The sequence below is a fragment of the Pedobacter sp. 05L430 genome, assembly GCF_056397585.1.
The window spans coordinates 1-54,613 of record NZ_JBFTNT010000048.1 but is presented as its reverse complement, the minus strand read 5'-3'; the positions used below and the strand labels follow the sequence as shown (position 1 = coordinate 54,613).

Below are 54,613 nucleotides of genomic sequence, written 5' to 3'. Positions count from 1 at the left end.
ATCCCAAATAACCTCCTGCGCCAAGTATTAAATTCCCCGTTCCTAACTTGGGGTTATAAAGTAAATTAACCGGTACTTCTATATAAGAAACCGTAACTTTAAAATCATCACTATAGCCAAAGCCCTCTCCTTTTTGTCTAAATCCTTTGGAGGAATATAAGGCAGCGGGTTGAATGTAAAAATCACCGGCTATAGGAACGTCAACTGTAAGTCCTAAGTGGAAACCTGGAATTGATTCAGTTTCACCCTTATTTCCCTGTTCATCTTTCATATTTGCGTTTGAGAAATTTACACCGGTTCTTATCCCTATTTTCGTTTGTGCATTGGCAATGTTAAAGGCGGTAATCAGGAAAAATAGAAATAGMGGAGCGTATAATTTATTCTTTCTCATAAGTTTGGTTACTTTTTTGTTTTAGAATGGTTATTATTCGAAAAGTCTGGTAACCCAAATGTATTAATTATCCCAATAACGGGAAAATTTAATTTTTTATTATTTCAGATAAGCACATGGCACGTTTACCGGCACATAATCAATCCCATGAGCAGCCTTCAGTAACTTGGATACAACAACTGCGATGGTTCTCTCATCCCTATGCATTTGCGGCAAAAGCCCCATCATAGCATAGCTGATTGGGTTTACTGCAGGAACAAGTGTTTCCCAAGGATAACCTTTACCCCAGATCAACCCTTTTACTGTGTAGTTAAGATCTGCTGATTCCGATAGCAGATAGTCCAATAACGAAGCGGAATGGTTAGAGTTCTGATTTACAGTATGAAAAATAGGGCTTTGTCCTCCAAACCCATGTTCATCAGTTCCTGCTTTCGCATTCACGTCTGCTCCATTCCTCACCAGAACTTCTGCACATGACAGATGATTAAATTCCGCACAGACATGAAGTAGGCTGACATCATGTAAAGGCGTATAAGCACACCGTAAATTAACAGGCCGGTTAAGTGCACCTGGGTCTGTAGTCAAATGTTTCGCTAAAATCTGGGCATCATCTGAGAGGACGGCTAAAAGCGACGGATCATTAAACTCCAGCCCATGATCGATAAATACCTTGACACATGCTTTAAAGCGGTCTGTTCTGGCGTATTCGCTGATGAGTTCATAAATTAAGGGGTGCCCTTTGAAGATATCGTTGGGATGGACCCCATGCTGAAAACATGATCTGATCCCATCCACATCATGGCATTCAATATCACCGATTATTTTCTGCAGGTAGTCCATACCTACTAATTTAAGAAATATCGTTTACTTCTCGGCCCTGAATGTATTCGACACTAATTTTCTAGGACGCTTATTTTTAAACTGCTCTCCACTACCTGCATTACTTTGCCCTTCTTCAGTATGGAATCGGTTAGGTTTAAAAGTTGTTCTTGGTTTCTCTGCCCTATTCTCATCCGCCAGTTTAACACTTATCTTTCTACCTTTCAAAACCATACCGTTTATAGCTGCAATTGCCCTATCGGCTCCAGCCTGATCCACCATTTCTATAAAACCATAGCCTTTATGTTTGTGGGTCACTTTGTCGGTCAATAAATGCACGCTGTGCAACATTCCATGGATGCTGAATATCTCAATCAGTTCAGCTTCCTGTATATCAAGTGGATAACCCACCACAAATAATTTAATCATGAATCTATTTAAAGCTGCAAATTTAAGCTTTAATATTTTACTTATAGCTGTTTTCAGCTATTTTTGATATTATCTTAATAACAGGCAGGCATTCTAGCTACATTAGCTTAATTATCTACGCTACAATGAAAAAATACGGTTACACCTTGTTTTTGATATTTTCCTTTTTCAATGCGCTTTCGCAGATGCCATTAAACGGAACGCATTATGCCGATAGCCTTACCCAGCAGTTAAAAAAAGAGCTACCGAATGCCACAAAGGCAAAAAGTAGTTTTCTACTCTCAGAATTTTACTTAAGAACAGATACAGCAAAAGCTGAGCAGTATTTACAACAAGGATTAGCACACAGCGAAGGAAACAGCTTTATGCAAGCAGTATCTTTATATTATAAAGCTTTGCAAATGATGGCTAAAAATCCAGAACTTGCTAAAAAAATGCTTTTGCAATCAGATGCTTCACTAAAAAAATTCAAAACAAAGGAAGCTMTTCTGGTTAGATCAATGTGCTGGCACAGCTATGCATTTCGCCATCATCTTAGAAACGAAATCAAAGAATCTATAGAAATTATACTGCATAAGGCAATTCCGTTGGCTATACAATCAGGTGATTTGGGTTTCTTAGGAAAAAACTATTTTCTCCTTTCTGCGGGATTCAAAAATCTGGGTCAGCACGCGAAGGAAAAAATCTATTTAACAAAAGCAGTTTCAATACTTAAAAAAGCCAATGCACCACAATATCTGGCTATGATTTATCAATCTATTGGGGAAAATTATATTTCATTAGGTAAGTTAAAAGAGGCCAAATCGAATTTAGACAGCATGATGATCTTGCTTAAGCCGTATCCACAGTCCGAGATGTGGTTAGAATATTATGCCGGTGAAGCTTTACGCCTTAATACTGCTTTGCAATTCGACAGCGCACTCACTGTAGTAGAAAAAGGAATGCTTCTGGCAAAAAGATTCAAAGGCACTTATGCCGAAAAACGTATACTACTACAAAAATTTTATGCTCTTCATAGTAAAGAAGATTTCCCTGAGGCAAAGAATGTAGGACTGGCTTTGGTTAAGGACAAACAATTTATGGCATGGGAAACAAACAAGTTGCAGATTTACTATGGACTGGCGACTAGCTATGAGGGCATGAAAAATAAGCAAAGTGCTTACAAATGGTTAAAACTTTATAGCGGGTTGAGCGACAGTTTGAGTAACAGCAAACTAAAAGAAACTGCAAACCTCCTCGAAGTAAAATATAGAACGGCAGAAAACCAAAAGAAAATTGTGGCGCTTAACGCCGAGAATGAAAAGGCAAAACTTGCCACAAAAAATAGTCGGCTGGTGAATTGGCTACTGGGCCTAGCCAGTATATTTTTACTTATTGTTGCTTTTTTTGGCTGGTTGTTTTACCGCAACAGTAAAAAATTAGCTTTACAAAAAGATCTGAATCACCAACAAGAACTTAAAGATATTGACAGGCAACAGCAAATAAAACTAGTGCAGGTAATGTTGAATGCCAAAGAAGATGAACAAAACAGACTTGCCCGCGATCTACATGATGGGCTGGGCTGTATGCTCGCAATAGCAAAACTAAATCTGACAGATTATATACACGAACAAGGCAACAATAACACCCTAGAGCTGCAAAATATCGTTACGCAATTGGATACTTCCATAGGTGAACTTAGACGTATATCCCACAACATGATGCCTGAAATGCTATTAAAACTGGGCCTTAAGGCACTGCTAAAAGACTTATGTGAATCAGCAGCTTCTGCCGCGCTAAAAGTGGACTTTCAATATCTTGGCATCAACAACAATCTGCTTGCACAAGAGCAAATAAACATTTATCGTATTATACAAGAAGCCATTACTAACGCAACCAAACATGCCCAGGCGCAAAACCTTTTGCTGCAATGTTCGCAAAATGAGGATGTGTTTTTTATAACGGTTGAAGATGACGGAAAGGGCTTTGATGCAACACATTTGGATAAGGTTGAGGGCATAGGTCTTAACAACATCAAAAGCCGGGTTGAATACCTTAAAGGCAAAATTGAGATCCTATCAGAAAGAAATAAAAGAGGCACCTCCATCAATATAGAACTTTATGTCACAGCATAAAAATACCATTGTCATTGTTGATGATCATCCGATAGTCATAGAGGGGTTGATTAGGCTTTTAAGTAAAAAACCGGAATATGAAATTATTGGTGGCTTTACCCGAGGGGAGGAATTTATTTCCTTTTTAAAAATAGCAACAGTAAAAATTGTTTTGCTGGATATCATGCTTCCTGATATAAATGGAATGGATTTGTGCAAAACAATAAAAACCATATCTCCGGATACGGTTGTATTGGCATTTAGCAATTACCAGGAGCGCAGCGTAATTTTGCAAATGTTGGCCAATGGCGCCAGTGGATATTTACTTAAAGAGTCGTCTATTGAAGAAATTGTTATCTGTATCAATGAAGCCTTAAATGGTCAGATTACTTTTAGTAACATCGTTAAAGAAATTATCTCCCGGCCACAGTTAAAAGAATCTCAAGATTTTGCCAAACTTACGGTACGCGAAAAGGAAATTTTAAAACTAATTGCTGATGGCAAAACCACTAATGACATTGCTGAAATGTTATTTTTAAGCAAGTTTACGGTAGAAAACCACAGAAAGAACTTACTACAAAAGCTCAAAGCAAAAAATGTTGCCGATTTAATAAGACATGCTACACTACAAAATCTGATTTAGCTATTATATTGTTTTTGGTATTATCTTTTTCCTGCGCATTTCATCGAACAAATCATAAAACATTTTTTCTGTATCAATAAACTCATGAAAGCCCATTCTTCTTGCCTTTGTGCCATCTGCAAAAAAGTCATAGTCCCAGGAGAACACAAAGTCGCCAAATGCCCATGAGGATAAGTCTTTATAGTTATAATTTAGTCCGTGTTCTTCCTGTAAAGATTTCCAGAGTTCTTCTTTGTCCGCCATAACTGTTTGGAGGGGCATTTGCAAGGGTGCCGCAACTTCCATATTAAAATAAACAGCAATTTTAGGCCAAAGCTCATTCCACCTAAACAAGTCGCCGTTATTGATATTGAATGCCTGATTTGCACATTGTGGGTTTGTAGCTGCCCATACAGTCGCTTTAGCCAGTAGTCCTGCATCTGTCATTTCCATCAATTTATCATAGGCGCCCAATTTTCCGGGAAAACGTAAGGGAATCCCAAGTTTCTTAGAAATAGTAGCAAACACCGCAATTACCATTGCAAGATTCATAGGATTACCTGTTGAGGTTCCACCAACTACTGATGGCCTAATGGCAGACCAAGTCCAACGTTTGTTCACCTGTTGTTTTTCGAGGAAGTTCTGTTGATCTACATTAAATTCGGGAGGCATATGGCCTGCATCACTTTCTTTTGCGGGAGTTTTAAAGGGGCCTAGATGGGCACCATAAACTTTGTACCCTTGCATCAGACTTACATGTTCCAAATTGGCTGCCACCGGTTCAATTGCCGTCAATACGTTTACCAACATAGCCAGGTTGGGTTCAACCAGTTCTGCCCAACTCGCCCTATCCTGATAGGCTGCATAAAATATGTGAGTAACATCAGATAATGAACTAAGTTGTGCAATACACGATGCAGGATCTAGCAAATCAACAGCTATATATCGGATTTTCTTGGTGCTTGTCCCCCCCCTTCTGGACAAACCAATAATGTCCCAGGTTCCTAATTCCTCCAGGTAATTTATTAGATTGGTTCCAATTATTCCATTGGCTCCAACTACTAGTGCTGTTTTTTTATCCGCTTTCATGTTAAGTTATATTTTATTTAAGTTTAATCAACTGCTAGTCAAAATTCGGTTTATTAGGCTGGAGAAAATGGTATAATTCTGGCATAATATTGTATATTTCCGACATGAAACGTTACAGGCAATTTGAACCTTTACTGATTTCTGATTTTGAAGTTTCCAGTTGGCGACATCCAGAGCATAATCATAATCATTACGAAATAATCTATATTAAAAAGGGATCAGGAACGCATGTGATTAATCAGGTAACTATCCCCTACAAGGATGGCGATATCTTTTTACTTGGTCCAGAAGAATCCCATTATTTTGAAATCGACATACTCAGTCATTTCGTCTATTTAAAGTTTACAGATTTATATCTCCACCAGGATGTAAGTAATACTAATAATTACGTACAGAACCTGGAATACCTAATAAAAAGCAGAGAAACACATCTGGCAGGCTTTAAATTGTCGGACAATGACCGACATACAGTAGCTCGTCTATTTGATATGCTGATCACATTAAAAAGCGAACCACTTCATAACGAAGAGTTAATCTGGATGCAGATTCTCGCATTATCACATATTTTAAAAAGGAATATGCCAGAATTAAAACCCTTTGAAAATCGTAGTAAAGATATGCAAGCTATTTTTTGTTATATACATAAATACATCTATTCGCCCGATCAGCTTAGGGCTCCCATTATGGCTGGACACTTTAATATAACAGCAGACTATATGGGACCATATTTCAAAAGGAATACCGGTACCACCTTACGGGAGTATGTTCAGAATTACCGAAAAACACTGATCAAGCAAAGAATGGCAAGTGGAAAGTACAGCTTAAAGCAAATTGCAGCCGAATTCGGATTAACAGATGAAAGCCATGTTAGTAAAATTATAAATGTTTTGTAAGTTCCATATTTAGTTAATCCTGATATATTATTTCAGTTGCACTTCCATTTGAATATTGCATCGCTCATAAGGTGTTACTCGACCTACTACTTTCTTAAAACCTAGCTTATGATACAGATTGATAGCAGGTTTCAATACAGTGTTACTTTCCAGATAAACCTTAGAGGCACCCAATTCCTTTGCAGCGTCAATAACTGTTTGACCAAGCAACCAGCCAATACTTTTTCCCTGGATCTTAGGTGAAACAGCCATTTTTGCCAGTTCAAAATCATAATCCGGATCGTTCATTTTGATCAGTGCACAAACACCCACAGGTTCATTTTCGTATAGAGCCACAAATATCTTTCCGCCCTTTTCCAAAATGTATTCTTTAGGATTATCTAAAGCCTTATAATCTGCCTCTTCCATTTGGAAATATGTGGACAAGTTGTACCTTGCTTCTAGAATAACGCTTTCAACTGCAGCATCTACATCTACACATTGCACTTTTATCTTAGCTGCAAGCACTATCCCTTTGGTGGTTAATGCGACAACATTTCTGCGTTTATCAGACGATTCCCGATTTTCCTGAATCAGTCCGGCAACAGTCATTTCCTGTATGATCTTACTAACTGAAGGTTGGGAATGTCCTATCTCAGTAGCAATTTCGGTTATGGTTTTTTCTCCCTCTTCTGAAAGAACAAAAAACACGGGGAACCACTTTGGAGAAAACTCTATATTATATAATTCATAAATCTGCGCTGCGTCTTCAGTTACTTTTGAAGTCAGTAATCTTAGCCGACTGCCCAGAGCCATTTTTCCGGTTTTCTCAAATAGTTTCATGCATATAATCAATTACATAATCAGTTATGCAAATGTAAGTAATATAAACTATGTCACAAATATTTTTTAAATGGGCGTGTGATTAACTGTTAAAAAATTCACCAAAGTGCCAGAGAATTCCAGAGGGATCATGCAGAAAACATTCTTTGCCCCAGTGATCAACCCGTATCGGAACGAGTTTTGCATCCTTATATTTAGTAGTAAGGTCAAGAGCCAAAAGCTCCTGCCAATATTTGTCAACATCTTCAACCTCTAAAAAAATCATAGTATTATCTACCCAATCCTTTACATAGGCGTTTTGAAGGTAAAACGCTATATGCTCTGTTTTAAAAACAGACATATCAGGTGTAAGAAYTGTTTCATCAAAACCAAGGTCTCTGTAGAAACTCCTTGAAAGTTCAAAATCTTTGGCCCCGATAAATGGCCTGATGGATATTGCTTTATGTTTCATTGATTTAGCTGTTGATTTGGATAGTAAACTTAATAAATAATTTTAGAACCTATACAATCTAAAACAATTGCGCTAAGGCGTTAATGTTTTTCATTTTGAAATTTAGATCCATCTCAAAATATTTCTTTTCTTTACCTACATTAGTCGCTTTTATACGAATGATATCCAATCGTTTTGTATATTTTTCCAGTAATGGAAATTGTCGCAATCCATTGAGCTGATTAAAATCCATTTCGAGGTAGAAAAAGTATGGAGATTTTTCACTTACCGTAGTCACCTTAATATTCTTATCTGTACTAAGCGTAAAAAATCCAGTATCGCTTTTACCATACAAAGTATACAAGGGGAACACCTGTTTACTGATTACACCAACAGTATCAAGCAATCCTTCCCTAATCAGATAATTTAATAAAGATTTAGATTGAGCTCTGGAAGTGCCTATTATCCTTGGTACCTTCAAAATACGGGTACTTCGAACCTCTTCCTTCTCAAAATCATCATTATACTCATAAGTTATCACAGTATCAATCTGATTAACTATCCCTGCAAATTCAACGTCAAGATAGCCCTGATAATATTTCAATAAGCTATCGGGATAAATTCTGTGGCCTTTAAGTTGAATTTCTGAGTAAGATTTACCATTCAAAAGGTGGGCATTAAGCCACATTTTTATTGAGGCATGCTTATCAAATACCCTATGAGTAAATACCTTCCCTTGAACATCAAGATCATTAAAATTAAAATAGCCATTCAAATAAATTACCCCATCCTTAAATTCTCCTGTTCCTATATACTCTTTAAAAGCATAAGCCAAATGTGTATTTGCATGTTTTAAGCTCGCAATTTTCTGATCTTTATCAGATAATAGGTTTTTCTTATCTAGCAGATCGGTAAGGATATCTATTACATTTTCATTTTTGAGTGTATACGCAACAGCAACTGTTTTTAAATTAAAAGCTACAGTAAGTTTTCCATCTTTTGAAGTTGCCAATGTAATGCCATGACCTGCGTTTTTAAACGTATTTACACCGAGCCTTTGCTTAATAAACTGTTTCAGTACGGCGACATCTGCTATAGGCAAAGAACAGAAATAGGTTTGGCAAGATTTGGAACCAACAGTATAAATAAAAACATTCCCTGGAATGGCTAAACCAGTTTTAAGTTCATCATCAGTTTTTCCCCTATAATAAGATGGGTTATAAAGATAATCCAAAACCATTGTTTTATAGATCTTATCTACATCTATCTTAACAATAAAAGAGGCCTCAGCATGAATAACCTCCTGGTAGGATTTATATTCCCGGAATTTGAAATACCCATAAGCAGACGCCAGTATTAAAACAACTCCCGTTAGTATCAGTGTTACACCACCTCTAAGTAATTTATTTTTGCGCGTCTTCAACAAGTGAGAATAAGTACTTTAAAGCATTTTGTTGATTGGAAGGAATATCTATGTTAATTTCACCAGAATATACATTACCCTTAACCGGATTCGATTTCAAATAAATGTCGCCCATTGAATTCAATACATTATTAAGTTTTTCAAGTTTTTTTGTGCTGGCAAACTCTTCAACAGGAATCTTTCCGAATAGCTTTTTAGCGCTGAAATAGCCTGCATAATTGGTATTCATTAATGCTTTCCTGTGCTTGCGCGAGACATTGGCAACATATCTGTTTCCAGCAATATCCTCCATATCTTTTTTATTGGTACCAAAGAAAATGATTCCTTCTTTAATCATAAAATAAAGCGCCAGTGGGCTTTTAGGAACCGACAGTTCGTAATATCCTGAGCTGTTTTTAACCAGCTCTTTTTTTACACCATAAGCAATAAGTTTGTCAATCAAACGAGTGTCCTCACTGGACATCATAAATAAAAAGTCAGGCAATGTCTCTTTCTTCGTCTTTGTTACTTCTTTGCTTTCAAAGTTTTCTTCATTATAATCCATTGATTTATAACTGACTTCCTTTTGCGACAAGCCATTAAAAAGGAACAGTCCATCTCCCTTTACTACTTTACTTATCGCCTCTTCATCAAGCAAAAGAGAAAACAGATCAGCTGCCATTCCTATTTCATCAGCGTATACTGAACCATAAATTTTTGACATCAGTTTAGGATATTGCTCAAGATAGGCCTTAGTATCCATAGCATAGGCCAGATAACCAATCGCTTTATCTTCATTTATGTATTTTAAGAACCGTTTGTTCAGTTTCCTTTTAAGTACTTTCTTAAAAACCCCCGCAATTTCATCACTAAAGGCCATGCTTGTACTAATTCTAATCGATTTATCTTCAAGAAAAAGCTTAGCATTAGCACTTCCATAGCCATTTAAGAAGCTCATACCTTTTAAATAGGTTGATGGCATATAGGTATTAAAAAGCTTATCAGCTCCAGCAATCCAAATTGTTGCCTCAGCTTGTTCATCTATACTTTTTACGAAATCTTTATTATTTAATATCGATGTTGTATTTGGGCCGGTAAAGAAATCATCAACCATAAGTTGTACCCAACCGGCAACAACAGTTTTCTTTTTCTGTTCATCCTTAAAAAAAGTATTACCATAATCATATCCAATGGTATCTGCCATAACTTCTTCTAATGAATCAACAGCMATCGTGCTATCAACAGCAATCTCATCCTGTACCGGCACCGCTATCGACAATGAGTCTGCAGCTTGTCCAACAGAAGTAGCTTGAGATAACTTGAAGCGTTCAACAACCTCTGGTCTTGCAAAATAACTACTTTTACCCGAGCCTATAACAAACAGCAGGAACTTGTCGTTCCAATGAGCCACTTCTGTAGAGTCGGAATTATAATAGGATTTAATCCCGTTTTTAACTGTAAACTTTTGATTTGCCTGAACATATAGAGCTTCCAATTGTTCGGCATTTTTAACAGGTGCCAGGAAACAGTTATAGGATACACTGTCGTTGCTCAGATTATAGTAATATAATGATGAAGATAAATCAAACCCCAGGTTTTCAACACTATTAACCACTTTATCCGTTCCTTTTGAGAGCTTTGATAAAATTTCTTTTCCGATAAAAGTGTTATTAAATTCTTTTAAAGACATCAGATCGGTAAAATTCTTTCCTTTAATTGTGGCCACAGCAAGGGCATCAGAAGGTATTTTATTTACCAGGTCTTGAGCAGAGGATGACAAGGTTATACTTGCAAAAACTAATGCAACCAGGCATTTGTAAAGAGAGTTCATAGATAGAGTGATTATTTAGATAGTGTAATTCTATTCGATATATCAGTTTTACCGTTGATTAAACCTAATATACCTGTATTGATCATTATAGCTTTTTTTGATTTAGAGATCTTTGCCAGTGGATTGTTACTGCTGGTTATTAATTGTTCAAATCTGTATATACTAGTATATGAGGCATCTTTAAATACATTTTTCACTTCAGGTTTAAGCTTATTGTATTCTAATACGGCAGCCTTTGTATACTGATAACTGCGCTGAAAAGTCTGGGTTTTCGATTCATAAGCATAAGAAGCATTACTAAGCCCCTTTATCTTTAACTTCTTTAACACATTTTGATTTACAGTATTGATATTGGCAACATCCTTAAATGCAAAAGAGATACTCACTATGAAATTATCGAAATCAATCTTCTTTTGGACATTTGTAATGCCATCGGATTTTTTCAGGTAACTAACAATTTCATCGATTTCTTTTTGAATAGTTTGTTTGGAAGGCACTTTATATCCCTGGATACTATCCATAAGCATAAGAGATGCCACCTTGGCTTTACTCGCACTCAGATTGAGGGTTAAATTTACTGTCCCCAACCCTGTTTTATTGACATTAATTTCCTCAATAACCTGGAAGCAAGACGAAAAAAAAAGTACGAATACTATTAAAAAAAGATATCTATACGTTGTAACGAGCATTATTTAGGATGTTTTGCAAAGATAGACTGTAAAGATATCATTTTTAGAAACAGAATGAACTAATGATCTATGCCGTACATTGATTAGATTTACTAATGAACTCACTTTTACGCTCCAGCAAAGTCCTCCATATAATCATTAAAAAAGCCAGAATTCCAAAGGCCATACCCACCCAAGGGCTTTGAGAAACCCCGACAGAGGCGATGAACCAACCACTTACAACAGTACCCGCCGTTACGCCAAGATTTCCAAATGAGATAGCCAAGCTATTAGCAAACTCAGGAGCATGAGGGGCAGCAGAAGTCATGTAGGCAAACCCACTCAGAAAACAAGGAGCATATAGAAAACCCCATAACGCGATCACCGACACAGTAGACCAGGTATTGGCACCCGAATAAAACAACATCACAGGAATCAATACCGTTCCACTTAGAAACAAAGCAATAGTAGCCGGAATATTTTTACTCATCATTTTCCCCGCCAGCCAATTAGATACTATCCCTGTAATACCAAAGAGGAACATCATATAACTAATAGTTTGAGTATCCATCTCTTTAACCTTACCCAAATAATCAGCAAAATAACTGTAAGTAGAAAACCATGCAGCAATCATAAAAAAGTTCATTGCAGAGCTGATCAAAAAACGACTATTGGTTAGCACCTTTAATTGTGTTCCGTACGATTTCTTTTCCTGCGGATGCATAGGAGGCAAAACTTTGTAAATACCTACTAAAGCAATTGCAGTTACTACCGCTTGTACCCCAAAAGATGCCTGCCAATTGAAAACACTTGCCATATAAGTAGCAAACGGAACGGTAGTCACCATTGCTATTGCAATACCACCTACAACAATCCCCGCTAACCGGTATTCTTGCGATTTACCCACATTTGCCACAGCTGCTGCAATAGCATTCGAAATAAATACAGGCTGCAAAAATGCAGGCAACATCCTCACAATAATCAGCAACCAAAAAGGTGGAGCAAAAGAAGATACTATCCCGGTAAGCAAAAACATCGCAATACTGATCATCATGATTTTTTTCCGGTCGAAGCCAGAAGTAAACAAGGTCATAAAAGGACCTGTTAATGCAATTACAAGGGCAAATGCACTAAGTAACAACCCTGCTTTATCGATGGAAATATGGTAGTGGTCTGCAATCTGAGGCAAAATACCAATAACCCCAAATTCGGTTGTAATAATTCCAATTAACCCCAAACATCCTACAAATGCAATTTTCTTCATTATTGATTTTATTTTCGGTCAAAAATAAATCTTAACTAATAGATTTGCCTTCTTTACAACCCAATGTAGGGAACTAACAAAAATGTAAGCCATGGCATTAAGGAAAGAAAATTCAACCAATAGCATTAATTACAAAATCATCAGCGATTGTTCCGATCTTGTATATGCTATAGCAATATTTGGAGGTCGATGGAAAGTACTTATCCTGCGAGAACTTGAGGGAGGAAAGATGCGATTTACTGAACTTAAAAATGCAATGCCAAAAATTACCGAACGGATTTTAAGCTTACAACTAAAAGAATTGGAATATCATGGACTCATATCCAGGACACTCCATTCCTCCGTTCCACCCAGAGTAGAATACGAATTAACCGAAATAGGCATTGAACTTATTCCAATATGGGAAACTTTGAGCAGTTGGGGCTCAAAACACAGAAAGTTAAATCAACTAACCTAGTTTCCATTCAGGTCTTTCAAAGTGGCAGGTGTATCCGTATGGCTGCTTTTGCAAGTAATTTTGGTGTTCTTCTTCAGCATTCCAAAAATCGGCGACAGGAACTACTTCCGTTATAATTGGCCCGGGCCATTTACCAGAAGCTTCCATATCTGCGATTAAAGCCTTTGCGGTTTCCCTTTGTGTTTCATCCATAAAAAAAATGGCTGACCGATAAGAGGTTCCTATGTCGTTTCCCTGTCTGTTCCGTGTTGTTGGATCATGGATCTGGAAGAAGTATTCAAGGAGCGAACGATAGGATAAAAGTGCTGGATCAAATATGATTTCAATGGCTTCAGCATGTGTTCCATGATTCCGGTAAGTTGCGTTGGGAACATCCCCTCCAGTGTATCCAACCACCGTTGAAATAACACCTGGCTGGTGCCTTATAAGTTCTTCTACCCCCCAAAAACAACCGCCCGCCAGAATGGCTTTTTCTGTATTCATATAGCTTTTCTTTTTAATTGAATAAAGGTACGATGCTAATGCACTATTTGTATAATAGAAATCCCATTTTCATCAAAAACCTCCAGTACCGACGAACTGATTCCTACTAGCGCCATACTCTTTACCAATTCCTGACCAATATCCTCGCTGCAAACAACTCGGAGAATCTTATCACAATCGTCGAGATCAACAGACCATTCTAAGATATTAGAAAAAGTATAAATAACCTCGAAAACATGCCGTAAATCAATTGGCGTATCAATTACAGGGGATAGAATAATAACGTATCTGGACATTGGAACTAACTGATTGAGATGACAAATATATAAAATAATTTGCAAACAAACCAATCGTTCGGTATCTTTGAGGAATGGAAAATCCATATAAAAGAAAGAAAGATCCGGAAGCCAGTAAACAATTGATTCTTCATATAGCAGCCGAAATAGGTGCCACAGCCGGCTGGCATCAGGTCACTTTCCAAGCGATTTCCGATCAAACCGGATTGAGTAAGGGTGGCATTATCCATCATTTTCGTAATAAAGAAGAGCTACTGGAAGAATTGGTACACCAAAGCCTTGTTGAACTGACCGAGTGGACCATTGAAGAAAAAAGAGCCTCAGGAAATGACATCGCCCCCCTTGCCTTTCTTCGCTTCGTTATCAAAAAAAGCAGTGATCTACATTATAGGAGAACTATGAAAGTCATTTTGCAAGCGGCACTTATTAATGAGCACTATAAAAAAATGTGGGAAGAATGGTTTACCAATCATATTGGGGGTGGATCAGTAGCAGATCTGGATATCAACAGCCTGATCATTATCCTTGTTGCAGATGGACTTTGGTACGCTGATAACCTTGGACTTTAGACTGGAGAACCGAGAATTTATCAAATGTGAATTTGTAAACTGTGATTTCTCCAAGAGTGATTTAAGCCATAATGATTTTATGGATTGTCATTTTAAACAATGCAATTTCTCACTTACTGTGGTTACAGGTACCGGATTTAAGGATGTTACTTTTACCGGCTGTAAAATACTGGGAATTGATTTTTCTAAATGCAATAAGTTTCTATTTTCTTTTAATTTTGAGCGGAGCCATCTGGATTATTCAACTTTTTATGGCACAAAACTTAAGAAAACAAACTTCACGGAATGTTCACTTAAAGAAACTGATTTTGAAGAATGCGATTTAACCTCAAGCGTATTCCATAACTGTGATCTTTCAGGCGCAACATTTGTCAAATCCGTTCTAGAGAAAACAGACTTCCGTACGGCAAAGAACTTTAGCCTTGATCCGGCTATCAATAAAGTAAAACAGGCGAAATTTTCCGCATTGAATCTTTCTGGCCTGCTTTACCAATACAACCTAGATATTGATTATCATGGTGAATAATATGCGTCAAATTATTTAATGGCAACAGTATGGTTAAGCTTGTTGTAACCTGTTAAAGCTTCCCATACATCTTTATTCGCCAAGCGGATGCTGTACTCGGGCCTATCAGCAATACTTGCATACTCATCTGGCAGGTGAAGCAACATTTCATATTCACCTGTTGCAAATTCGGAAGGTATTTTTATACTTTCCTCTACCTTAAAACTTCCCGAATACCATCTCCTTACATCGGTAGCAAGAGCAAAGGAGTTCAAGTCGCCATTTGCCTTATTCCGTAGCACCAGTTTTATTGTTCTTTTATTGTAAGGCGATGCATACCCAACGTTTTTAACATTGAGTACTACATTTAAGCTTGTGCCTTTCACAGCATTATCAGGTAAAACTGCAGATTGCAAGACAAAGCGATAGCCCAGGTTTTTTTTAATATTATCCATACAACCTCCAGTTTGCCAGTCATTATTTACTGCAGTATTATAATGAGCATTCAGATAGCTAAAGTGCATGGCTGCAAGTTCTTCCTGGGTTTTACCGGCTGGCTCACAATCGTTAAGACTATAGTCATCCGAACAGGTTTCTCCACCAACAACAACATATCGGCTGTCGGCCTTCGTATAATCCCTTAAAGTATTTAAAACCATACCGTCTGATGCTCTTGGTGTACTGCTATTTCCATAATCCTCATAGGTCCCAAAGTCATTAGCACTGGCAAGGAAACAATCATTATGAAAACCGATACGAGATTCATCTGACATCGTGAATGCCATAAGCTCAGCAAGTGGTGCTGAAGAAAGTGCTGAGTTTACGCCGAACAAAAAGCGTTGCTTAAATTGTGGGTAGCGAACCTGAACCATTCTATCGGCTGGCACCGCAGCAAGTAAGGCCTTCAATACCTCTACCCTGTCTCGCCAGTTCTGATCTGTTAGTTTACTCTCCTGTCCACCATTCATAGAGGCATCACCAAAGAAATCAGTATAATAATTCTCTCCCCAGGTACCAATAAATCCAAGCTGTATACAAGCTATCACATCTGCATTCTCTGTAAGTACAGGTTTAAGCTGTGCAATATGGCTCAAAACAACAGACTTAGCGGCATCTCCATAAGTTGGGCAAATAAATCCTTCCGGACAGTTACCCGGACGCGCAGTAGCAGTATACACAAAACGCGGAATCAGTTTCACTCCTGCTGCTCTTGCAGCAGCCATATCTTTTTTAATATTATTCAGAAACGATTCTGAGATGCTAGTGGTGGTTACATTGTCTAGAATATAATACCTGAAAACGAGCGTGCTATATATTTTGTAATTTGCTGTAGAAACATCCTGTAAGGAGCGATAAGTTATAAGTGTTTCTACATCAAGTACGGTATAGCTACTTGCAGCGGTTTCTGAGTAACGGTAAAATCCCCGTTCAGGATTAGGAAAATCTTCGGTACTTTCTGAGTAAGTTACATTCACCTTCTCTACCTTAACCAAACTTTCGTTTTCCTCTTTACAGGAACTAAAAAACAGAAGGATAACAGTAGAAAAAATTAAAACGCTAAGGGTCAATTTTATATTCATGATGATTTTCTTCTAAATGAATTTGTTTAAAGCTTGAAAAAGATATTACGCTTGTACAGCCAGTAACAAAGTGCCCATTCAACCAGAAGCGTACTTAAAGCGGTCACTACAGCACTAACATCGGTCGGTAATCCAAACAACATTGCTAAAATATCTCCTGTAAAAATTCCGACTACACCATTCAGCCATTGCACACCAATAGTTTCGAAAAATATATAGATAAATATGGCATTCATTCCCATTACAGCGCATATCCACACGTATTTTGTACATTGCTTTACGTCAACTAACCAGTACACCGCAGCCAGCATAATTAACACCCAACCACCTGATGCAAACACAAAAGAGCTAGTGCTTATTCTTTTTATAATTGGGGTAACCTGTAAAGCATCTAGCCCGAATCCAATCATTAGAGCAAGCAAGCCAAACCCGATCAGCACCTTTATTTTATAAGATGCTGATCGCGCTGAAATTAAAAGTTTTCCTGCAAGCACACCCCAAATTGTATGCGCTGTAGTCGGTATTGCATTTATGGCCACCCAACCATCTGGATTGATCTTACCCATGAGTAGTGTATCTGCATACGATCCAAAATTATGACCTTCTACAAATGGCTGATCAAAACCTGGCATCAGTATCAAACGGTACATTGTTTCCGTAAGCAGCAGTAATGCCACGGAACTGATGATTTGCCAGTTGTACGATCTGCCAATCATCAGGTAGGCAAGCAAAGTGGTAAAAGCCAATTGAGTAAGCACATTCCAAAGTTCCCAGACTGGCTTCCCTGCATACACACAGTGAAGTCCAACACCAAAAAGGAAAAGCTTAAAACTCCTGATTACGATATGACTCCAATTCTTTTCCCAGGTACTCCCCTTCTCCAATTTGCGGCTATAGGAGATATACATGGCCGCTCCTGCCATAAACATAAATGCCGGTTGTACCAAATCCCAAAATCGCAATCCATGCCATGGATGATGAAAAAACTGCTCAATAAGAATTGCCGCGGGCTGTACCGGATTAAGACCTTTGAGGGCTCCATATAGATGGCAACTCTCTGCACAAAGCAAAAACATGATTAATCCTCTCATCACATCAAGAGATACCACACGTCCGGCAACAAATTGAGTTGCTGTATTTTTAGCCATAAGAAATTATTTTAAAAACTACTCACTCATATCAAGCAGGAATGCCGAAGCTCCTGCATCAGGAATACTGCCAAGGGTTACCGACCAATCACTTTTTGTGGCCATAATTCCAATTCGCATTCCAGTGCCTGTTAGCCCCTTCAGCTTTCCACGGGCAATACGCATTTCAAACCTCAAAACACCAGCGGTTTCTGTAACAGTACCTACGTTATAAGCCTCTGAAATGGACTGTTGAGCAAAGCTAAAGCTATTTTGTGCACCATTATGGTAAAAGATGTCTACACCTGAGCTCAACAGTTGTCCCTCCAGCAGAATATCAAACCCACCATCCGCATAGGCACTTAATAAACCCGTGCCAGCACTATTGTCTGAGTCAATATAGAAATCGAAGATATCGCCATTGGCTCTTTTAGAATTCATCTCTATATATACGTAAATAAAATTGCCATCGTAATCAAATTTAGCTGATCGGAAAATACCTCCTTCCGGACCGGCAGTAAGGATATTGGTAGTCACTTTATCCCAGTCACTCAAGGTATTGTCATCAAGCTTAACAGGTGAAGTTTTAGCAATTCTGATAACGGTAGAGGCCTCCGTTACACTTCCATTTATTGTTGCATAAAGTGTTGTTACGTATTTACCTTTACCTGCATACTCGTGTACAGGATTGGCATCAGTAGAAGAACCTCCATCGCCAAAGTCCCACCTGTATGATGAAATACCTGTTGTTACTGTTTTAAAGGCAACCTGATTACCATCCACTGTAAGGTCATAAAGCAAATCCGTCAGTTTTGGGGTATTATCCTTTTTACAGGAGTATAATATGGTAACCGCTGTGATCATGATCAGCAATCGGAATATGTTATTTTTTAAATTCTTCATATCAATAAAATATTTATAATCGACATTTTAATATTGGATTATTGATTTTGAGTAGCAAGCGTATTACTCAGCACTTCATCTATAGGCACAAAATAAATGATCCTGGGATTAGTGTAGTTCACAGACAGGTCAGCATAACCAGTTGGTGTCTTACTCAAATCAATATCTGTTTCTTTTAATCCGGCCAGGTGATAACCCCAATAAGCTTTACTCATAGCTCTCTTATTGCGATAAATATCGTAGGTTCTATGCCCTTCAAAAGCCATTTCTATACGTTTCTCTTCCAGAACAACGTCTAATGCCGAATACCCTGATGGCAATGTTTTATTGTATAAAGAATTCTCCAGTCCGCGATTTTTACGGATCAGATCTACGTCGTCAAGAGCGGCGCCAGTATTGCTTAACTTAGCTTCTGCCTCTGCTCTATTCAAATACATTTCTGATAAACGGAACATGATTGGGGAGCTTAGATTTGGAAGGCCACCCTGGAAAGAAAACTTGCTTATATAATATACTTCGATGCCATTTTTCTTCTGAATAATTCCATTGCCATCTTTCAGCGGGACGATGTAAGACCAACGAACATCTTCAGGATGTTTTGACATCACATTCCTCAAAGAAGAAGAAGCATACTCCTCGCCCCATCCCGAATTCCCGTCGGAATAGATCATCGATGCGATAGATCCAAATTTACCATAATCGTCAACTGGGGTAAAGGCAATACAAAAAATCGTTTCGGTACTTGTTTGCGCATTGGCAAATAAGGAAGGATAGGCCGCAGCAGTCGCAAGACTGAACCGTTTAGAATTGATCACCATATTGGCATATTCAATGGCTTTCTGATTATCTTCTTTGTACAAGTTCACTCGTGATAACAATGCCCAGGCGGCTTCTTTTGATGCATATTGCACTGTTCTCGGCTGGGTCATTAAAGAAGCAGCCTTCTCCGCATCGGCAATAACAGCAGCATATACTTCTGCAACCGTAGACCTCTTCTTTTTAGATGGATCAGTAAGGTTTGTACGCAGGATAACCCCATCAGCATTAGGATCAACGCTATAAGGTTTACCAAACAACCTGACCAGGTTAAAATGACAAAACGCTCTTAGAAAATAACATTCGCCAAGCAGTTGCAGCTTTGCCGGATCCTGTGTTCCCGACTTTTCTACAGCTTCAATTACCGTATTGACACCAGTAATTATTTTGTAAGACACATACCAAAAATACCTGGTGTTGCCTTGCGAGGGTGAATGACCAAGACTAAAGCTATAAAACAGAGGGTCGGTAGTGACTTGTCCGCATACAATATCATCACTGGCAAAGTCAGACAAATGATAAAACTGACGCAAATACATATTGTTTTGATCTATTGTACCGTTAAATGTAATATGATCTTTAAACAAAGCATAAGCACCATTTAAAGCATTGGTTAAGCCGTCAGTAGTAGTAATCAGTGTTTCCGTACTAATGGCATCACTTGGTGCAACATCAAGATTTTTGCAGCTGTTCCCAAAGATAAGTAGGAGAACAATTATGGAGAATAAATACTTTTTCATATGCTTAAAAGTTGAAGTTAGCGGTAAATAAATATTGCCTGTTATTTGGATATTTGAAGTCTGATACCCCTGGCGTTATAAAACTTCCTGAACTAATCGTTGTTTGTGGATCCTGACCTAAGAAATTCGAAAATGTAGCCACATTATCAGCCGTAACTCCTAAGGTGATTGCTTTAAAGTGCAGTTTCTTTACCAACGACGCAGGCAAGGCATAGCTAAATGAAATATTTCTGATTGTAAAATAACTGCCGTTTTTAAGATAACGGGTAGATGTTTCTGTAGAATTTGCTGAATTCTGAGGGCTTGGCTCAGTAGCATCAGTATCACCAGGACCAGACCAGATCTTAGCGCCATCCGGTAGTCTGATCTGGTTATAATAAGGTTCGTGTCCATCGTTCATCATAAAACGAAGGTTGTTGCTAAACACTTTATTGCCATAGTTAAAGTAAGTACTTACACGTAAATTGAAACCTTTAAAACTCAAACTATTATTGAAACCACCCTGATACTTGGGCAACGCCGATCCTGATTCCTGAGTAGTAGCTTCCGCATAATTTAGTGTTTTCTCACTCGCAACCGCTTTGCCTTCTTCATTATAAATCAGCTTTTCCCAGACAGGTGCTCCGGTCTGACTATCTATTCCAAGCCATTTAGGCATATAAAATTCGTAAAGATTACCTCCATTGCGATAAATCTGGGAAATGCTCCACGATCCTGTCTTCACAATGTCTGCCGGTAAACCATATAATTTATTGCTGTTAAAGTTTATTGTAAAATCTGTAGTCCATTCGAAATCCGTTGTTTTTATGTTTGTAGTATTAATTCCTAATTCGATCCCTTTGTTAATTACATTTCCGGCATTTTCCCATTTCGTTTCAAAGCCAACAGACAAAGGCTGCGAAACTTGCAGAAGCAGATCTTTAGTATTGTTACGATACACATCAACGGTAACGTTAACTCTTTTAAATAAGCCGATATCAATACCAGCATTAATTTGATGCTTACTTTCCCAGGTTAGATTAGGACTCGCGAGCTGATAAGGCACAGCTCCGGTTAATGAATTGTATTGAGTGGTTAAAGAATACAGACCAAGATACCTCGATGAACCAATATCCTGCGTTCCCGTAATACCATAACTTAACCTTAGCTTTAAATTATCAATGAGGGTACTGTTTTTCAAGAAATCTTCATTACTTGCCAACCAGGCCCCTGACACTGAAGGAAAGGAAGCGTACCTATTTCCTTCCGGAAAAGCAGAGGAGCCATCAATACGAAACGAGCCTGATAAAAAGTAGCGGCTTTTATAATTATAGTTAACCTGCGATAATCCAGACTGCAGGTAACTTTTATCGGTAAATCCATTTACAAGTTGGTTGTTAGATACAACATTAAGTACCTTCAGTCCTTCTGGCAAACCTTTACCCGAAGCTCCAGAGTATTCTGTTTGTCCAGCTTCCAGGGCTATCCCCGCCAATCCTGTAATAGAGTGATCACCAAATTGAAAATTAAACTTAAATAGGTTATTGGAGATAACACCATAATTCAGCGTATTCAACTCATCAATAAAACCAGTACCATGATAAGTGCCTGCTACAATTGGAGAGAAATAATTTTTCCCTTTATTAAAACCCGCAGAGCCTCTGTTTGTACTAGAAAAAGTTAACCACCTGTTAATGTTATAGTTTAATCCAAAGTCATAATTTACATCAAACCCTTTGTAAGGATGTTCAGAATTCTTCACCGTATGGATTGGATTGATTTTATCTCGCGACCACCATTTAAAGGCCGAATTCCCATCTACATATATAGGCGTGCCATTTTCATCATATGGATTGTCCCAAGGCAGATTTAAAAAGGAATAATACACATCGTTGTAATCATAACTTTTACCCATTGATGCACTCAGGTTGATGTTATTGGTAATACTTAATTTCTTAGAGAATGTGTATGTTGAATTAGCGCGGAGGTTAATGCGCTGAAAACCTGTGTTCAAAAATGTTCCCTTTTCATTATAGTAAGATGCACCTACATAATAATTATTCTTTTCTGTACTTCCACTGGCCGACAGGTAAAATGCATTAACGGGAGCAGGTTTAAAGGATTCTTTTGACCAGTCATAATCCTGATTCAAGAGTGATAACGGGCGTTCACTATAAAATTTAATCAGATCTATCTTGTATGAATTATCTGTTGCACCAACAATATAATCCCGGTAAAATTCTTTTTGGGAGTCATACAGTTCAGCACTGTTCATCACATCCAGTTTACCAAAATCAGCTGTCCTAAATCCTGATGTAGCTTTAAACTCAAAGTTGGTTTCTCCGGATGTAGCTCGTTTTGTATTTATAATAATAACGCCTGCATTTGCCTGAGAGCCGTACAAAGCCGTAGCTCCGGCATCTTTAAGCACCGTAATTGATGCAACATCATTAGGATCATAATTCCCTCCAATAATCCCATCTACAACTGTAAGCGGACTTTGGTTGGCATTCACGGAAGATACCCCTCTTAATCTTATTTCAGGAACAGCACCCGGTGCACCGGAACTGTTTACTACTTGCAAACCTGCCACTTTACCCTGGAGCATCGTGCCTATATTATTAGCCGTTACATCTTTTAATTTCACTGATGAGACAACAGCAACAGCACTTGTCAGTTCATTCTGCTTCTTACTATCGTAACCAACAACGATGACATTGTTTAGCTGACCAACATCCTCCATTAGTGTTATAACTAATTGTTGATTTTTAACAACCTCTACTTCTTTGCGGATGTAACCTATAAATGAAACAATCAATGTTGCAGGCTCCTGTACATCTTTTAAAAGGAAAATCCCTTCATCGTTTGTACTTACAACCTTACCCTCTCCTTTTACACTTACTGATGCTCCTGGAAGAGGCTTTCCTTTATTATCTACCACTTTTCCCGTGATATCAGCTCTAACTGGCAAAGCTGTTATTTGTTGAAACGTAGGCCTTGCCAACGATTTGATAAGAATTACTTTCTGATCTATCTTATATGTCAATTGCAAATCCTTCAACAAAGATTGCAATACAGTTTCTAACTCTACATTATTAAATTCGGCATTAATTAAAAGATTTCCATTGACGTTCTGATCTGAATACAGCACTTTATATCCGGTCTGTTTTTTGATTTCTTGAAAAACCTGACGTAGTGCAACCTGTCGTTTATTATAACTAAATCGCTGCGCAAAACTGGTTGCACTTACTTGCAGTAAACAGCTGGTCATTATAATTATGATCAAGTTAATTCTCATTAGTAATTTTCTTTTATCGGCTGTAGCAAATTGCCGGACAACCGAATTCATAACTGATAAAAATTCTGGAGGTAGCCATTGGCATGGCACACCTAGGTTAAAAGTATATAATTTCATACCTTTGAAGCTTGGGTTAATACGTTAAACTGATCTGGAATTTGTTTTTTATGGTTAACTCAGATATTGCTATGGAAGTGCTGAAACACTTTCATAGCTTTTTTCTTAAAAACCTGCGCGGAAATATCAGCTTGCTTTGCCTTTGATTCTTTTCATTTTGGTTTTGTTTAGTTGTTGATTGTTGGTTAGGTTATTTTACTTTTATCGTCTTGCCTTCTATGGCAAAGCGCACATTACTGGTTTCTTCAAGCATCCTCAATATGACGGATACATTTTCAAATCGGGAGACGGAGCCACTAAAAGTAGGGACATCCAGTGGCGAACCGAGATTGCGTACATAGACAATATCTACATTATACCATCTCGATACCTTCCTTAAAATATCGGTTAGCGGGTCTTTATTAAAAACGAACTCCCCATTTTTCCAATCTACCGCATCACTGGCATTTACAGCTTTTACATTAAGCTTACCTCCTATAAATACTGATTGCTCTCCTGGAACCAGAACAACATTATTATTCACCTTTACAGATCCTTCTAACAATGTAGTTTTAACTCCATTCTCGTCGTCATATGCATTTACATTAAAATGAGTACCAAGAACTTTAACTTCCTGACCTGAACTACGTACCAGGAATGGATGGTTTTTATCCTTTGCTACTTCAAAATAAGCTTCCCCGGTTAATTCAACAATTCGCTCTTCTTTTGAAGAGAAATTAACAAGGTATTTTAAAGAGGAGGCTGAGTTGAGCCAGACCTTAGTTCCATCAGGAAGGTTTAACTGATATTGTCCACCTTTGGGTGTTTCAATACGATTATAATAATCGTTTTTTCCTATTGCTTTTTGATTAGCAATCGTATAAACAAGTTGTCCACTCGATGTTTTGGTAATTTGTATACCGGCCTGTGTAGCTATTGTACCGCTAGATGCATCGGTTAAACTAATCTTTTTGCCATTTGCCAAAGTTAAATAAGCCTTATTTCCTCCAGCAGAAATATCCTGAAATAATACTTGTGCAATTTTATTACCATCTGATGTACCATCGTGATAAAAATACAGTACAGTACAGAAAGCTAAAATCAAACAGGCAGCCGCAGCAACTGCTGGCCATAAAAAGCGTCTTCCTGGGCTTTCTGCTTTTCTTTTCTTCTGAATTTCGTGCCACATTTCAGAGCTAAGCGCATCCAGGTCCGTTTCAGAAAACTCGGAATCATCATCCTGGTGAAGTTGGTGCAACCAGTATTTGGCAATCTGCTGTTCTTCAGCCGTTCCATTTCCTGAACTCACTTTATCTAATATGGCTTGTATGTCTTTTTGCATGGTCTTTTATTCCCGGTTTAACCCTTATTAAAGACTAAGACGATTCAAAAGAAGCCATTAGGTACAACGACAAAAAAAAGATTTAAAATAAATCAAAAACCGACAGTTACGAATAAAACTATAATACCAAGTTTAACTTTAAGGTGTTTTAGTGCGCGCTTCATTTGGGTTGAAACGGTATGTTCTGAAAGGCTGAGTTCCGTAGCAATCTCTTTAGTACTTAGAAAGTATTTCTTCTTCAAGGTATAGATCTCACGCATTTTGGGAGGCATCGTTAATATTTCCTTTTCTATTAGCAGTGCAATATCTTTTTCACGGATTAAATAATCTGTGTCCTCATTACTTATCTCAACATAATGTTTTCCGCTATCCACATATTTTCTAATGATACCCTTATGCTTAACCACATCAAAAATTCGATTAAGTACCGATTTATAAAGGTAACCAGACAAGGTTGTGTTTAAAGAGAAATCTTTGCGGCTATTCCACAACCAAGTAAATACATCCTGAACAAGGTCTTTTGCTTCTTCCCTATTCCGTAATTTCTTATAAGCATAGATCAAAAGAAGTTTATCATAACGCAGATAGATCTCCTTAAAAGCAGCATCATCGTCATCTTTTAATAAGAGGACAAGCTCCTGGTCAAAGCATGTGCTGTAATTGATCATAAATCCTTATCCCCTTTTCGAATCCGAGTTCGTTTTAAACTCAATATTAATAAATTAATTTGAAAAGAATTGATAAGCGACGAAAAATCGTGCTTACCAATTCTGTGGACGCTAAGGGGAGCGAAATTTAATTTGGTGTTTCCGCTTTATTCTTGAAGAGAATTATAGTTATAAGGAATATAATTTTGCCATTTCCAAGGGGTATATTTATCGGCAATGGCTATTTCAAGTATATCCTTAAAAATACTTTCTCCATTATCACTATTGCTCATTATAACTATGCCGGTGCCGGTTTCAGGAAAAACAATACAATAATGCTGAAATCCGTCACCGTGGCCTTCCTTAAAGGCACCCCAGCCATAAGGCGATTTAAGTAAACCCCAACCTAGTCCATAACTTAAGGATATCCCGTCGTTAGCACTGGTGTCTTTTTGAGACAATGGCCCAAATTGGGTAACAGACCGCAAACGGAACTGTGGGCGGAACATCTCTTGTTGTGATTGCTTCTTAAGTGCATGGCCTTGCAGTAATGTTTCTACAAATTTAGAATAGTCATCAAGTGTTGTTTCAAGAGTACTTGGAGAACGTGCCTCATTATCTTTGTCTTTCTCATATGCTTTGCCCTCCTGGTTATATCCAAGTGCATAATCGGTTTCAAATCGCGGTAACCAGGTATAAGCAGAGTTCTTCATATTAAAAGGGACAAATATTTTTTCCGTCATAAGTTGCGCTAAAGATTTTTGAGTAATTTTCTCAATTATTGTTTGCAAATAAACCATTCCTTCGCCCGAATAACTATATCTGCTGCCAGGCATAAACGCAACCCGTAACTTTTGGTCGGAATTATCCCATCGCCAATTTGGAAATCCAGTAGTATGATCCAGACACATTCTAGCAGTGATACGCTTATAAAGCGTATCTGTTTTAAGATCGTTATAATTATCCTGCCATTTGGTTTTTTGAGGATATTCGTAGATGGGTTTTGGTAAATAATCCTGTAGTGGCTTGTCCAGATCGATTACTCCTTCTTCTACCAGTTTTAACACCAATACTGTAAATACGGTTTTACTTAAAGATGCACCGTAAATGCTCATAGAAGGGTGTAACTTCACCGCGGCATCATTGCCAATACCAAACCCCTCCTTATAGACTACTTTATTTTTATTGAAAATTGCCAGCTCAAGTCCTTTAACTTTGGCCTTGTCCATTAAGAATAAAATTTTGTTTCGAAGTGAATCAACACTAATCGAGGTTCCATCAATCTTTTTAATCTGCTGAGCCTTTAAAACTGGACTGCTAATAAAAAGCAGAAAGGCTATCATTGCCGGATATGACTTATTCATAAGCTATTATTTATTCAAAAGTATATGTTCTATGCTTCCTTTTGTCTCCTAACAATGACATTTGTTACAAGTTTATTTTTTAATGTTCATGTTCCCCTTCATGCACTGGGTGCAATTCGAATTTTAAATCCAAATCGTTAGCCCCCGCAAACTTTGAGGCAAAATTGATATCATTCCAGTTCGCTGCCGTGATGCTGGCCTTTACTCCCGGATTAAGGTGGCGAAGTACATAACGGAAGGTAAAGCCTGTTTCTGTATGCTCATCAACCGTTAAATATCCCATTACTCCAACATTTATTTTCTTATTCTCCTTATCCCTATCGGCATAAACATAAGTTAAAATGCCATCGGGTGCACCTAATATAAATGCYTGATGGATGTTGTGTTTTTCTAGAAATTCCTGCTGCATTTCACGATTCGCAAAATCAAATGATTTAAGTGTTAGTTTGTAGGTTTTACCTTCTGTAAGATGGAGGTGTGTACCTATAGGAGGCAAGCCTTTACTATCAAAAGTTATAATGGTTGGCTTTGCTTCGGCAATAGGGTTATAATGATAATGATCCCCATGTTCCTCGCGTTCAACTTCAAGAAAAGTAAGTTCTGCTTTGCCAATCTCTTCTTCCGGCACTTCTGGCTTGGGATCCTTCTTACAGGCATTAAATGTGAGTGCGATAAGCGCTACTAAAATTGCTAATGAGTAATTGCGTAATTTGTTCATAATTGTAAATTATTATATGTAATTGATAAGATTTATTCGGTTAAAAGTTATAGGCAAGTCGTATGGTGATATTCMTTCCCATATCATGAGTATAGTATCTGTATCGATTCATATACTCCTTATAAAGGGTGTTAAATAAATTGTCTACACTAAGATTTAAGCCCAGCTCTTGCTCCCCAACCTTAATCGTTGTTCCGCCTGAAAGCTGAAAAAGATGATAAGCTCCTGGGGGAGTGGCATAGTCGCTTTCGGGCTCATAACGGGTTTGCCGACGAACGAAGCTGTGTCCTGCCTGTATCCAGGCACTATTTAAGTTCTTAAATTGAAAATCGAGATGAATATACTGATCTACCCTGTCCGACGGGATGTAAGGCAGATATTTACGATTACCAAGATCTCGCGCCCTGATTAGTGCAGCATTGAATTTATAGGACAGCACCTCAGAAAAGCGATAAGTACCTGAAAGGCTTGTACCAAAAAATGATGCATTGGTTTGTTTATATCTGAATATTGGATAGGTACCACTTACAGTTTGTCTGAAAGTTTTATCAGGTTCAGAATAGATGTAATTATTGATATACTGAGCATAGGCATCAAGGGTAAAATTTAGTTTTTCTCTGTAATATTTTAAAGCGTTTATCCATTTGTACCCCTGCTCTGTTTTAATGTTAGGGTCGCCTATTTCATATAATCCGGCACCATGATGCAGTCCGTTACTAAACAATTCATTGGCAGTAGGTGCTCTCCAGGCTAAACCTAAGTTACTGCCTAGTTGCCAGTAAAGGTTAATTTTCCAAAGTGTCCCAAACGATCCGGTAATATTATGAAACCTGCTCTGCCCACCGTAGTATTGCTCTGTAATCTCTGAACTTTCATCACCATTGTTAGCGTACCTATATCCCGCAGCGTCAAATAGCTTAAAGTCGTATCGTAGTCCACCTTCAAACTCAAAGTTATTTTTTAACCAACGCTGAATCAGAAAAATACCGCCGGTAAAACTATCGTAGTTTGGGATAAATGTATTTGCCAATGTTCCGGGAATGTTATTGTTCACCTGAAAAATCCCATTGAAGCCATATAAGCGTTTTCGGCTGAGCGTACATTACCCGATTTTTTAAGTGTTCCCTGTAATCGCCAGCCAAAGCCTGGTAATGATTTTAATCCACCATTAAGCATTCCAGATGTGGTACCCAATCTGCCATTTGATGCGCCTATAAGGTTAAGCCCTCCTGATATACCAGCTGAACTGGGTAAAGAAGGAGGTTCTACTATAATTACTCCTCCAATTGCTTCAGCTCCATACCTTACTGACTCTGCTCCTTTTATCACATGAATTCTGCTGGCAAGAAAGGGGTCTATTTCGGGAGCATGTTCCAGGCCCCATTGTTGAGCTTCGAGCCTGATTCCATTATTTAGGATCAGTATTCTGTTGCCGTGCATTCCTTCTATTACAGGCTTGGAAATGGTTGAGCCTGTTTTTAATATACTTACCCCCGGAACCTCTTTAATGGTTTCAGCCAGTCCAGAGCCTTTGGTTTGCTGAAGTTGTTTTTCTGAGAGCGTTACAGAAATACTGGTTCTGCTAATGGGCCTCACCTTATCCACAATACTCACTTCTTTCAGTTTAATCGAATCAATTAGAACTTGAGCTTGTGCATATCCGGAAAGCAAAACGATAAAAGCAGGAATTAAGAGTAATCTTCTCAGCATAAAAAAAAGGTTTTAAAGGACCCTTTCAAAGGGATTTTCAAATTTCTCTCCCTGCCAAAAGCAAATCAGCTCTTTATGGTTCAATAAACACGAGGTTAGTTCATCATTCAATTGGTCTTTATCCATATCTTGTCCAATAAGAACAAGCTCGTTTAAACGATCTCCAAAACCCATATCCCATCTGCTTTCTATGTCTTGCCGGTTTTCCAGGTAATCTGTATAGCCGAGTCTTTCCTGCAAAGGCATACTTGCCCACCAGTTTCCTGCATTTTCGATTTTAAGGGAGCCTCCTGCCTGGGAGAAGTTGAGTGCATAATCTGGCAGAGCCGCAATCCAAAACAGACCTTTGGTTCTTAGAATGTTATTTGGAAAATCTACATTTAGATAGTTCCATAGACGCTGTGGATGAAACGGTCTTGATGAGCGAAACACGGTGCTACTAATACCATATTCTTCTGTTTCAGGCTCATGAATTGTATCTAATTCCTTAATCCAACCCGCGCCTTGCGATGAGGTTTCAAAATCAAACAATCCTGTATTTAGGATTTCTTTAAGATCAATTTTACTATATACACTCTCTATTTGTTTTGCAGAGGGATTAAGTTTTCTGATCACGGCCCTTATCAGCTTCAGATCTTCTTCACTAACCAGATCGGTTTTATTAAGGATAATCACATTTGCAAACTCAATCTGATCGATCAGCAAGTTTACAATAGTTCTGCGGTCTACCTGGTCATCAACCCAGTCTCTATCCAGCAAAAGTTCATCAGTCCCAAAATCCTTTTTAAAATTATAGCAGTCTACCACCGTTACCATTGTATCTAGTCTGCTAAACTTATTGAGGTCTATGCCCAGGTTTTCATCTACATAATTAAAGGTCTGGGCAACCGGAATTGGTTCAGAAATGCCTGTGCTTTCAATAATCAGGTAATCAAAGCGATCCTCTTTAGCCAGTTTTTCAACTTCGGTAATCAGGTCTTCTCTTAACGTGCAGCAGATACATCCATTACTCATTTCCACAAGCCGCTCTTCTGTTCTTGATAGTTTATGTTCGTTCTGAACAGTTCTTGCATCAATGTTGATCTCGCTCATGTCATTCACTATCAGCGCAACTTTTAAATCCTGTTTATTATTAAGGATATGATTTAATAAAGTGGTTTTACCGCTACCAAGAAATCCACTAAGCACGGTTACGGGTAATTTTCTCTGTTCCATAAATGCAATTGTGTTGCAAATATATTTTATTTATTATTACAAATGCAACAAAATTGCGTTTATATTTGTAATCACAATTCAAAACCAGTTGAAACGCGTACAAAAAATATATTTAAACAATATGAAGCACTTTATTAAATCCGAAAAATTAGACCAGTTGGGGATGACCGCCTCCTTAGCCTGTGCAATTCATTGTGCAGTGTTGCCCTTCGTGCTTACTACATTACCATTGTTTGGCCTTAGTTTTTTAGCCCATAGCTGGGTAGAGATGACCATGATAGGCTTATCACTCTTTATTGGCGTGTATTCACTAAGTACCTCCTATCCTAAACATAAAAGACTATTGCCTATTATAATTCTGGTAATGGGTTTTGCAATGATAGCAACAGGGCATTACCTAATAGAAAACATGGAGGCTGTATTAATCCCGACGGGAGGTTTTACCATTGCCTTTGCACATTATATAAACTGGAAACGTCCACACCTTATAAAAAGTCTTACGATAAAGGAAAATCTTGTTATGGCGCAAAGTTTTGCAAATCTTCCAACCAACTTAAATAGGGTACAGGAAGTTTTAGCTTCTTTAGGCATAGCGGATAAAAAGGATGCCTATCCAAGTGAGCTGAGTCAGGGACAGTTGCAGCGTGTGTCTATTGCAAGGGCGGTAATTAACAGACCAACATTACTGATCGCAGATGAACCAACGTCAAGTTTGGATGACAAAAATGCCGTAGCAGTGCTGGAGCTTTTAATAGACCAATCGGGCATTAACCAGGCTACACTTATTGTGGCTACACACGACAAAAGAGTTAAAGACGCGTTTACAAACACCTACGAATTATCATGAGCCCTTTAAAGATAAGCTGGAAAAGCATCTGGTCTAAACCATTATCATCAGTATTGAACATTATCTTGATTGCTTTTGGAACTGGTATATTAACCATACTGCTACTTGCTTCAAAGCAAATTAGTGATAAGCTGGAAAACAACTCTAAGGATATCGACCTGGTAGTAGGCGCCAAAGGGAGCCCCTTGCAGCTTATATTGAGCAGTATTTATTACATCGATTTCCCTACAGGCAATATCCCTCTAAAAGAGGCTCAGGAACTGGCTAGAAGTCCTTTTGTTAAAAAAGCAGTGCCATTAGCCCTTGGAGATAATTATAATGGCGTCCGTATTGTGGGCACCGACAGTAATTTTGTTGGTATTTATAAACTTAAGGTTAAAGAAGGTAAATTCTGGCAAAGCGATTTTGAAACCACTATTGGAAGCTCCATAGCTAAAAATCAAAAGCTTAAAATAGGTGATACTTTTTATGGCGCACATGGTCTTACAGGAAGTACGGATATCCATAAAACCCATGCCTATAAAGTTGCGGGCATTTTAACACCACAAGGAAATGTAACAGACAATCTGATATTAACGAACATTTCGAGCGTCTGGAAGATGCACGATCACGAGGAAAAGGAAGAACATGATCATGATTCAAAACACAAAGAAAAGGAAGCACCTGAAATTCAGAATAAAGAAATTACTTCCTTACTGATCCAGTACCGTTCACCAATGTCGGTAGTTATGTTTCCTCGCATGGTAAATGAATCTACAAATATGCAGGCTGCCTCTCCCGCTCAGGAAAGCACCAGATTGTTTTCTTTAATAGGCATTGGTGTGGATACCTTGCAATGGTTTGCCTTACTTATTATGTTCATTGCAGCAATAAGTGTATTTGTAAATCTGTACAACTCGTTAAAAGAAAGAAGTTATGATTTGGCCATTATGCGTACACTGGGAGCATCCAGAGCTAAGCTGTTTCTGATTGTAATTACAGAAGGGATTATGCTTACTTTAGCAGGTACAATTATTGGAATAGCATTAGGGCATTTGGCATTAGAATTTATTGGAAGCAATCAGGAAAGCAGTCAGGCACGATTAACCGGATTGATTTTACTCGGTGATGAGGCATATTTATTTGCAGCCGGACTTGCTATTGGTATATTTGCATCTATAATACCTGCTGTCCAGGCCTATAGATCAAACATCTCTAAAATATTATCAAAGAATTAAACACACATTTATGATAAAAAATATTATTCTCTTCTTATTACTTTTTACTGGTCTCGCTGTTAAGGCACAGCACAATCCTGATGATCAGATAATGTCTGACAACTGGGATGTTATTGGCAGTGTAGATTTCAAAATCGTTAAGGATACAGAGATGTTTGCAGTTTATAACAACAACATAAAGAAATTTGCCAATAAGCCCTTTGAGCTTGAGGGTTATATTGTTCCTATTAAAGACGGGATGAAACAGACTAAGTTCATGCTCTCAACCTTACCCATTAATCAATGTTATTTCTGCGGTAAAAATGGGGTACCAATTATGGTGTTGGTAGAGCTAACCGAACCGATAAAATTCACTTATCAAACCATAACTGTAAAGGGAACTTTAAAGTTAAATACTGGCAATGCAATGGATAACCCTCCAATTGTACTAACTGCAGCCAAACCTATATAAATTAACCAAGATGATAGATCCAGCCAACATATTAAGAACGCACGATTTAAAACATACCAAACAAAGGGTTCGCGTACTCGAAGAAATTGCTTTGGATAAAGCTGCTGTTTCGCAACCAGAGCTGGAGAAAAAGCTCGGTAAAGAAATAGATAGKGTTACGCTATACAGGATATTGAATACTTATGAAGATAAGGGTATACTTCATAGGATTATGGATATGAATGGAACTGCCAATTATGCAATCTGCTCGGCCTCCTGTACAGAACACCATCATCATGATGAGCATGTACACTTTAATTGTACAAACTGCCTTAAGATTTATTGTTTGGAGGTTAATGTCCCAAGAATTAAAATGCCCGAAGGTTTTACAGCTACAACCGTAACCTCAACGGCCTATGGGGTTTGTGAAAAGTGCAACAGCAGCGCGGTTCACTGATAAAAACCCCTGATCTTCTTTTCGAAAATCAGGGGTTTTTAAGCAAATTAGCTATTAATGACCTGAATGACCATCAGCACCATGCGCATGACCATGGCTCAATTCATCTTGAGTAGCCTCACGTACAGTTAAAATTTTACCAGCAAATATTAAATTTTTACCAGCCATCGGGTGGTTCAAATCTACTGAAATAACATCCTCATGAACAGCTGTAACGCCAGCTCTGAAGTGGTTACCTTGATTATCTTGTAAAGGGATAACATCACCTACTGAAGGCAATTCAACATCTTTAAACATGTCTTTAGGCAAGTCTGCAAAAGCTCCCGGATCTAATTCACCGTAACCATCAGCTGCGCTAAGTTCAAAGCTATATTCATCTCCAACATTCAGACCATCTAAATGTTCTTCAAATTTTGGCAACATCATTCCTGTACCATAAAGAAATACTAATGCGTTTTGCTCATCTGCTTTCTCTACAAAAACTTGTTGTCCTTCTTCATTAGTCGTATGCAATTCGTACGTTAATGATACTACTGTATTGGGTTTAATACTCATTATGATGTTATTTAGTTATCAATTGTAATGCTTCATCAACGGTAGCTACCGGCAACTGGCACGCTTTATTTCGGCAAATATAGATTTTTGTTTCAATGCTTTGCTTATCTTTTAACAAAGGTAAGCTCGAATTTGTTCCGGCCAATGTAATTTTATTAGGGATGTAATGCATATTCAGTTCCCTTTTTATCTCTGATACCTTATCACCGGTTATAGCAATCTCATTAATTCCGAATACTTCATTAAGCAATTGAATAGCCCAGTTAGAATATGCTGAACCGTATGTTTTTATTTGAGGATGAACGGATGTAAGCATCGCAGCGGCTTTGTTTATATATTGTTCATTATCAAATAACAATCCCAAAACGTGTAAATTCTGTGCCATTGTTGAATTTGAAGATGGAATAACATTGTCCATTATTTCATGCTTACGGGCAATCAGAGTTTCACCACTGGCAGAGGTATAAAACAACATCGGACTATCTGGATCCTCAAAGTTTGTCAGCACATAATCGGTTAACTGCTTTGCTTCAGTGAGYCAGCGGTCAGCAGAATCTGATTGATAAAGCGCAATCAAAGCTTCAACAAAAAAAGCATAGTCATCTAAAAACCCCGGAATGGTTACCTTTCCGCTTTTAAAGTTGCGATACAAGCCACCGTCAGGCATACGCAAATTTGCCAGTATAAAATCGGCAGCTTTTTTTGCCAATTCATAATAATGTGAAATACTAAATATACCAGCACTTTCAGCTAACCCTTTAATAGCCATTGCATTCCATGCAGTAAGACATTTGTCGTCCAATCCCGGACGCACTCTTTTGCTACGTGCCTGTAACAGTTTAACCTTCGCTTCTCTTATCTTTTCCTGAAGCTCCATTACTGTTATTCCTTTTACATCTGCATATTCCTCTTCTTCAAACTTCCTTAAAAGTATATTGATTTCTTCTTCTTCCCAATTCCCATCATCTGTAACGTTATAATAATTTGCCAGCAGTTGAGCATCCTCTTCTAATACGGCATCAAATTCTTCCTTGTTCCAAACATAAAACTTACCTTCCACACCTTCGCTATCGGCATCCAGAGCAGAGTAAAATAAGCCCTCGGGCGAAGTCATTTCTCTTTCAAGCCAATCAATAGTTTCCACTACTACGTCTCTAAACAGGAGAGATTTAGAATATTGGTAAGCTTCAGCATAAAGGCTTATCAGCTGTCCGTTATCATAAAGCATTTTTTCGAAATGAGGAACATGCCAATTACCATCTACAGAATATCTGGCAAATCCTCCTCCAACATGGTCATAAATACCGCCGAGCGCCATTTTTTCCAAAGTAAGTAAAGCCGATACGTGAGTAGCGTCATCTTCCATCAGGTGACTATATCTTAGCATAAACTGCCAATTATTTGGCAATGGAAATTTTGGGGCACGGTTGTAACCACCCTCAGCCATATCAAAGTATCTTTTCCAGGGCTCTATAATTTCTGTTAGATGCGCCCTGGTATATTCATCAACCTTAACATTAGGGATTACCTTTTCAGAGTTACGAATTCCATCGGTAAGCCTGTCGGCATACTGCTTAGCCTTATCAGGCTCATTGGCCCATAAGTTAGCAACGCTCAATAAAACACTGATCCAATCGTCTTTTTTAAAATAAGTACCACCATAAATTGGTCTTTGATCTGGCAGGCAAATACAATTTAAAGGCCAGCCCCCACTACCAGTCATTAACTGTATGGCCATCATGTAAATCTGATCAATATCAGGCCGCTCTTCTCTATCCACTTTAATACATACAAAGTGCTCATTCATTACTTCGGCAACTTCATGTTTTTCAAAACTCTCGCGCTCCATAACATGGCACCAATGGCATGCCGAATAACCTATACTAACCAATATTAACTTATTTTCCGCCTCCGCCTTTTGCAACGCTTCTTCTCCCCATTCATACCAGTTTACGGGGTTATAGGCATGTTGCAACAAGTAAGGTGATGAGGCTTTAATTAAATTATTGGGTTCTAAATTCATGCTATAAAGGTAAAAAGATAAGTTGTACTTTTACAGTATAGCTCTGATAACATGAAGATTACATATATCGAAATTTATCGTTTCAGCATACCAACAGAACCATTTGCAATTGCTACTGGCACTATGTATTTCGCTCAGAATGTACTCATTAAGATTTACACCAACAATAATATTTATGGGATTGGGGAATGCTCAGCGTTTCCCATGATTGTTGGAGAAAGTCAGGAAACCTGTCTTGCAATGGCAAAAGAGTTTGCCAGTATTCTTATTGGAAAAGACCCTCTTGACATACCTGAAAGAATGAGCGAGCTTCTGGGTTACGCTGCACACAACAGCACCATCAAAAGCGCATTTGACATGGCCTTGTTTGACATTGCTGCTAAAGAAGCCAGGCAACCCCTCTATAAATATTTAGGTGGTGAAAAACGCGTTGTAGAAACCGACATGACCATAGGTATCGATACCCCCGAAAACATGGCTACTACTGCAATAGGATTTAAAGCTAAAGGCTGCCGTATCATCAAAATAAAGCTTGGTAAAGATGTACACAGCGATATCGAACGGGTAAGCTTAATCAGACAGGCAGTTGGCAGTGAAATGATTCTGAGACTCGATGCAAATCAAGGCTGGAGTTTTGATGATGCACTATATGCATTGGGAGCGTTGGAGAATTTTGATATTCAATTTTGCGAACAGCCTATGCGTACCTGGTTTGATGATAAGCTACCCGAACTAAGAGCCAACTCTCCTATTAAAATTATGGCAGATGAAAGTTGCTACAACCATCACGACGCGCGAAAGCTGATAAACAGCGGCTCGGTTGATTACCTTAATATTAAGTTTTCAAAATCAGGAGGAATACTTGAGGCACAAAAGATTCATGAAATTGCTCTACAAACCGGCACAAAATGCATGATAGGTGGAATGCTTGAAAGTAGAATAGCAATCAGTGCAAATATGCATTTTGCTTTGGCAAGCCCGAATGTGATTTTTTTCGATTTGGATTCCTGCTTACTTGGGCATCTCATTGACCCCGTAACTGGTGGTATTACCTACAATGGATATATTGTTGATATCCCCGATACTCCTGGAATTGGAGCTGATATAGATCCTAAATTCCTGAAAACATGTGAAAAATGGATAGTGTAAAAACAGTTAATTGGATTAAAATCGTCATTCTGAAATAAATTCAGAATGACGACGAGCATACAATACCTTATTGACTTTTCTTCTTAAAAAGACCATTAATTTTATCGGCAATCGCATTTTTAGCTTTTTCTGTTGCTTGTGATTTGATGGTATCAAGTTTAGCCTGAGCAACGGCTTTAATCTCCTCTTTTTTCTCGGCAACTACCTGGTTAACGGCTTCCTTAGCTCCCGCTTTTGCATCCCCTGCACCGTATTTTAGGTTAATAGTAGGTTTTAAAATTGTACCACCTAATACCGCATTTACTTTTATAGTTTCACTCATAGCAACATTAGTACCAGCCTTGCTATTCAGCTTAGCAATAAAGGCGTTTGCCGTTTCATTTGCTTTTGCTCCAAGCATAGCTCTCGGTACATTTAACCCAAGCTGATAATCCATGCTCTGGTCTAAACCATTTGAACCCTGAATATTCATCAAAATACCTTCTTTTTTAATGTCAAAAGGCGCAACATTTAAACGACCGTCTTTAATCTTGAACTTAGTAAGTACATTATTTAATTCCAACTTTTTAAATTTATCGGAACTTAACGCTGAAGCCAGTTTATTTAATGGCTCAAATCCATCAAGTACTGCCTGAATAATGTTAGTTAAACCCTCTGCATTTATAGAAGAGTAAACAGGCATCATATTTTGATCCAGATCTGAATTAAACTTTAAATTAGTAGAGAATACTCCTTTTGCGAATTTGGCAACCGGGGCCAATAACTTTACAGTATTAAAAGCAGTAAATGCTTTTTGGATATCCATTTTTTCTATGCCGAAATCAACATCAACCTTTGGTTTTTTAGAATCTATTGTGGCGTATGACCCGTTCATCTTCACCGTACCATCAAGCATGTTCATACCCATATCCTTAAAGTATATGGTCTTGTTTTTAACTTCTAAAGCTCCCTTTGCATTAGTGATATCATAATTATCATATAGCACCCGTCCCGCTTTTGCGGTCATATCAAAATCAATATTTCCGGGCACTTCAAATACAGTTAATTTCGAATCGCTCTTTTTTTCTGTTTCCACTGTACTTTTTGGTCCCATCAGCTCATTAACATCAATTAAGTTCGAAGCCACGTTGAATGTTCCTTGTAAAGCCTGGTTCTTTTTAAAGAAGTAGCTCAGGTAGTTATTTACCGTACCATTTGCGGCGAAATCACTTTTACCAACCTTAGCTGTAAGGTTACTTAACGTGATATTTTTAGGGCTAAAAGACATTTTTGCCGAGGGCACACTGACTGGCATCGGCACATTTTTACCTGAATAATTGAAATTGCTTGCCAGCATTTGTCCTGATGCTTTGAATGCTTCATACTGTCCTTTATCAATAGATGATTTACGTCCTGCCGCCTGCACATCTGCATCCAGAATACCACTTAAGGTCATGTCCTTCATCGGGAAAATTGTAGTCAGCTGTTTTAAATCCAGCTTTCCTTTAAGTGCCATATCCAAAAATGGATCGGTTGTCGGATTTTTCAATAACAATCTTCCATCAATTGGTGCATTCCCAAACTCCATATGAAATGCAGGTACATTTACAACGGTATGATCCATTACACCATCGGGATTGCTGATTTGCGATTTCACTTGTATGTTATTAATTGCAGAAGGTAAAGAAGGATATTTTATCTTACCATTTTCTATAGAAAGGTTAACATTAAAAGCAGGCAATGATTTCTCATTATAGGTCCCTTTCGCACTTCCGTCCATTGCAAATTTACCTGTAGCATCCATGTCCTTAAAATTACTGGCATAAATTGCGGGTATTAAAGAAAGGAAATTTTTAAGTTCAGATTGCTTTGCATCAAACTTAAAATCCATAACTATGTCCTTATCATTTGGCATGGCAAGGTATCCCACCGCCGACAACAACAATTCATTAAGTTTAATCTTATTCTCGGCAAAAGTGAACTTCATATTCTTCATATCGATATCAATAGGAAGATCAGCATCAAGCTTTACCTTGTTCAAATAAGGAATACCACCATACTTAACTGTTAGTTTTTCTATATCAGACTGGGTTTTAAGGGTAAATAAATCTTGAGTAAAATCACCAGTACCTGTATGGTTCAAATTATCCATCTCCATGAAAAAACCTAAAGAGGCATCATCATAAACAACTTTACCTTTTTCAATTGCATACTTTTGCAAGGCTACTTTGAAAGCAGTTTTAGCAGTATCTGCTCCATCAGTGCCGGTACTATCTTTCTTTGCAATATCCCAGTTGGCCTGACCACTTTTCAATACTTTAGCCAGAATCTTTGGTTCTTCAAGATTAATTGATTTTATCTCATACTTTTCACCCTTAATCACACTCATTAAGTTCACATTCAATTGAAGTTGCTTAATGTTCGCTAAAGTGTCTTTAGCAAAGCTATCGATACCCAAAACCGTTAAGTTGTTGATCTTTATCCCCAGGTTAGGGAACGAACGGATTAAAGTTAAATCCAGATCTTTAAAATCTACTTTAGCATTTACACTCTCATTTATAGACGATTTAATCTTTGCATCAATCTCCTTTTTAAAGAACAAAGGAATTGCAGCCGCAGCGGCGAATAAAACAACAAATAAACCGATTACAACAATTGATATCTTTTTAAGCATGTATTTAATATATAAAATCTTTTAAAACTCCTTCATAGCAATAAACACACCAAATTACTTTTATTGATTAAACCATTCCTATCTTTATCCCTCTATAACTCTAGAATAACAAAAATTGTATATGAAAAGATTAATCTTCACAGCGATATTATTCATTAGTATGGGTACTATGGCATTTGCACAAAGTGATAAAAAGGTAAAAAAAACTCCTGAACAAAAGGCTCAGCATGCAACAGAGGAGTTGACTAAAAAGCTATCACTAACAGCCGATCAAAAGTCGAAAATTGAGGCAATAAACCTTGAAAGCTTTAAAAAAGTAAAGGATAGCAATCCTAAAGGCGAAAAGAAAGACAAAGCTGCTATTAAAGCCGCTAAAGATGAAAGAGATAACAAAATAAACGCAGTCTTGAACGACACTCAACGCAAAGCTTACAAAGAGTTTAAAGCAGAAAAGAAAAGCGAGAAGAAAGCAAACAAAAAAGATGCTCCAAAAAAAGCTGAATAATAACTACACCACTTGCTGACTTCATGTTATAATACCCGCCGTCATCTCTCCTGTCGTTGAGATGACGGTAGCTTTAAGAACGGTATGCTCTTTTAAAATTCTTAACTTTGTTTCATGAATAAAGAAATTGCTGTCATTTTTGACATGGACGGTGTGATCTGCCATACCAATCCTTACCATTCCCTCGCCTTCCGTGAGTTTTTTTCGACAAGAAACCTAGCTCCTACAGATGAAGAGTTCGCGCAACACATGTTTGGCAAATCGAATAGCTATATCCTCAGCCACTTCTTAAAAAGAAAAATTGAAGGCGAAGAACTTCTGCAATTAGAACAGGAAAAAGAAGGTCTTTTCAGAAAAATATATGAACCCAATGTAGAACCCATTTCAGGTTTAGTTGAGTTTATAAATAACCTAAAAAACAATGGTGCAAAATTAGGTGTAGCTACTTCGGCTCCATATGCCAATTTGGAACTGATACTCAACAAAGTGCCCATTAGAGAAATATTAGGGTCTGTAATGGCCAGCGAAGATGTGAAAAAACATAAACCTGATCCTGAGGTTTACCTTACTTCGGCCAAAAATCTTGGCGTGTCACCTGATCAATGTATCGTGTTTGAGGATTCTTTTTCTGGTGTCTCGGCCGGATTAAATGCAGGCATGAAAGTAGTTGGTGTACTTACCTCTCATACCAAAGAAGAACTTCCTCCTTGCAACTTATATATCGACGACTATAAGAACCTGTCTTATGATACCATAAGTCGGCTAATTGACAAATAGAATTTACTTCTTTACGGTAATGCTTCTTCCTGTTACAAGAATAAACTTGTAAATCCGGTATAGGCCATCATCAGTAATTTCTATTTTCTCAACCAAGCCGGTTTTACTAAATGTATCGGTAACCAGATTACCAATTTTTACATCTTGTAATACACTCGATGGTGTTTCGTTATTTAATCTAATCATGACAGCAATGCGAAATTAAGAACCAAAGGTAGTTCTAAAATGTTATTTTAAGGCTAATCAATATATAGAGAAAAACTTGTCGCAAACAGCCCCTAAAATTGACCTTTTCGCACCTCTCTGCACCCATGAGTATTCTATAAATTTGTTTAACAACAATTTTTAAACTTACATAACTCAGAAAAACATGGCAAAAATGAATCCTTACTTAAACTTCGACGGCAAAGCCGAAGAAGCTTTTAATTTTTACAAATCTGTTTTTGGTGGTGAATTTAGTGCTGTCCACAGAATGACGGAAGCACCAGAATCTTCACAGCTTCCTGAAAATGAAAAAAATGGAATAATGCACATTGCATTACCAATTAACGAGCATACTACACTAATGGCATCAGATATCCTGCCTTCATGCGGACATATTTTAAATGCAGGAAACAATGTGCAAATATCACTTCATCCTGTAAGCAGAGAAGAGACAGAACATCTTTTTAACGGACTATCAGCAGGTGGAACCGTTGAAATGCCCCTTGAAGATACTTTCTGGGGTGCTTATTTTGGAAGTTTTAAAGACAAATTCGGAGTCCAATGGCTGGTGAATTTTGAACAAGGCCAAAAATAAAGAGATCTTAATGCGGTAGTTAGAAAAAATGCCTGATGAAGACTTTCATCAGGCATTTTTTAATATAAATTAATAAATCTCGAAAAGATGACCAGCTGTCCCTTAATAAGGGCCAGATCTGCATCAATTTCCTTATTAATCCTTAAACCAAGTTCATCACAAGCCAATTTATAAAACGAAGCATGTACTGCCCCACCTACCAAATAAATTGGTATTTCTGGTTTTAATCCACCCAGCTCCGTACCAATCAGTAAGCCGCTTAAATAGTGTAAGTTTTGCTGAGAAGGAATGTTTTTAAGCACCTCATTGGTTCTCACCATAAAACTGGCATGTAAGAGATTTGAGTGCCTACTTGCCTTAACCCCTTCCTTAAAGCGCTCCTGATTTTGAGGATCACCAAAATCTCCTCCTTCCTCTACCGAAGCCGATAATATGCTATTCACAGATAGAAGATTAAAAAATTCACCCGTCATATAGGTCTTAAAGCTTACCGCCTGGCTATTTTTTATCACAATATGCTTAGGGTGTGTACCCGGCAGAATTAACAATTGCTCCTGATCTTTATTATCCAAAAGCGTATCGCTGCCCACAATTTTAGTTTCCTCGCCACGCATTACATCACAATCAGTCATGGCTCCAGATATAATTACAAACGGGTTAGCTCCCGTACTATCAGCCATAAACTCTGTTTTCAGATCTGAACCGTCAAGATTAAATGGCAATTTCTTATAAGGCAAGTCCACCATTCCAATGGTAGACGAGGCCATCCCCGAAAACAGGACAGGGATACCATCAGTTRCCATATTTAAATTCTGCTGCAATGATCTGATTTCATCTTTTACGATAGATGCATAAAAATCTGCCCGCGACAGAACAGTCCCTCCCTTTTGCTGCCAAAGTTTATAAGTATCCGAAATTCCACGGCTACTCTTTGTTTCAGCAACAACGGCAAGATTTTTTGCCTGAATCAAACGAAGTCTGAAGGAACTTGTCCCCCAATCACAGCTAAAAAAATGATCCATTAATTCTTCGTTTTAATACGTTCCACGTTCCCAACCAGAAAGATGTATGAGCATGCCCCCATAAACCCTAAAACTGCGATAAAGATCAATGCCGGGGCAAAATTCCCGCCGCTGGCCAGAAACCCGATAACAATTGGTACGACTATCCCCGAAAGCTGCCCTATAAAATTGAATACCCCACCCGTTATGTTAATAAGGTGCTTTGGCGCAAGGCTGGAAACAAAGATCCAGGTAATCGATGCAAAGCCCACTCCAAAAAAGGATAAAGCCATAAAGAAAATGATTAGCCCAGGTGTATCAACAAAATTAGCTCCCAGAATAAATACGGAAATTAAAAGCCCAATAATGATTGGTCTCTTACGTGCTTTTGCGGCAGATACTCCTTTTTTTATTAAATAATCAGATAAAAACCCAGAGCAAAGCACACCAGCAAATGCTGCAAGGTAAGGTATGGATGCCCAGTATCCAGATTTGATAAAATCCAACCCCCTGTAATCAACCAGATACTTTGGAAACCAGGTAAGGAAAAACCACAAAGTGGAATTGACCGCAAACTGACCTATATATATCCCCCATAATTTTCGGTGCGACAATACTTCTTTCAAATCAGCCCACTTAAACTTCTTTTTTGAATCTGCGTCGGCAATAGATTTTCCATCCATTAACCCTCCTCCGCTCTCTATGAGTTTAAGCTCTGCTTCATTTACTTTCGAATGTTTTAAAGGATCACGGTAAAAAACATACCATACAACTCCCCATAACACACCTATTAAACCGGTTACCACAAATAAACCCTTCCAACCCACATAAAATTGAATTTTCGAAAGTACCGGCATTAAAAAAGCCAACCCCAGAAACTGGCCCGAAGTATAAACTGCAATTGCCGACGCCCTTTCATTATCAGGAAACCAATTACTCACCACCCTGTTATTAATTGGAAATGCAGGGGCCTCAAATGCTCCGGTTGCCATTCTAAGGCCAAATAGCGTAATAAACCCTTTGGCAAAACCTTGTACAATGGTGGCAAATGACCAGGTGATGAGACTAACCGCATATAGAATACGTGGACTAAAGCGGTTCACCAATATCCCACCTGGAATCTGAAACAACAGATATGTCCAGCTGAAAGCAGAAAAGATCAGTCCCATCTGCACAGACGAGAATTTAAACTCTTTACCAATATCAGAGGCTGCAACTGCCAGATTGCTCCTGTCCATGTAATTGATAACTACATTAACAAAAATCAAAAAAAGAATCTGATAGCGAATTTTCGTTGGCTTCATATTCTATAATTTACCATTCAGCAACACTGCCATCCTCATGTCTCCAAACAGGATTCCTCCAGTTATGCCCAATCGCGGCCATTTTTCTTACATGCTCTTCATTAATTTCAATTCCTAACCCAGGCTTATCCGGAATTTTCACATATCCATTTTCATACTCAAAAACAGTTTTATCGGTTAAATAATCCAGCAGGTCACTTCCCTGATTATAATGTATCCCCAAACTTTGCTCCTGAATAAAGGCATTATGACAAGTTGCATCCACCTGTAGACATGCCGCCAGAGCAATCGGCCCTAACGGACAATGTGGTGCAGCTGCAACATCAAAAGCCTCTGCCATAGAGATTATCTTTTTACACTCCGTTATTCCCCCGGCATGGGAAACATCAGGTTGAATAATATCAACATATCCTTCCTTCAGCAGCGTTTTAAACTGCCACTTCGAAAACATCCTTTCACCTGTAGCAATAGGAATAGAAACATGATTGGCTATCTCCCTAAGGTCTTCATTATTTTCGGGCAATACCGGTTCTTCAATAAACATTGGACGGTATTGTTCTAACTCCTTAGCCAGAATTTTAGCCATAGGCTTATGCACACGGCCATGAAAATCTATTCCAATTCCGAATGCAGGTCCAACTGCCTCTCTTACCGCAGCTATACGTTTTATGGCCTCATCAATTTTATCATAACTGTCTACATACTGAAGTTCCTCAGTAGCATTCATTTTTACTGCTAAAAAACCTTGCTCAGCCATTTTCTTTGCGGCCAGTCCCACATCAGCCGGACGATCTCCGCCAATCCATGAATATACCTTCATCTTATCCCTGGCTTTTCCACCTAATAACTGATGAACCGGAGCATTAAAAAACTTTCCTTTAATATCCCATAATGCCTGATCTATACCCGCTATCGCGCTCATCAGAATTGGGCCACCACGATAAAAACCTGCCCTGTACATCACATTCCAGTGATCTTCAATATTCATAGGATCCTTACCTATAAGATATTCCATTAATTCTTCAACCGCAGCTTTTACTGTTGCCGCTTTCCCCTCAATAACAGGTTCACCCCATCCAACAATCCCCTCATCAGTTTCAATCTTTAAAAACAGCCATCTTGGTGGCACCTGGAACAATTCGTAGCTTCTAATTTTCATGTTGGGATATTTTTATAAGTTAACTGCCTGAACAAAGGCTTGAGCTTTAGCAGTAAGTTTGGAAAGATATTCTGGTGCAACTTCTTGTTTGGTATTAACCAGTGCACTGCCAATTCCAAATCCAACAGCACCAGCATTTTTAAAGTCTTTAATGTTTTCGAGCGTAACACCTCCTGTAGGCAATAGCGGGATTTGAGGCAATGGCCCGGCAATATCTTTTAGATAGGAAGGAGAAGTTGCCGGAAATACTTTCACAATGTCGGCTCCATTTTTATAAGCATAGTAGATTTCAGTAGCCGTATATGCACCCGGAATATTCACTACACCAAGGCTTTTTGCTATTTTAATCACCTCTATATCCACTATTGGCGAAAGGATAAAGCTTGCTCCTGCAGCAACAGCCTTTTTTGCCGAGTCAACATCAAGAACAGTACCTGCACCAATGATCATCTTGCTACCGAATTTATCGTTAAGCTCTTTTATAACAGTAAGTGGCTGCGCCGAGTTCATTGTAATTTCGAGTATACGAATCCCTCCTGCATATAATGCATCAGCTATTTTTATCACGTCGGCAGGATTCGCACCGCGAATAATGGCAATAATTTTATGTTCTAAGATCTGAGATAATGTAGACATAGGAATATAATTAGTGACCTGCTTTTTTTGCCAGGTCAACTTTTAATAAATAGTTATCGGCAGTAATGAAAAGTGTTTTATAATTATCTGCAAAGGCACAATTGGACGTACTGCCTTCAATCTTTATTTTTCCAAGCAGCGTACCCTTCTTATTGTATATCCAAACTCCGCCCTGGCCGGTTGTAAAAACATTGCCTTGCTTATCAATCTTGATGCCGTCAGTACCCCTGTCATTTTGAAAAATCCTTCCATTTATCAATAATCCGTCTTTATTCAGATCATAAAGGTACAAATAGGGCTTTTCACCATCTGAATTTGCTATTAATAAGCTTTTTTCGCCCGGGAAGAAAGCGATTCCATTTGGCCTTGAAATCGAGTCTACTAATAAGGTTACTTCTCCATTTTTAGAAATCTTATATACTCCCTGATACGGAGCTGCTTTTGATGGATTATTGACGCCCTTTTCTAGCCCATAAGGTGGGTCTGTAAAATAAATATCGCCATTGCTTTTAACAATCAGATCGTTCGGGCTATCGAATTTTTTTCCTTTATATTCATTTGCAAGTGTAATATACTCTGCCTTAGGATCATCCAGTGAAGCATTCATGAGCGCTACTCTCCTATCGCCATGTTGGCATAACAGCAGTTGTCCTTTGTGATTAAGCGTTAACCCGTTCGATCCCAGTTCTTCTGTTCTGGGCTGAGTTCCGGTGTAGCCTGAGTGTTCAAGATAAACCTCCTTACCTTTTTCGGGTGTCCATTTGTAAACAGTATTGTTTAAGACATCTGAAACCAACAACATCCTTTTGCTTTCTATCCATAGTGGTCCTTCAACCCAACCGAAACCATCGGCAATCACTTCAACCTTAGCATCATGATTTATGATGACATCCAATTCTTTACTTAATTTTTCTATTTTCCCATCGGGTTCTTTTTTTGTTGGCTGTGCAAACAAAACAGATATGTTCAAAAAGATGATTAAAAAACAGGATACGGCACTGCAGGACTTGATTTGGTTTATCATTTGGCATAAAAAAAGCATGAACAATAACGTAAGATAAAAATAAAAATATTTATCCTCGTAAAGTCATGCTTCTTTATTCTGATTTGCGATCTCTTGCGAATCAGATAACACTATTCCTGCCTATTCTTTTACAGGTTCTTTAGCTTGTTCTGGAGCTTTACCAATTAACTCCATAAACTGATCTAATTTAGGTGTTATAATAATCTGTGTACGTCTGTTTCTTGCTTTGCCATCTGGCGTATCGTTTCCTGCAATCGGATTATATTCACCTCTACCTCCGGCGGTTAAGCGTTTCGGTTCTACACCATAATTATTCTGCAACGACTGAACTACTGATGACGCTCTTAAAGCACTTAAATCCCAGTTGTTTCGAATATTTGTTTGCGAAATAGGTACGTTATCCGTATTACCTTCAATCAATACATCATACCCCTGGTAATCTTTAATGATTTTAGCAATTTTGCTTAGTGTTTCACCCGCTTTATCTGAGATTTCGTAGCTTCCAGATTTATAAAGCATGTTATCCGACAAAGAGATATAAACTACTCCTTTTAGCACTTTCACGTCCACATCTCTCATTTCTTCTCTACTTAATGAACGTGTAAGATTATTGGTTAACACCAAATTAAGTGAATCACTTTTGTTTTTAGTATTTACGAGGTGTTGGATGTATTTATTTGAGGCATTAATCTCATCAACCAATTTAGAAATATTTACATTACCCTGGCTGGTAGAGCTCAAACATTTATCAAGCGCGGCCTGCAAAGAAGCTGAGTTTGCTTTTTCTGAGGCAATTTGTTCTTCCAAGCTTTTTACTCGTGATGTTGTTCCAGAGAGTTCCTGTTGACCGGACTGATACTTCTGATTCAAATCCTTAGTCTTTTCTTTTAATTGATCGTAACTAGATTGGAGATCGTTATACTTTTTGTTACTAACACAACCCTGGGTTACCACAGCTGCTATCAGTACTACCGGTATTAAACTGGAAAATTTCATAATCCTATTAAATTTATAAGTCAAAATAATAGAACTGCAATCTTTATGCCATGCTGCTCTTGATCTATAATTAAAGAGGTGTCCAAAACGCGTTTTGGACACCTCCTATAAGAACTTTACAAAATCTTTCGGATATTCAACAAAGCCCTGTCTTAAATAAAACCGGTGTGCATCAGTACGTCTTGCATTGCTGTGAACCATAATTCTTTTACATTTCCTTTCAATAGCTAATGCAGTGCAGCGCTCTTCCAAAGCTTTACCAATTCCCAGTCTTCTGGAATTATCATCAACCACAAAGTAGCTAATTACCGCATAGTCAGCTTCAAAAGCTATTTGAGGAATGAAATGAAGGGATAAAAAACCTAATACCTTTCCTTCTAATTCACAGACAAGGTCGCAATGATCAGAAGATTTAGAGAGATCAATGAGTTTTTTCGCAATAAACCCTTCTTCAGTAGGATAACCAAGTTGTTCCATTAAAATCCGAATAGCGCTGGCGTCCTTATGTTCTGCTTTCCTGATGTTCATAACCTTATTAGAAATAAAAGTCTAATCTATAACTTTTAGGTCATACTTAGATTTTAACATAGATCTTCTTTTTGTCCATTATATACCCAACCAGCCAGCAAACCATCATAAAGCTCAGCGCAAAAACCAGCGTCCCAAACGCTCCTGGAAATAAAGCTTGATAAAAAACGTTGTTGATCCAGTTGTAAAAGCTCAGCCCCGGTTTTACCCATATTAACTGAAAAACGACCAGCAAGAGTTCCGACAAAAGATAAATAGCCAGAGAGTTCCTCCCAAATACCAGAAAAAAATTATTCCCAAAGTTGATCTTCTTTATCTCTATAAAGTAAATAAGAACCCCTATGATCACCAGATCCAACCCCACTGTGAGCAACACAAATGAGCTGGTCCAAAGCTTTTTTGCTATTGGAAAAAATTGTCCCCAAAACAATGAAAGAAAAATAAGTAAGGCACCAACAAGCAGTAGCTTAACCACAGACTCATAATTTCTTCCTTTTTCCTGAATATAGGCTCCTGCCAAATATCCACCGATCACATTAACAATACCTGTTAACGTGCTAAGCAGCCCCTCAGGGTCAAATGCAATCGGCCCTCCTTTATCATGATATAAATGAGCGTCACCCAAAATAAAAATATCCAAACGAGTACCCGCATTACCGAGCATGGTATATTCCTGACCTTGTTCTCCAAACAGCAATAAAAATACCCAGTAACCTAAAAGCAGGGCTATTGAAATGATCAGGGCAGATTTTTTTGAGCAATAATGAACAATTAGCGCCCCAAACAAATAACAAAGTGCGATACGCTGTAATACTCCCATTATTCTGGTATTACTAATCTCGTTAAACACCCAGTTACCATCGTCTCTATGCATAAATGGGAACCAGTACATTAAATAACCCAGTAAAAAGATGATAGCAGATCTTTTAAATATCTTCATCAAAAAACTGCTATCACTTTCAAATTTCTTTTTTGAAAAGCTCAATGCATTACCAACTGCAAAAAGAAATGATGGAAAAACCAGATCAGTTGGCGTAAAGCCAAACCATGCGGCATGATCTAAAGGAGCCCACTGTGGGGCTCCTGAACCTGGAGAATTTACAATGATCATAAAACAAATGGTCATTCCTCTAAAAATATCCAGGGTGGCAAATCTTTCTTGCATAAATGAGTTTAGTAATTCGGATTTTGTTTTAACACACCGTTACTTTTATCTATCTCAACCTGAGGAATTGGATAATAATAATGCTTAGGTCGCACAAAAGTCACTGTTTTGCCCTGATCTACCGGAGCTTTTGATTTTGCCAGATTATATATTGCCGCTATATCAACTAAGTTCTTTTTATCCCATCTCATCAAATCCTGATGTCTTTCGCCTTCTCCTGCCAATTCAACACGTCTTTCATGAATCAATTCTTTCATTCCTGCATTTACAACAGGGGGTAATAATACTGATGCCCTGCGTCTTACCTGGTTAATCAATGCATCACCAGCTCCAGCGCCCTGAGTACGGATCTTTGCTTCGGCAACTAAAAGATAAATATCAGACGACCGCATTAACGGAACTGCATAATTATGGTCTACACCATTTCCTTCCGAAGAACCGGCCGGAAAAAACACCGCGTATTTACGAAAGCTAAATCCGGTTGATGACAAATCTGATGTAAACTCAGTATCACCTTTGCCATCCCCTAAATCTATCTTATCTCCTACGCTTAATAATGTAGCAGATTTACGTGGGTCGTTTAATTCAAATTCATCTGCGAGTCCTTTTAATGGCTGACTAAATCCGTATCCTCCCCAGGCTCTTGGAATATAATAAACTGTATAATCATTAGACATCACATTCTGTAATCCTTGTAYAGACATCAGGAGCTCAGTACTGTTTTTATTAGCCCTCGTAAAGTTCTCTGCATAAGTAGCTGCCAATGCATATTTACTATTGTTTATTAATTTTTCACCGGTTGTAATTGCTTCCGGCAACTTTTCCCAATACATATACAATTTAGTTAACAACCCTAGAGCCGTTCCCTTACTCACCCTTCCAAAATCCGCAGCGCCATAGTTTTCCGGTAAAAGGTCTACAGCTTTCAAAAGATCTGCTTCAATTTGTTTACGAACCTCCTCAATTGAAGATTTAGGTATGTTGAAGTTACTCTTAGCGTAATCTTCCTCGTTAACAATAGGTACGTCGCCATAGATTACCATTAATCTCCAATAGCCAAACGCCCTGAAGAAATAAGCTTCTCCCATGCTACGGTCTTTTATAGCAGGAGTAATATCAGTGATTTTTGGGATGTTGATAATCGCATTTGTTGAGCGGTTCACCGTCTCATATTTATAGGTCCAGCTAAAATTTATCTGTGCATTTGATGCATTGTAAGTCAAATTCTCTATTGCTTCATCCTCAGCATGATCTCCTGAACGCCAGTAATCATCTGATGCTACATCAAATGTAGTTTCAGCATGAGAAATGTAATCTTCTTGGGCTAATAAGTTATAAATACCAGAAATTGTATTTACAGCATCGGTTTCATTTCTGAAATAGTTATCTGTATTGTAAACCCCTTTCTGAGTGAGGTCCAGATTTTTCTTACATGCAGTGGAAAAAGCCACTACAAATAGACATGTATATATGATATATTTTGTTTTCATGGTGATTAGATTTTAAGGGTTAAACCAAATGTGAACGAGCGTACAGATGGATATTGAGCAACATCAACGCCTCTTTGTCTATTGCCATTTGTATATCCCAGTTCAGGAGTATAACCCGAATAATTGGTAATCATGAATAAATTCTGACCAGTCACATATAGCCTTAAGCTATTAAAAGTGGCCTTTTTTACAATAAAATCAGGCAGTGTATAGCCTATTGTTAAATTCTTTAAGCTAACATAGTTACCATTTTCAACAAACAGATCTGAAGTACGATAGTTCTCATTTGCACGATCAAGTGACATCCTTGGTATTGAATTACTCGTTCCCGGCCCTGTCCATCTATTTAATGTTTCTGCATAAAGATTAAAAGAATAGGTTGGATCAGTGCCTTGCATCCTGTCTGCATTATACAAGCTCACTCCAAATACGCCTGTTACGTTTGCCGACAAGTCGAATCCTTTGTAAGACAGCGTGGTTTGAAAGCCCAAAGTTGCTTTTGGATTAGGGTTTCCCAGATAGGTTCTATCTGCTCCATCAATCATACCATCTCCGTTAATGTCAACAAAACGAACATCTCCTGGCTTTATAGCACCTTTTCTTGAATCATTCTTCAAATAAGGATCATTGTCAACCTCAGCCTGAGTTTGGTACAGTCCTGCTGTTTTCCACCCATAAAAAGAAGCTATAGACTGGCCTTCATAGGTTCTTGAAATTTCCTGACTAGAACGGCCATACACTGTAGAAGGAATAAAGGCATTTAAGCCATAAAGCTTAGTTACTTCATTTTTGATGAATGAGCCGTTAAGCCCAAAAGAGTATTTAAAGGTATCACCCGATTGGTAGTTCACCTCTGCCTCTATACCACGATTATTCATGTTACCAATATTAATGTCAGGAGCAGTTACTCTTCCTGCTGTTCCTATCAATAAGGCAGGCACAAGCATTTTATTGGTGTTTTTATCAAAATAGGTAATTGTAGTGCTTAACTTATTGTTTAAAAAGCCTGCCTCCAAACTCACATTGGTCATGGCTGCACGCTCCCAGGTGATATCCGGATTTGCAGTTATTGTTACTGCCGAACCATTAACACCAAAACCTCCAAAAGTATAGCCATTTGTACCATAAGTATTCCCCACAACTATCGAACTCGCGTACTGGAAACCACGTATATTCTGGTTACCCAGCTCTCCCCATCCTCCGGTGATCTTTAAATTGCTTATCCAGCTCACATCTTTCATGAATTTCTCATTAGATACTCTCCACCCTAAAGAGAATGCAGGGAAGTAACCCCAACGGTTTCCGGCAGCAAATTTTGATGAACCATCTGCTCTAAAAGTCAGGGTTGCTAAAAATCTGCCATCGTAATCATAAAATCCTCTTGCAAAAACTGATTCCAGGCCCGACGGATCATCATAACTACCATCGGCAGTTAAAAAGGCATTTCCTTTTCTTAAAGTCCTTTGGTCTTTAGAAGTATCGTCATACCCCACTCTGCCAGCAGAGAAATAGCTTCCTCTAAAACTTTGCGAAGAATATCCACCAGTGAAAGTGATATGACTTTTGCTGATTACTTTATCGTAAGTAAGAACAAGATCTAACAAGTGTGAATAATTCTCCGCTTCTGCCTGCGTTAATGTTGAACTTGTTGTTTCTCTTGTTTGGATTCTGTCTTCTATGTTAAAAGAATAACTGCGGCCAATTGTACCATCGAAACCATAGTTAGCGCGGAATTTTAAATCTTTATAAATAGGCACCTCTGCAAACACATTGGCAATAGCCCTGTATTTACGGTTATAAGCATCAGCCTGTTGAATGGTTGAATAAGGGTTATTGATATCACCTAACTGGTTGGCAAAAGCTTTTGAGGTTCCATATGTTCCATCATCATTCATTGTTGGAATTGCAGGATTAAACCTTAACGCAGAAAAGAGAAGGCCTGTCTGAGAATCATTATTATTAAAACCATTGGTTTCCCCATAAGTTACCTGCAAGTTTTGCCCTAATTTTAACCAGGGTTTAATCTTATGCTCCGAATTGATGCGGGTACTAAAGCGTTTAAAGTAAGACTTGTCGATAATCCCTTTTTCATCATAAAAAGAAGTAGAAAAATAATAGGTAGAAACCTCATTACCTCCCTGCAGATTAAGATCGATATTATTTACTTTTCCGCTTCCCAGGATGGCCTTCTGCCAGTCTGTGCGCTGGGTCGAGTAATACGCATCATTCCATGGTGCTTCAATAGCAGCCCCATCGTTAGTAAATCTTTCCCTTTTAAGTGCATAAAGATCAGGAGCCGTAAGCAAGTCGATGTACTTGGTAGATTTAGAAACACCTGTATATGCATTGATGGAAGTAGCTAATTTCTGACTGTAACTACCTCTTTTAGTTGTTACCAAAACTACTCCATTCGCAGCTCTTGTACCATAAATAGCGCTTGACGATGCATCCTTTAATATCTCTATTGAAGCGATATCGTTAGGGTTAACATCACTTAAGGCGTCAGGATTACCTGAAGGCACTCCATCAATTACTACCAAAGGATTAGCATCATTTATAGTACCGGTACCACGGATACGGATACTTGGCGCAGCACCTGGAGTTCCATCATTACGAACTATATTAACACCCGTTGCTCTGCCTTCCAATGCCTGGGCAACTGTACTTACAGGTAAATTCTGAATATCGCTACCTTTAATACTGGCTATTGATCCTGTAACATCTATTTTTTTAGAGGTACCATAACCTACAACTACAATCTCATCCAAATTGGAATTCGTTTCAACCATAGTAATGGTCAGGTTAGTTTGTCCGGCTATATTAACAATCTGTTTTTCATAGCCAACATAACTAAACTCTAAAACCCCGTTTTCAGGAGCATTAATTACAAACTCGCCGTTAACATTAGTTGTAGCCCCAATATTGGTTCCTTGCAATTTAACACTAACCCCTATAAGTGTCTCTCCTTTTGAATCAACAACTTTACCTTTTATGGCAATTTGGGCTTCTGGCGCACCAATGATTACCACATGATCATCAGCTATTTTATATGGCAATTTACTGCCCATTAATGCATCCATAATGGCGTGGATACCCGCATCTTTTACCTGCAAATCTACTTTACCCAGCTTCTTTAAGCTGGCATAATTGTAAAAAAAGCGGTAGTTACTTTGTTTTTGAATCTTTGTGAGAATGTTGCTTACTTCCGTCTGCTTTAAATCAAGTGAGAACTTTTCCTGAGAGTAAACATTCGCCGAAACCTGTAAACAGGTGAACATAATTAGTAATAATGCTCCTTTC

At 38.1% G+C, this 54,613-nt stretch carries 52 protein-coding genes; 14 read left to right on the top strand and 38 right to left on the bottom strand.

Features of this window, described 5'->3' with window-relative positions; genetic code table 11:
- The 3 genes from AC1DG9_RS10240 to AC1DG9_RS10230 all read right to left on the bottom strand — a co-directional run.
- Positions 1-391, bottom strand: a 391-nt coding sequence (locus AC1DG9_RS10240; protein WP_477634585.1) for an outer membrane beta-barrel protein, incomplete at its 3' end; no start/stop codon positions are given.
- Between the two features lie 99 nt (positions 392-490).
- The gene (locus AC1DG9_RS10235) at positions 491-1,231 is read right to left on the bottom strand and encodes a transient-receptor-potential channel family protein (protein ID WP_172659683.1); all 741 of its coding nucleotides are present in this window, start codon (positions 1,229-1,231) and stop codon (positions 491-493) included.
- Between the two features lie 24 nt (positions 1,232-1,255).
- A complete protein-coding gene (locus AC1DG9_RS10230; RefSeq protein WP_172659682.1) occupies positions 1,256-1,639 on the bottom strand; it encodes an RNA recognition motif domain-containing protein in 384 nt (127 codons plus the stop codon).
- Positions 1,640-1,764: 125 nt separating this feature from the next.
- Here AC1DG9_RS10230 and AC1DG9_RS10225 point away from each other — a divergent pair, with 125 nt between their 5' ends.
- Both AC1DG9_RS10225 and AC1DG9_RS10220 read left to right on the top strand, forming a co-directional pair.
- The gene (locus AC1DG9_RS10225; protein WP_477634584.1) at positions 1,765-3,753 is read left to right on the top strand and encodes a sensor histidine kinase; all 1,989 of its coding nucleotides are present in this window, start codon (positions 1,765-1,767) and stop codon (positions 3,751-3,753) included.
- Positions 3,740-4,375, top strand: a complete 636-nt coding sequence (locus tag AC1DG9_RS10220) for a response regulator (protein WP_288878789.1) — start codon at positions 3,740-3,742, stop codon at positions 4,373-4,375. The genes AC1DG9_RS10225 and AC1DG9_RS10220 overlap by 14 nt, the downstream gene beginning before the upstream one ends.
- 3 nt (positions 4,376-4,378) lie before the next feature.
- On the opposite strand, the gene AC1DG9_RS10215 is transcribed toward AC1DG9_RS10220, so the two are convergent.
- On the bottom strand, positions 4,379-5,443 hold the full coding sequence (locus AC1DG9_RS10215) for an SDR family oxidoreductase (protein ID WP_288878788.1): 1,065 nt from the start codon (positions 5,441-5,443) through the stop codon (positions 4,379-4,381).
- Positions 5,444-5,547: 104 nt separating this feature from the next.
- Between AC1DG9_RS10215 and AC1DG9_RS10210 the strand changes: the two genes are divergently transcribed.
- Positions 5,548-6,336 carry an AraC family transcriptional regulator gene (locus AC1DG9_RS10210; RefSeq protein WP_172659678.1) on the top strand — a complete coding sequence of 263 codons (789 nt, stop codon included), beginning with the start codon at positions 5,548-5,550 and terminating at the stop codon, positions 6,334-6,336.
- A 27-nt stretch (positions 6,337-6,363) separates the two neighbouring features.
- On the opposite strand, the gene AC1DG9_RS10205 is transcribed toward AC1DG9_RS10210, so the two are convergent.
- From AC1DG9_RS10205 to AC1DG9_RS10180, 6 genes are all read right to left on the bottom strand, one after another.
- Positions 6,364-7,158, bottom strand: a complete 795-nt coding sequence (locus tag AC1DG9_RS10205; protein ID WP_477634583.1) for a bifunctional helix-turn-helix transcriptional regulator/GNAT family N-acetyltransferase — start codon at positions 7,156-7,158, stop codon at positions 6,364-6,366.
- A gap of 82 nt (positions 7,159-7,240) precedes the next feature.
- On the bottom strand, positions 7,241-7,609 hold the full coding sequence (locus AC1DG9_RS10200; RefSeq protein WP_477634582.1) for a VOC family protein: 369 nt from the start codon (positions 7,607-7,609) through the stop codon (positions 7,241-7,243).
- A 58-nt stretch (positions 7,610-7,667) separates the two neighbouring features.
- A complete protein-coding gene (locus AC1DG9_RS10195) occupies positions 7,668-9,011 on the bottom strand; it encodes a hypothetical protein (RefSeq protein ID WP_337716521.1) in 1,344 nt (447 codons plus the stop codon).
- Entirely contained in the window at positions 8,992-10,821 is a 1,830-nt protein-coding gene (locus AC1DG9_RS10190; RefSeq protein ID WP_477634581.1) for a hypothetical protein, read from the bottom strand. The genes AC1DG9_RS10195 and AC1DG9_RS10190 overlap by 20 nt, the downstream gene beginning before the upstream one ends.
- 11 nt (positions 10,822-10,832) lie before the next feature.
- Positions 10,833-11,342 (bottom strand): hypothetical protein, encoded by a 510-nt coding sequence (locus AC1DG9_RS10185; RefSeq protein ID WP_288878784.1) that lies wholly within the window; start codon positions 11,340-11,342, stop codon positions 10,833-10,835.
- A gap of 235 nt (positions 11,343-11,577) precedes the next feature.
- The gene (locus tag AC1DG9_RS10180) at positions 11,578-12,753 is read right to left on the bottom strand and encodes an MFS transporter (protein ID WP_337716518.1); all 1,176 of its coding nucleotides are present in this window, start codon (positions 12,751-12,753) and stop codon (positions 11,578-11,580) included.
- A gap of 91 nt (positions 12,754-12,844) precedes the next feature.
- Between AC1DG9_RS10180 and AC1DG9_RS10175 the strand changes: the two genes are divergently transcribed.
- Positions 12,845-13,210, top strand: a complete 366-nt coding sequence (locus tag AC1DG9_RS10175; RefSeq protein WP_172659671.1) for a winged helix-turn-helix transcriptional regulator — start codon at positions 12,845-12,847, stop codon at positions 13,208-13,210.
- Here the strand turns inward: AC1DG9_RS10175 and msrA are convergent.
- The gene (gene msrA / locus AC1DG9_RS10170) at positions 13,202-13,693 is read right to left on the bottom strand and encodes a peptide-methionine (S)-S-oxide reductase MsrA (RefSeq protein ID WP_172659670.1); all 492 of its coding nucleotides are present in this window, start codon (positions 13,691-13,693) and stop codon (positions 13,202-13,204) included. The genes AC1DG9_RS10175 and msrA overlap by 9 nt on opposite strands.
- Before the next feature lie 35 nt (positions 13,694-13,728).
- Positions 13,729-13,989, bottom strand: coding sequence for a hypothetical protein (locus AC1DG9_RS10165; RefSeq protein WP_172659669.1), 261 nt, complete (start codon positions 13,987-13,989; stop codon positions 13,729-13,731).
- Between the two features lie 74 nt (positions 13,990-14,063).
- Between AC1DG9_RS10165 and AC1DG9_RS10160 the strand changes: the two genes are divergently transcribed.
- Both AC1DG9_RS10160 and AC1DG9_RS10155 read left to right on the top strand, forming a co-directional pair.
- Entirely contained in the window at positions 14,064-14,558 is a 495-nt protein-coding gene (locus AC1DG9_RS10160; protein WP_477634580.1) for a TetR/AcrR family transcriptional regulator, read from the top strand.
- Entirely contained in the window at positions 14,524-15,084 is a 561-nt protein-coding gene (locus tag AC1DG9_RS10155; protein WP_477634579.1) for a pentapeptide repeat-containing protein, read from the top strand. The genes AC1DG9_RS10160 and AC1DG9_RS10155 overlap by 35 nt, the downstream gene beginning before the upstream one ends.
- 11 nt (positions 15,085-15,095) lie before the next feature.
- Here AC1DG9_RS10155 and AC1DG9_RS10150 read toward each other — a convergent pair whose 3' ends face one another.
- The 12 genes from AC1DG9_RS10150 to AC1DG9_RS10095 all read right to left on the bottom strand — a co-directional run bounded on the left by AC1DG9_RS10150 (position 15,096) and on the right by AC1DG9_RS10095 (position 30,598).
- On the bottom strand, positions 15,096-16,643 hold the full coding sequence (locus tag AC1DG9_RS10150) for a DUF4832 domain-containing protein (RefSeq protein WP_172659666.1): 1,548 nt from the start codon (positions 16,641-16,643) through the stop codon (positions 15,096-15,098).
- Positions 16,644-16,669: 26 nt separating this feature from the next.
- Positions 16,670-17,791: an acyltransferase family protein gene (locus AC1DG9_RS10145; RefSeq protein WP_337716516.1), complete on the bottom strand. Its 1,122-nt coding sequence runs from the start codon at positions 17,789-17,791 to the stop codon at positions 16,670-16,672.
- A gap of 18 nt (positions 17,792-17,809) precedes the next feature.
- Positions 17,810-18,673, bottom strand: a complete 864-nt coding sequence (locus AC1DG9_RS10140; protein ID WP_337716513.1) for a PKD domain-containing protein — start codon at positions 18,671-18,673, stop codon at positions 17,810-17,812.
- Between the two features lie 38 nt (positions 18,674-18,711).
- Positions 18,712-20,229 (bottom strand): RagB/SusD family nutrient uptake outer membrane protein, encoded by a 1,518-nt coding sequence (locus tag AC1DG9_RS10135; protein ID WP_337716511.1) that lies wholly within the window; start codon positions 20,227-20,229, stop codon positions 18,712-18,714.
- A 4-nt stretch (positions 20,230-20,233) separates the two neighbouring features.
- On the bottom strand, positions 20,234-23,479 hold the full coding sequence (locus AC1DG9_RS10130; RefSeq protein ID WP_288878775.1) for a SusC/RagA family TonB-linked outer membrane protein: 3,246 nt from the start codon (positions 23,477-23,479) through the stop codon (positions 20,234-20,236).
- 334 nt (positions 23,480-23,813) lie between these two features.
- Positions 23,814-24,944: a FecR family protein gene (locus AC1DG9_RS10125; RefSeq protein ID WP_288878774.1), complete on the bottom strand. Its 1,131-nt coding sequence runs from the start codon at positions 24,942-24,944 to the stop codon at positions 23,814-23,816.
- 92 nt (positions 24,945-25,036) lie between these two features.
- Positions 25,037-25,612: an RNA polymerase sigma-70 factor gene (locus tag AC1DG9_RS10120; RefSeq protein WP_172659660.1), complete on the bottom strand. Its 576-nt coding sequence runs from the start codon at positions 25,610-25,612 to the stop codon at positions 25,037-25,039.
- 146 nt (positions 25,613-25,758) lie between these two features.
- Positions 25,759-26,955, bottom strand: a complete 1,197-nt coding sequence (locus tag AC1DG9_RS10115) for a serine hydrolase domain-containing protein (RefSeq protein ID WP_288878773.1) — start codon at positions 26,953-26,955, stop codon at positions 25,759-25,761.
- 79 nt (positions 26,956-27,034) lie between these two features.
- Positions 27,035-27,673, bottom strand: coding sequence for a hypothetical protein (locus tag AC1DG9_RS10110; RefSeq protein WP_172659658.1), 639 nt, complete (start codon positions 27,671-27,673; stop codon positions 27,035-27,037).
- A gap of 40 nt (positions 27,674-27,713) precedes the next feature.
- Positions 27,714-28,727: a TonB-dependent receptor domain-containing protein gene (locus AC1DG9_RS10105; RefSeq protein WP_477634578.1), complete on the bottom strand. Its 1,014-nt coding sequence runs from the start codon at positions 28,725-28,727 to the stop codon at positions 27,714-27,716.
- Positions 28,724-29,383, bottom strand: coding sequence for a TonB-dependent receptor plug domain-containing protein (locus AC1DG9_RS10100; protein WP_477634577.1), 660 nt, complete (start codon positions 29,381-29,383; stop codon positions 28,724-28,726). The genes AC1DG9_RS10105 and AC1DG9_RS10100 overlap by 4 nt, the downstream gene beginning before the upstream one ends.
- 12 nt (positions 29,384-29,395) lie before the next feature.
- On the bottom strand, positions 29,396-30,598 hold the full coding sequence (locus tag AC1DG9_RS10095) for a GTP-binding protein (RefSeq protein WP_288878771.1): 1,203 nt from the start codon (positions 30,596-30,598) through the stop codon (positions 29,396-29,398).
- A 121-nt stretch (positions 30,599-30,719) separates the two neighbouring features.
- Here AC1DG9_RS10095 and AC1DG9_RS10090 point away from each other — a divergent pair, with 121 nt between their 5' ends.
- The 4 genes from AC1DG9_RS10090 to AC1DG9_RS10075 are packed head-to-tail and all read left to right on the top strand — an operon-like array spanning position 30,720 to position 33,549.
- Entirely contained in the window at positions 30,720-31,445 is a 726-nt protein-coding gene (locus AC1DG9_RS10090) for a MerC family mercury resistance protein (protein WP_477634576.1), read from the top strand.
- Positions 31,442-32,662: an ABC transporter permease gene (locus tag AC1DG9_RS10085; protein ID WP_172659653.1), complete on the top strand. Its 1,221-nt coding sequence runs from the start codon at positions 31,442-31,444 to the stop codon at positions 32,660-32,662. Before AC1DG9_RS10090 ends, AC1DG9_RS10085 begins: the two co-directional genes overlap by 4 nt.
- 10 nt (positions 32,663-32,672) lie before the next feature.
- Entirely contained in the window at positions 32,673-33,113 is a 441-nt protein-coding gene (locus AC1DG9_RS10080; protein WP_172659652.1) for a hypothetical protein, read from the top strand.
- 10 nt (positions 33,114-33,123) lie between these two features.
- The gene (locus tag AC1DG9_RS10075) at positions 33,124-33,549 is read left to right on the top strand and encodes a Fur family transcriptional regulator (RefSeq protein WP_477634575.1); all 426 of its coding nucleotides are present in this window, start codon (positions 33,124-33,126) and stop codon (positions 33,547-33,549) included.
- Between the two features lie 54 nt (positions 33,550-33,603).
- Here AC1DG9_RS10075 and AC1DG9_RS10070 read toward each other — a convergent pair whose 3' ends face one another.
- Together AC1DG9_RS10070 and AC1DG9_RS10065 are read right to left on the bottom strand one after the other, a co-directional pair.
- Entirely contained in the window at positions 33,604-34,104 is a 501-nt protein-coding gene (locus AC1DG9_RS10070) for an FKBP-type peptidyl-prolyl cis-trans isomerase (protein WP_172659650.1), read from the bottom strand.
- Positions 34,105-34,111: 7 nt separating this feature from the next.
- Entirely contained in the window at positions 34,112-36,127 is a 2,016-nt protein-coding gene (locus tag AC1DG9_RS10065) for a thioredoxin domain-containing protein (protein ID WP_477634574.1), read from the bottom strand.
- Between the two features lie 51 nt (positions 36,128-36,178).
- On the opposite strand from AC1DG9_RS10065, the gene AC1DG9_RS10060 reads away from it, so the two are divergent.
- Positions 36,179-37,276, top strand: coding sequence for a mandelate racemase/muconate lactonizing enzyme family protein (locus AC1DG9_RS10060; protein WP_288878765.1), 1,098 nt, complete (start codon positions 36,179-36,181; stop codon positions 37,274-37,276).
- Positions 37,277-37,343: 67 nt separating this feature from the next.
- Here AC1DG9_RS10060 and AC1DG9_RS10055 read toward each other — a convergent pair whose 3' ends face one another.
- On the bottom strand, positions 37,344-39,929 hold the full coding sequence (locus AC1DG9_RS10055) for an AsmA-like C-terminal region-containing protein (protein WP_337716508.1): 2,586 nt from the start codon (positions 39,927-39,929) through the stop codon (positions 37,344-37,346).
- A 121-nt stretch (positions 39,930-40,050) separates the two neighbouring features.
- On the opposite strand from AC1DG9_RS10055, the gene AC1DG9_RS10050 reads away from it, so the two are divergent.
- Positions 40,051-40,434 (top strand): hypothetical protein, encoded by a 384-nt coding sequence (locus AC1DG9_RS10050; protein ID WP_172659646.1) that lies wholly within the window; start codon positions 40,051-40,053, stop codon positions 40,432-40,434.
- Positions 40,435-40,548: 114 nt separating this feature from the next.
- Complete coding sequence (locus tag AC1DG9_RS10045) at positions 40,549-41,211, top strand: HAD family hydrolase (RefSeq protein ID WP_172659645.1); 663 nt, start codon at positions 40,549-40,551, stop codon at positions 41,209-41,211.
- Between the two features lie 3 nt (positions 41,212-41,214).
- Here the strand turns inward: AC1DG9_RS10045 and AC1DG9_RS10040 are convergent, their stop codons facing one another.
- The gene (locus AC1DG9_RS10040; protein ID WP_172659644.1) at positions 41,215-41,397 is read right to left on the bottom strand and encodes a hypothetical protein; all 183 of its coding nucleotides are present in this window, start codon (positions 41,395-41,397) and stop codon (positions 41,215-41,217) included.
- Positions 41,398-41,590: 193 nt separating this feature from the next.
- Here AC1DG9_RS10040 and AC1DG9_RS10035 point away from each other — a divergent pair, with 193 nt between their 5' ends.
- The gene (locus tag AC1DG9_RS10035) at positions 41,591-42,010 is read left to right on the top strand and encodes a VOC family protein (protein WP_317171642.1); all 420 of its coding nucleotides are present in this window, start codon (positions 41,591-41,593) and stop codon (positions 42,008-42,010) included.
- Between the two features lie 59 nt (positions 42,011-42,069).
- Here AC1DG9_RS10035 and AC1DG9_RS10030 read toward each other — a convergent pair whose 3' ends face one another.
- From AC1DG9_RS10030 to AC1DG9_RS09985, 10 genes are all read right to left on the bottom strand, one after another.
- On the bottom strand, positions 42,070-43,032 hold the full coding sequence (locus AC1DG9_RS10030) for a 2-dehydro-3-deoxygalactonokinase (RefSeq protein WP_477634573.1): 963 nt from the start codon (positions 43,030-43,032) through the stop codon (positions 42,070-42,072).
- Positions 43,032-44,315, bottom strand: coding sequence for an MFS transporter (locus AC1DG9_RS10025; RefSeq protein ID WP_172659641.1), 1,284 nt, complete (start codon positions 44,313-44,315; stop codon positions 43,032-43,034). The genes AC1DG9_RS10030 and AC1DG9_RS10025 overlap by 1 nt, the downstream gene beginning before the upstream one ends.
- 10 nt (positions 44,316-44,325) lie before the next feature.
- A complete protein-coding gene (dgoD, locus tag AC1DG9_RS10020) occupies positions 44,326-45,474 on the bottom strand; it encodes a galactonate dehydratase (protein WP_288878759.1) in 1,149 nt (382 codons plus the stop codon).
- 12 nt (positions 45,475-45,486) lie between these two features.
- Complete coding sequence (locus tag AC1DG9_RS10015; protein WP_288878758.1) at positions 45,487-46,110, bottom strand: bifunctional 4-hydroxy-2-oxoglutarate aldolase/2-dehydro-3-deoxy-phosphogluconate aldolase; 624 nt, start codon at positions 46,108-46,110, stop codon at positions 45,487-45,489.
- A 10-nt stretch (positions 46,111-46,120) separates the two neighbouring features.
- Positions 46,121-47,080 (bottom strand): SMP-30/gluconolactonase/LRE family protein, encoded by a 960-nt coding sequence (locus AC1DG9_RS10010; protein ID WP_337716505.1) that lies wholly within the window; start codon positions 47,078-47,080, stop codon positions 46,121-46,123.
- 174 nt (positions 47,081-47,254) lie between these two features.
- The gene (locus AC1DG9_RS10005) at positions 47,255-48,130 is read right to left on the bottom strand and encodes an OmpA family protein (RefSeq protein ID WP_048906887.1); all 876 of its coding nucleotides are present in this window, start codon (positions 48,128-48,130) and stop codon (positions 47,255-47,257) included.
- Positions 48,131-48,235: 105 nt separating this feature from the next.
- Complete coding sequence (locus tag AC1DG9_RS10000) at positions 48,236-48,658, bottom strand: GNAT family N-acetyltransferase (protein WP_337716503.1); 423 nt, start codon at positions 48,656-48,658, stop codon at positions 48,236-48,238.
- A gap of 46 nt (positions 48,659-48,704) precedes the next feature.
- Complete coding sequence (locus AC1DG9_RS09995) at positions 48,705-49,823, bottom strand: acyltransferase family protein (protein WP_337716501.1); 1,119 nt, start codon at positions 49,821-49,823, stop codon at positions 48,705-48,707.
- A gap of 8 nt (positions 49,824-49,831) precedes the next feature.
- Positions 49,832-51,313, bottom strand: a complete 1,482-nt coding sequence (locus AC1DG9_RS09990; RefSeq protein ID WP_477634572.1) for a RagB/SusD family nutrient uptake outer membrane protein — start codon at positions 51,311-51,313, stop codon at positions 49,832-49,834.
- A 5-nt stretch (positions 51,314-51,318) separates the two neighbouring features.
- Positions 51,319-54,613, bottom strand: a 3,295-nt coding sequence (locus AC1DG9_RS09985) for a SusC/RagA family TonB-linked outer membrane protein (RefSeq protein ID WP_477634571.1), incomplete at its 5' end; no start/stop codon positions are given.

Excerpts from the sequence above, each read along its gene's own strand:
- AC1DG9_RS10235 (WP_172659683.1), bottom strand. The coding sequence starts at position 1,231 with ATGGACTACCTGCAGAAAATAATCGGTGATATTGAATGCCATGATGTG.
- AC1DG9_RS10230 (WP_172659682.1), bottom strand. The coding sequence starts at position 1,639 with ATGATTAAATTATTTGTGGTGGGTTATCCACTTGATATACAGGAAGCT.
- AC1DG9_RS10220 (WP_288878789.1), top strand. The coding sequence starts at position 3,740 with ATGTCACAGCATAAAAATACCATTGTCATTGTTGATGATCATCCGATA.
- AC1DG9_RS10215 (WP_288878788.1), bottom strand. The coding sequence starts at position 5,443 with ATGAAAGCGGATAAAAAAACAGCACTAGTAGTTGGAGCCAATGGAATA.
- AC1DG9_RS10210 (WP_172659678.1), top strand. The coding sequence starts at position 5,548 with ATGAAACGTTACAGGCAATTTGAACCTTTACTGATTTCTGATTTTGAA.
- AC1DG9_RS10205 (WP_477634583.1), bottom strand. The coding sequence starts at position 7,158 with ATGAAACTATTTGAGAAAACCGGAAAAATGGCTCTGGGCAGTCGGCTA.
- AC1DG9_RS10185 (WP_288878784.1), bottom strand. The coding sequence starts at position 11,342 with ATGGATAGTATCCAGGGATATAAAGTGCCTTCCAAACAAACTATTCAA.
- AC1DG9_RS10180 (WP_337716518.1), bottom strand. The coding sequence starts at position 12,753 with ATGAAGAAAATTGCATTTGTAGGATGTTTGGGGTTAATTGGAATTATT.
- AC1DG9_RS10175 (WP_172659671.1), top strand. The coding sequence starts at position 12,845 with ATGGCATTAAGGAAAGAAAATTCAACCAATAGCATTAATTACAAAATC.
- msrA (WP_172659670.1), bottom strand. The coding sequence starts at position 13,693 with ATGAATACAGAAAAAGCCATTCTGGCGGGCGGTTGTTTTTGGGGGGTA.
- AC1DG9_RS10165 (WP_172659669.1), bottom strand. The coding sequence starts at position 13,989 with ATGTCCAGATACGTTATTATTCTATCCCCTGTAATTGATACGCCAATT.
- AC1DG9_RS10160 (WP_477634580.1), top strand. The coding sequence starts at position 14,064 with ATGGAAAATCCATATAAAAGAAAGAAAGATCCGGAAGCCAGTAAACAA.
- AC1DG9_RS10155 (WP_477634579.1), top strand. The coding sequence starts at position 14,524 with ATGGACTTTGGTACGCTGATAACCTTGGACTTTAGACTGGAGAACCGA.
- AC1DG9_RS10150 (WP_172659666.1), bottom strand. The coding sequence starts at position 16,643 with ATGAATATAAAATTGACCCTTAGCGTTTTAATTTTTTCTACTGTTATC.
- AC1DG9_RS10145 (WP_337716516.1), bottom strand. The coding sequence starts at position 17,791 with ATGGCTAAAAATACAGCAACTCAATTTGTTGCCGGACGTGTGGTATCT.
- AC1DG9_RS10140 (WP_337716513.1), bottom strand. The coding sequence starts at position 18,673 with ATGAAGAATTTAAAAAATAACATATTCCGATTGCTGATCATGATCACA.
- AC1DG9_RS10135 (WP_337716511.1), bottom strand. The coding sequence starts at position 20,229 with ATGAAAAAGTATTTATTCTCCATAATTGTTCTCCTACTTATCTTTGGG.
- AC1DG9_RS10130 (WP_288878775.1), bottom strand. The coding sequence starts at position 23,479 with ATGACCAGCTGTTTACTGCAAGTAAGTGCAACCAGTTTTGCGCAGCGA.
- AC1DG9_RS10125 (WP_288878774.1), bottom strand. The coding sequence starts at position 24,944 with ATGCAAAAAGACATACAAGCCATATTAGATAAAGTGAGTTCAGGAAAT.
- AC1DG9_RS10120 (WP_172659660.1), bottom strand. The coding sequence starts at position 25,612 with ATGATCAATTACAGCACATGCTTTGACCAGGAGCTTGTCCTCTTATTA.
- AC1DG9_RS10115 (WP_288878773.1), bottom strand. The coding sequence starts at position 26,955 with ATGAATAAGTCATATCCGGCAATGATAGCCTTTCTGCTTTTTATTAGC.
- AC1DG9_RS10100 (WP_477634577.1), bottom strand. The coding sequence starts at position 29,383 with ATGCTGAGAAGATTACTCTTAATTCCTGCTTTTATCGTTTTGCTTTCC.
- AC1DG9_RS10095 (WP_288878771.1), bottom strand. The coding sequence starts at position 30,598 with ATGGAACAGAGAAAATTACCCGTAACCGTGCTTAGTGGATTTCTTGGT.
- AC1DG9_RS10090 (WP_477634576.1), top strand. The coding sequence starts at position 30,720 with ATGAAGCACTTTATTAAATCCGAAAAATTAGACCAGTTGGGGATGACC.
- AC1DG9_RS10085 (WP_172659653.1), top strand. The coding sequence starts at position 31,442 with ATGAGCCCTTTAAAGATAAGCTGGAAAAGCATCTGGTCTAAACCATTA.
- AC1DG9_RS10080 (WP_172659652.1), top strand. The coding sequence starts at position 32,673 with ATGATAAAAAATATTATTCTCTTCTTATTACTTTTTACTGGTCTCGCT.
- AC1DG9_RS10070 (WP_172659650.1), bottom strand. The coding sequence starts at position 34,104 with ATGAGTATTAAACCCAATACAGTAGTATCATTAACGTACGAATTGCAT.
- AC1DG9_RS10060 (WP_288878765.1), top strand. The coding sequence starts at position 36,179 with ATGAAGATTACATATATCGAAATTTATCGTTTCAGCATACCAACAGAA.
- AC1DG9_RS10055 (WP_337716508.1), bottom strand. The coding sequence starts at position 39,929 with ATGCTTAAAAAGATATCAATTGTTGTAATCGGTTTATTTGTTGTTTTA.
- AC1DG9_RS10050 (WP_172659646.1), top strand. The coding sequence starts at position 40,051 with ATGAAAAGATTAATCTTCACAGCGATATTATTCATTAGTATGGGTACT.
- AC1DG9_RS10045 (WP_172659645.1), top strand. The coding sequence starts at position 40,549 with ATGAATAAAGAAATTGCTGTCATTTTTGACATGGACGGTGTGATCTGC.
- AC1DG9_RS10040 (WP_172659644.1), bottom strand. The coding sequence starts at position 41,397 with ATGATTAGATTAAATAACGAAACACCATCGAGTGTATTACAAGATGTA.
- AC1DG9_RS10035 (WP_317171642.1), top strand. The coding sequence starts at position 41,591 with ATGAATCCTTACTTAAACTTCGACGGCAAAGCCGAAGAAGCTTTTAAT.
- AC1DG9_RS10025 (WP_172659641.1), bottom strand. The coding sequence starts at position 44,315 with ATGAAGCCAACGAAAATTCGCTATCAGATTCTTTTTTTGATTTTTGTT.
- dgoD (WP_288878759.1), bottom strand. The coding sequence starts at position 45,474 with ATGAAAATTAGAAGCTACGAATTGTTCCAGGTGCCACCAAGATGGCTG.
- AC1DG9_RS10015 (WP_288878758.1), bottom strand. The coding sequence starts at position 46,110 with ATGTCTACATTATCTCAGATCTTAGAACATAAAATTATTGCCATTATT.
- AC1DG9_RS10005 (WP_048906887.1), bottom strand. The coding sequence starts at position 48,130 with ATGAAATTTTCCAGTTTAATACCGGTAGTACTGATAGCAGCTGTGGTA.
- AC1DG9_RS10000 (WP_337716503.1), bottom strand. The coding sequence starts at position 48,658 with ATGAACATCAGGAAAGCAGAACATAAGGACGCCAGCGCTATTCGGATT.
- AC1DG9_RS09995 (WP_337716501.1), bottom strand. The coding sequence starts at position 49,823 with ATGCAAGAAAGATTTGCCACCCTGGATATTTTTAGAGGAATGACCATT.